This window comes from Curtobacterium sp. AG1037 (genome assembly GCF_003349855.1).
Classification (GTDB): Bacteria; Actinomycetota; Actinomycetes; order Actinomycetales; family Microbacteriaceae; genus Curtobacterium; species Curtobacterium citreum.
Window position 1 is genome coordinate 115343 of the sequence record NZ_QQAO01000004.1, and the last position, 57671, is coordinate 173013.

Annotated in this window: 57 protein-coding genes (2 of these 57 running past the window's edge); 7 read left to right on the plus strand and 50 right to left on the minus strand. The window is 72.3% G+C overall.

The window, feature by feature from the left end; genetic code table 11:
• The 6 genes from hisF to DEU32_RS07375 all read right to left on the minus strand — a co-directional run.
• A protein-coding gene (gene hisF / locus DEU32_RS07350; RefSeq protein WP_114849966.1) for an imidazole glycerol phosphate synthase subunit HisF crosses the window boundary here: on the minus strand, positions 1-63 show its start. Its footprint begins 741 nt before the window's first position; 63 of the gene's 804 nt are visible here — the first part of the coding sequence; its start codon is at positions 61-63; its stop codon lies off the left edge, out of view.
• Positions 60-899, minus strand: a complete 840-nt coding sequence (gene hisG, locus DEU32_RS07355) for an ATP phosphoribosyltransferase (protein WP_058742140.1) — start codon at positions 897-899, stop codon at positions 60-62. Before hisG ends, hisF begins: the two co-directional genes overlap by 4 nt.
• Before the next feature lie 72 nt (positions 900-971).
• The gene (locus DEU32_RS07360) at positions 972-1235 is read right to left on the minus strand and encodes a phosphoribosyl-ATP diphosphatase (protein WP_058742152.1); all 264 of its coding nucleotides are present in this window, start codon (positions 1233-1235) and stop codon (positions 972-974) included.
• A gap of 107 nt (positions 1236-1342) precedes the next feature.
• On the minus strand, positions 1343-2002 hold the full coding sequence (gene rpe, locus DEU32_RS07365; RefSeq protein WP_058742139.1) for a ribulose-phosphate 3-epimerase: 660 nt from the start codon (positions 2000-2002) through the stop codon (positions 1343-1345).
• 82 nt (positions 2003-2084) lie between these two features.
• Positions 2085-3569 carry an RsmB/NOP family class I SAM-dependent RNA methyltransferase gene (locus tag DEU32_RS07370; protein WP_258554808.1) on the minus strand — a complete coding sequence of 495 codons (1485 nt, stop codon included), beginning with the start codon at positions 3567-3569 and terminating at the stop codon, positions 2085-2087.
• A complete protein-coding gene (locus DEU32_RS07375) occupies positions 3566-4498 on the minus strand; it encodes a methionyl-tRNA formyltransferase (RefSeq protein WP_114849967.1) in 933 nt (310 codons plus the stop codon). Before DEU32_RS07375 ends, DEU32_RS07370 begins: the two co-directional genes overlap by 4 nt.
• Before the next feature lie 93 nt (positions 4499-4591).
• Between DEU32_RS07375 and DEU32_RS07380 the strand changes: the two genes are divergently transcribed.
• A complete protein-coding gene (locus tag DEU32_RS07380; protein WP_181819222.1) occupies positions 4592-5047 on the plus strand; it encodes a DUF4383 domain-containing protein in 456 nt (151 codons plus the stop codon).
• A gap of 123 nt (positions 5048-5170) precedes the next feature.
• Here DEU32_RS07380 and DEU32_RS07385 read toward each other — a convergent pair whose 3' ends face one another.
• From DEU32_RS07385 to DEU32_RS07460, 16 genes are all read right to left on the minus strand, one after another.
• A complete protein-coding gene (locus tag DEU32_RS07385) occupies positions 5171-6352 on the minus strand; it encodes a glycine C-acetyltransferase (protein ID WP_114849968.1) in 1182 nt (393 codons plus the stop codon).
• Positions 6352-7443: an L-threonine 3-dehydrogenase gene (tdh, locus tag DEU32_RS07390; protein ID WP_114850125.1), complete on the minus strand. Its 1092-nt coding sequence runs from the start codon at positions 7441-7443 to the stop codon at positions 6352-6354. The genes DEU32_RS07385 and tdh overlap by 1 nt, the downstream gene beginning before the upstream one ends.
• A gap of 101 nt (positions 7444-7544) precedes the next feature.
• Complete coding sequence (locus DEU32_RS07395) at positions 7545-9638, minus strand: primosomal protein N' (protein WP_114849969.1); 2094 nt, start codon at positions 9636-9638, stop codon at positions 7545-7547.
• Between the two features lie 8 nt (positions 9639-9646).
• The gene (metK, locus tag DEU32_RS07400) at positions 9647-10861 is read right to left on the minus strand and encodes a methionine adenosyltransferase (protein WP_114849970.1); all 1215 of its coding nucleotides are present in this window, start codon (positions 10859-10861) and stop codon (positions 9647-9649) included.
• Between the two features lie 5 nt (positions 10862-10866).
• The gene (gene rpoZ / locus DEU32_RS07405; protein ID WP_114849971.1) at positions 10867-11130 is read right to left on the minus strand and encodes a DNA-directed RNA polymerase subunit omega; all 264 of its coding nucleotides are present in this window, start codon (positions 11128-11130) and stop codon (positions 10867-10869) included.
• Positions 11131-11186: 56 nt separating this feature from the next.
• On the minus strand, positions 11187-12122 hold the full coding sequence (gene gmk / locus DEU32_RS07410; protein ID WP_058742133.1) for a guanylate kinase: 936 nt from the start codon (positions 12120-12122) through the stop codon (positions 11187-11189).
• Positions 12119-13006 carry an orotidine-5'-phosphate decarboxylase gene (gene pyrF / locus DEU32_RS07415; RefSeq protein ID WP_258554810.1) on the minus strand — a complete coding sequence of 296 codons (888 nt, stop codon included), beginning with the start codon at positions 13004-13006 and terminating at the stop codon, positions 12119-12121. Before pyrF ends, gmk begins: the two co-directional genes overlap by 4 nt.
• Positions 13007-13017: 11 nt before the next feature.
• The gene (gene carB, locus DEU32_RS07420) at positions 13018-16296 is read right to left on the minus strand and encodes a carbamoyl-phosphate synthase large subunit (protein ID WP_114849973.1); all 3279 of its coding nucleotides are present in this window, start codon (positions 16294-16296) and stop codon (positions 13018-13020) included.
• Entirely contained in the window at positions 16296-17495 is a 1200-nt protein-coding gene (gene carA, locus DEU32_RS07425; RefSeq protein WP_114849974.1) for a glutamine-hydrolyzing carbamoyl-phosphate synthase small subunit, read from the minus strand. The genes carB and carA overlap by 1 nt, the downstream gene beginning before the upstream one ends.
• On the minus strand, positions 17495-18037 hold the full coding sequence (locus DEU32_RS07430; protein ID WP_114849975.1) for a hypothetical protein: 543 nt from the start codon (positions 18035-18037) through the stop codon (positions 17495-17497). Before DEU32_RS07430 ends, carA begins: the two co-directional genes overlap by 1 nt.
• Entirely contained in the window at positions 18034-19392 is a 1359-nt protein-coding gene (locus DEU32_RS07435; RefSeq protein ID WP_114849976.1) for a dihydroorotase, read from the minus strand. Before DEU32_RS07435 ends, DEU32_RS07430 begins: the two co-directional genes overlap by 4 nt.
• Positions 19389-20351, minus strand: a complete 963-nt coding sequence (locus tag DEU32_RS07440) for an aspartate carbamoyltransferase catalytic subunit (RefSeq protein ID WP_058742128.1) — start codon at positions 20349-20351, stop codon at positions 19389-19391. The genes DEU32_RS07435 and DEU32_RS07440 overlap by 4 nt, the downstream gene beginning before the upstream one ends.
• Entirely contained in the window at positions 20351-20911 is a 561-nt protein-coding gene (pyrR, locus tag DEU32_RS07445; protein ID WP_114849977.1) for a bifunctional pyr operon transcriptional regulator/uracil phosphoribosyltransferase PyrR, read from the minus strand. Before pyrR ends, DEU32_RS07440 begins: the two co-directional genes overlap by 1 nt.
• A 57-nt stretch (positions 20912-20968) precedes the next feature.
• Positions 20969-21478 (minus strand): transcription antitermination factor NusB, encoded by a 510-nt coding sequence (nusB, locus tag DEU32_RS07450; RefSeq protein ID WP_083519979.1) that lies wholly within the window; start codon positions 21476-21478, stop codon positions 20969-20971.
• Positions 21479-21489: 11 nt separating this feature from the next.
• A complete protein-coding gene (efp, locus tag DEU32_RS07455) occupies positions 21490-22053 on the minus strand; it encodes an elongation factor P (RefSeq protein WP_058742126.1) in 564 nt (187 codons plus the stop codon).
• A gap of 137 nt (positions 22054-22190) precedes the next feature.
• Positions 22191-23879, minus strand: a complete 1689-nt coding sequence (locus DEU32_RS07460) for an AarF/ABC1/UbiB kinase family protein (protein ID WP_181819223.1) — start codon at positions 23877-23879, stop codon at positions 22191-22193.
• A gap of 127 nt (positions 23880-24006) precedes the next feature.
• Between DEU32_RS07460 and DEU32_RS17120 the strand changes: the two genes are divergently transcribed.
• Positions 24007-24330: a hypothetical protein gene (locus tag DEU32_RS17120; protein WP_180225365.1), complete on the plus strand. Its 324-nt coding sequence runs from the start codon at positions 24007-24009 to the stop codon at positions 24328-24330.
• Positions 24327-24506: a hypothetical protein gene (locus DEU32_RS07470; protein WP_058742123.1), complete on the plus strand. Its 180-nt coding sequence runs from the start codon at positions 24327-24329 to the stop codon at positions 24504-24506. The genes DEU32_RS17120 and DEU32_RS07470 overlap by 4 nt, the downstream gene beginning before the upstream one ends.
• A 12-nt stretch (positions 24507-24518) precedes the next feature.
• Here the strand turns inward: DEU32_RS07470 and aroB are convergent, their stop codons facing one another.
• The 9 genes from aroB to DEU32_RS07515 all read right to left on the minus strand — a co-directional run bounded on the left by aroB (position 24519) and on the right by DEU32_RS07515 (position 34799).
• A complete protein-coding gene (gene aroB, locus DEU32_RS07475; RefSeq protein ID WP_373682791.1) occupies positions 24519-25616 on the minus strand; it encodes a 3-dehydroquinate synthase in 1098 nt (365 codons plus the stop codon).
• Positions 25613-26155, minus strand: coding sequence for a shikimate kinase (locus DEU32_RS07480; RefSeq protein WP_395858323.1), 543 nt, complete (start codon positions 26153-26155; stop codon positions 25613-25615). The genes aroB and DEU32_RS07480 overlap by 4 nt, the downstream gene beginning before the upstream one ends.
• Positions 26152-27372, minus strand: coding sequence for a chorismate synthase (gene aroC, locus DEU32_RS07485; protein ID WP_058742145.1), 1221 nt, complete (start codon positions 27370-27372; stop codon positions 26152-26154). Before aroC ends, DEU32_RS07480 begins: the two co-directional genes overlap by 4 nt.
• A 69-nt stretch (positions 27373-27441) precedes the next feature.
• Positions 27442-28935: an endolytic transglycosylase MltG gene (mltG, locus tag DEU32_RS07490; protein WP_258554811.1), complete on the minus strand. Its 1494-nt coding sequence runs from the start codon at positions 28933-28935 to the stop codon at positions 27442-27444.
• A gap of 93 nt (positions 28936-29028) precedes the next feature.
• Positions 29029-29472, minus strand: a complete 444-nt coding sequence (gene ruvX / locus DEU32_RS07495; protein ID WP_058742143.1) for a Holliday junction resolvase RuvX — start codon at positions 29470-29472, stop codon at positions 29029-29031.
• A gap of 8 nt (positions 29473-29480) precedes the next feature.
• Positions 29481-32138 (minus strand): alanine--tRNA ligase, encoded by a 2658-nt coding sequence (gene alaS / locus DEU32_RS07500; RefSeq protein ID WP_058742122.1) that lies wholly within the window; start codon positions 32136-32138, stop codon positions 29481-29483.
• 59 nt (positions 32139-32197) lie between these two features.
• Positions 32198-32392 carry a hypothetical protein gene (locus DEU32_RS07505; RefSeq protein WP_114849980.1) on the minus strand — a complete coding sequence of 65 codons (195 nt, stop codon included), beginning with the start codon at positions 32390-32392 and terminating at the stop codon, positions 32198-32200.
• Between the two features lie 129 nt (positions 32393-32521).
• Positions 32522-33151: a 30S ribosomal protein S4 gene (rpsD, locus tag DEU32_RS07510; RefSeq protein ID WP_058742120.1), complete on the minus strand. Its 630-nt coding sequence runs from the start codon at positions 33149-33151 to the stop codon at positions 32522-32524.
• Between the two features lie 265 nt (positions 33152-33416).
• Entirely contained in the window at positions 33417-34799 is a 1383-nt protein-coding gene (locus DEU32_RS07515) for a replication-associated recombination protein A (protein WP_114849981.1), read from the minus strand.
• A 128-nt stretch (positions 34800-34927) separates the two neighbouring features.
• Between DEU32_RS07515 and DEU32_RS07520 the strand changes: the two genes are divergently transcribed.
• The gene (locus tag DEU32_RS07520; protein ID WP_114849982.1) at positions 34928-35743 is read left to right on the plus strand and encodes a peptidylprolyl isomerase; all 816 of its coding nucleotides are present in this window, start codon (positions 34928-34930) and stop codon (positions 35741-35743) included.
• Positions 35744-35854: 111 nt separating this feature from the next.
• Positions 35855-37087, plus strand: coding sequence for a DUF349 domain-containing protein (locus DEU32_RS07525; RefSeq protein WP_181819224.1), 1233 nt, complete (start codon positions 35855-35857; stop codon positions 37085-37087).
• Positions 37088-37250: 163 nt separating this feature from the next.
• Here DEU32_RS07525 and DEU32_RS07530 read toward each other — a convergent pair whose 3' ends face one another.
• The 5 genes from DEU32_RS07530 to DEU32_RS07550 all read right to left on the minus strand — a co-directional run bounded on the left by DEU32_RS07530 (position 37251) and on the right by DEU32_RS07550 (position 40556).
• Positions 37251-38213, minus strand: coding sequence for a bifunctional riboflavin kinase/FAD synthetase (locus DEU32_RS07530; RefSeq protein ID WP_114849983.1), 963 nt, complete (start codon positions 38211-38213; stop codon positions 37251-37253).
• Between the two features lie 8 nt (positions 38214-38221).
• Positions 38222-38662, minus strand: a complete 441-nt coding sequence (locus DEU32_RS07535) for a hypothetical protein (RefSeq protein ID WP_114849984.1) — start codon at positions 38660-38662, stop codon at positions 38222-38224.
• 80 nt (positions 38663-38742) lie between these two features.
• Positions 38743-39108, minus strand: a complete 366-nt coding sequence (locus tag DEU32_RS07540; RefSeq protein WP_058742116.1) for a hypothetical protein — start codon at positions 39106-39108, stop codon at positions 38743-38745.
• Positions 39105-40073, minus strand: coding sequence for a tRNA pseudouridine(55) synthase TruB (gene truB, locus DEU32_RS07545; RefSeq protein ID WP_058742115.1), 969 nt, complete (start codon positions 40071-40073; stop codon positions 39105-39107). Before truB ends, DEU32_RS07540 begins: the two co-directional genes overlap by 4 nt.
• Positions 40074-40109: 36 nt before the next feature.
• Positions 40110-40556 (minus strand): hypothetical protein, encoded by a 447-nt coding sequence (locus DEU32_RS07550; RefSeq protein WP_058742114.1) that lies wholly within the window; start codon positions 40554-40556, stop codon positions 40110-40112.
• A 52-nt stretch (positions 40557-40608) separates the two neighbouring features.
• On the opposite strand from DEU32_RS07550, the gene DEU32_RS07555 reads away from it, so the two are divergent.
• The gene (locus tag DEU32_RS07555; RefSeq protein WP_114849985.1) at positions 40609-41508 is read left to right on the plus strand and encodes an A/G-specific adenine glycosylase; all 900 of its coding nucleotides are present in this window, start codon (positions 40609-40611) and stop codon (positions 41506-41508) included.
• Between the two features lie 3 nt (positions 41509-41511).
• Here the strand turns inward: DEU32_RS07555 and rbfA are convergent, their stop codons facing one another.
• The 12 genes from rbfA to DEU32_RS07620 all read right to left on the minus strand — a co-directional run bounded on the left by rbfA (position 41512) and on the right by DEU32_RS07620 (position 55771).
• Positions 41512-41955 carry a 30S ribosome-binding factor RbfA gene (gene rbfA, locus DEU32_RS07560; protein ID WP_058742112.1) on the minus strand — a complete coding sequence of 148 codons (444 nt, stop codon included), beginning with the start codon at positions 41953-41955 and terminating at the stop codon, positions 41512-41514.
• A gap of 89 nt (positions 41956-42044) precedes the next feature.
• Positions 42045-44876, minus strand: coding sequence for a translation initiation factor IF-2 (gene infB, locus DEU32_RS07565; RefSeq protein WP_114849986.1), 2832 nt, complete (start codon positions 44874-44876; stop codon positions 42045-42047).
• Between the two features lie 75 nt (positions 44877-44951).
• The gene (locus DEU32_RS07570; protein WP_309473782.1) at positions 44952-45335 is read right to left on the minus strand and encodes a YlxR family protein; all 384 of its coding nucleotides are present in this window, start codon (positions 45333-45335) and stop codon (positions 44952-44954) included.
• Positions 45336-45477: 142 nt separating this feature from the next.
• Positions 45478-46473, minus strand: a complete 996-nt coding sequence (gene nusA, locus DEU32_RS07575) for a transcription termination factor NusA (RefSeq protein ID WP_058742891.1) — start codon at positions 46471-46473, stop codon at positions 45478-45480.
• Positions 46474-46610: 137 nt separating this feature from the next.
• Positions 46611-48365: a proline--tRNA ligase gene (locus tag DEU32_RS07580; protein WP_114849988.1), complete on the minus strand. Its 1755-nt coding sequence runs from the start codon at positions 48363-48365 to the stop codon at positions 46611-46613.
• Positions 48366-48402: 37 nt separating this feature from the next.
• On the minus strand, positions 48403-49536 hold the full coding sequence (gene ispG, locus DEU32_RS07585; RefSeq protein WP_058742895.1) for a flavodoxin-dependent (E)-4-hydroxy-3-methylbut-2-enyl-diphosphate synthase: 1134 nt from the start codon (positions 49534-49536) through the stop codon (positions 48403-48405).
• A gap of 50 nt (positions 49537-49586) precedes the next feature.
• The gene (locus tag DEU32_RS07590; protein WP_058742889.1) at positions 49587-50162 is read right to left on the minus strand and encodes a cysteine hydrolase family protein; all 576 of its coding nucleotides are present in this window, start codon (positions 50160-50162) and stop codon (positions 49587-49589) included.
• The gene (locus DEU32_RS07595) at positions 50159-51604 is read right to left on the minus strand and encodes a cytosine permease (RefSeq protein ID WP_114849989.1); all 1446 of its coding nucleotides are present in this window, start codon (positions 51602-51604) and stop codon (positions 50159-50161) included. Before DEU32_RS07595 ends, DEU32_RS07590 begins: the two co-directional genes overlap by 4 nt.
• Positions 51605-51620: 16 nt before the next feature.
• Positions 51621-52955 (minus strand): RIP metalloprotease, encoded by a 1335-nt coding sequence (locus DEU32_RS07600; protein WP_181819225.1) that lies wholly within the window; start codon positions 52953-52955, stop codon positions 51621-51623.
• A gap of 114 nt (positions 52956-53069) precedes the next feature.
• On the minus strand, positions 53070-54278 hold the full coding sequence (locus DEU32_RS07605) for a 1-deoxy-D-xylulose-5-phosphate reductoisomerase (protein WP_181819226.1): 1209 nt from the start codon (positions 54276-54278) through the stop codon (positions 53070-53072).
• 2 nt (positions 54279-54280) lie between these two features.
• On the minus strand, positions 54281-55252 hold the full coding sequence (locus DEU32_RS07615) for an FKBP-type peptidyl-prolyl cis-trans isomerase (protein WP_114849990.1): 972 nt from the start codon (positions 55250-55252) through the stop codon (positions 54281-54283).
• Positions 55253-55258: 6 nt separating this feature from the next.
• A complete protein-coding gene (locus DEU32_RS07620; protein WP_114849991.1) occupies positions 55259-55771 on the minus strand; it encodes an OsmC family protein in 513 nt (170 codons plus the stop codon).
• Here DEU32_RS07620 and DEU32_RS07625 point away from each other — a divergent pair.
• Positions 55770-56762: an asparaginase gene (locus DEU32_RS07625; RefSeq protein ID WP_114849992.1), complete on the plus strand. Its 993-nt coding sequence runs from the start codon at positions 55770-55772 to the stop codon at positions 56760-56762. The genes DEU32_RS07620 and DEU32_RS07625 overlap by 2 nt on opposite strands.
• Positions 56763-56773: 11 nt before the next feature.
• On the opposite strand, the gene DEU32_RS17125 is transcribed toward DEU32_RS07625, so the two are convergent.
• Positions 56774-57553 carry a hypothetical protein gene (locus DEU32_RS17125; protein WP_181819227.1) on the minus strand — a complete coding sequence of 260 codons (780 nt, stop codon included), beginning with the start codon at positions 57551-57553 and terminating at the stop codon, positions 56774-56776.
• Between the two features lie 103 nt (positions 57554-57656).
• Positions 57657-57671, minus strand: the 3' portion of a protein-coding gene (locus tag DEU32_RS17485; protein WP_258554812.1) for an FHA domain-containing protein. Its footprint extends 1758 nt past the window's final position; only the last 15 of its 1773 coding nucleotides appear in the window; its start codon lies beyond the right edge, outside the window; its stop codon occupies positions 57657-57659.

Sequence of the window (57671 nt, forward strand, 5' to 3'; positions counted from 1 at the left end):
GACCCGGACCGCGACCCCGCCGGTCGCGGCCGTCGGCTCCGTGCCTTCGGTCGCGGCGGTCACAGGCGTGCGGCGTGGATCGGGCTGACCAGGATCGCCCGGGCGCCGAGGTCGTAGAGCGCGTCCATGATGAGGTTCGCGTCCTCGCGCGGGATCATCACGCGGACGGCGGACCAGTCACGGTCGTGCAGCGGCGACACCGTGGGCGACTCGATGCCGGACGCCACCGCGGTCGCCTGCTCGAGCAGGCCCGTCGGGATGTCGTAGTCGAGCATCACGTAGCCGCGGGCGACGAGCACGCCCTGCAGCCGGCGGCGGAGGACGTCGATGCCCGGGATGGTCTCGTCGGTCGAGATGAGCAGCGCGGTCGACTCGAGGATGACCGGGCCGAAGATCTCGAGGCCGGCCGCGCGGAGCGTGCTGCCCGTCGAGACGACGTCGGCGACCGCGTCGGCCACGCCGAGCCGCACCGCGCTCTCCACCGCGCCGTCGAGCTTCACCAGGGTCGCCGTGACGCCGTGCTGGGCGAGGAACTCGCCGACCAGGCCCGGGTAGCTCGTCGCCACCCGGACGCCCTCGAGGTCCTGCAGCTCGGTGAACCGGCCGGGCGTGCCCGCGAAGCGGAAGGTCGAGTCGGCGAACCCGAGCGCGTCGACCTCGTGCGCCGCCGACCCGGAGTCGAGGAGCAGGTCGCGGCCGGTGATGCCGACGTCGAGTGCGCCGGAACCGACGTACGTGGCGATGTCCCGGGGACGGAGGAAGAAGAACTCGACGCCGTTGCGCTCGTCGAGCAGGTGCAGCGCCTTCGGGTCGCGGCGACCGGCGTACCCGGCCTCCTTGAGCATCTCGGACGCGGTCTCGGACAGGGAGCCCTTGTTGGGCACGGCGATGCGGAGCATCAGGTGGTCTGCTTTCTGCTGGAGGTCGGGACGGCTGCGGGGGCGGTGGCGCTCGGTGCGCGACGCGCCTGCCTACAGATGTCGCCAGACGTCCGCCGGGGTGAGCCCCTTCGCGACCATGAGGACCTGCAGGTGGTAGACCAGCTGCGAGATCTCCTCCGAGGTGCGCTCGTCACCCTCGTACTCGGCCGCCATCCAGACCTCGGCGGCCTCTTCCACGATCTTCTTGCCGATCTGGTGCACGCCGGCGTCCAGTTCGGCGACGGTGCCGGAGCCCTCGGGGCGCGTGCGCGCCTTCTCGGTCAGCTCCGCGAACAGGTCGTCGAACGTCTTCACGGGGACCAGGCTACCGTCCTGCGCGGGTCCGGCCGACGCACCGTCCGGACGGGAGGCACGGATCGCCGCCGGCTCGCCGGTCACGTCGTCGACGTGGTCGGTCCGCGTCACGCGCGTGCCGCCGCTGCGGCCTCGCGCAGGTCCGCGATGCGCTGCGCCGGCTCGCCGCCGTAGACCGCCGAGCCGGCGACGAGCGTGTCCGCGCCGCTCCGGACCGCCTCGGGGACGGTGTCGACGGCGATGCCGCCGTCCACCTCGAGCCAGACGTCGAGCCCGGACGCGTCGACGGCGGCGCGGGCGTCCGCGAGCTTCGGCATCACGGACGGCATGAACGACTGGCCGCCGAAGCCCGGCTCGACGGTCATGAGCAGCACCATGTCGTAGGCGTCGAGGTGGCGCAGGACCTGCGTGACGGGCGTCCCGGGCTTGATCGCCACCGCGGCACGGGCACCGTTCGAGCGGATCGCGGCCGCGGTGGCGACCGGGTCAGCGGCGGCCTCGAAGTGGAACGTGACGCTCGAGGCGCCCGTCTCGGCGTACTTCGGCGCCTGCGTGTCGGCGTCGGTGATCATCAGGTGGACGTCCAGCGGGACCGGCGAGACCTCCTGCAGGCGCTGCACGATCGGCAGGCCGAGCGTCAGGTTCGGCACGAAGTGGTTGTCCATCACGTCGACGTGCACGAGGTCGGCGCTCTCGATGCGGTGCAGCTCCCGCTCGAGGTTCGCGAAGTCGGCGGACAGGATGCTCGGCGCGATGCGGATGGTCACCGCACAACCCTACCGACGCCCGCCGGACCGCTGCCCCGCTGGCCGCCGGTCCGTCGCCGCGCTGCCCCGCCGCCGCCCGTCGTCAGGCGGTGCGGCGGAACAGCGCGACGAACATGGCGTCGGTGCCGATCCGGTGCGGCCAGAGCTGCACGGTGCGGCCGTCCGCGACCTGCGGATCCCTGGAGGCGACGGTGCGCACGACCCCGGCGGTGTCGAGCTGTTCGAGCACGCCGCCGTGCCTTGCCATGAGCGCGTCGACCTGCCCGCGCGTCTCGGCGAGGTGCGGCGAGCACGTGACGTACGCGAGCGTTCCGCCGGGGGCCAGGGCCCGGACGGCCGCGTCGAGCAGCTCGGCCTGGAGCGCCGCGAGCTCGGGGACGTCCTCCGGCTGCTTCCGCCACCGGGCCTCGGGCCGACGACGGAGGGCGCCGAGTCCAGTGCACGGCGCGTCGAGCAGGACGCGGTCGAACCGCTCGTCGCCCGGCTTCCCGAAGCGACGCCCGTCGCCCTCGACCACGGTCACGACGTCACCGCCGGCGACCGTCGCGAGGGCCTTCCGCACCAGTCCGGCACGCGCCGGCACGAGTTCGTTCGCGACCAGGGTCGCACCGCCCTGCGCTGCCTCGGCGGCGAGGAGCGCGGCCTTGCCGCCCGGCCCGGCGCACATGTCGAGCCACCGCTCCCCCGCCCGGACGGCGGAGGACCGGCTGAGCGCGAGTGCGGCGAGCTGCGAGCCCTCGTCCTGCACACGGAGCCGACCGGCCGCGACGCCCGGCACGCGCGCGGGGTCGCCGGTCGTCCCGCGGATGCCCACCGGGGACACCGGTCGCGCGTCCGTCTCGTCCCGCTGCGGACTGACGGCAGGCGCGTCCTGCGTCGCCTGGTCGTCCTCGGTCGCCGACGTGGCCGGGTCCGGCACGGCCTCGGCCGCCTGCACGTCCTCGGCCGTCGCGAGGCCCGGCAGCGCCACGAGCTGCACGCGCGGTGCGACGTTGTCGGCGGCCAGGAGCGCGGCGAGCTCGTCCCGGGAGCGTTCGGCGGCGAGGGCGTCCCGGAGCGCTGCGACCACCCAGGCCGGGTGCGACCAGCGCGTCGCGAGCAGGGCGTCGCCACCCCGGCCCTCGGTGATGAGCGCGTCCCACTCGTCGTCGGTGCGGGCCGCGACCTTGCGGAGCACGGCGTTGACGAGGCCAGTGGCACGGCGGGCACCGATCTCGCGGGTGAGCTCCACCGTCGCGGAGACGGCGGCGTGCGTCGGTGTGCGCATCCCGAGCAGCTGGTGCACCCCGAGCCGCAGCACGTCGAGCACGTCGGACTCGACGTTGTCGACGCGACGGCCGGAGGCGATGCCGATGATCGCGTCGTACCGGCCGAGCATCCGGATCGACCCGTACGTCAGCTCGGTGGCGAAGGCGGCGTCGCGGGCGGACAGGCCGGCACGGCGGATCCGGGTCGGCAGGAGCAGGTTCGCGTAGGCGTCGTCGACCTGCACAGCGCGGAGCACGTCGAACGCCACCCGACGGGCGCTGACCGTGCGCGGGCCGCGGCGCTGCTGCGCGGGGCTCACGACAGGACCTTCCCGTCCAGCGCGCCGAGGCCGCGTGCCCAGGCGGCACCGTCCATCGCCTGCTTGCCGGCCGGCTGCACCTGGAGCAGTGCGAGGGGCTCGTCCGCGGTGCCGACGAGCAGGCGCCCGTCGACCAGCCCGAGCGCGCCGGGCGCGAGCCGCGGGACGGCGGAAGTCGCGCCTTCCTCCCGAGTGCTGCGCAGCAGCTTCACGCGGGTCTCGCCGAGGTGGGCGAACGCGCCGGGCTCGGGCGTCACGCCGCGGAGGCGGGCGTGCACGACGGCAGCAGGCGCGGTGAAGTCGATCCGCCCGTCCGCGATCGTCGTCTTCGGGGCGAGGGTCGGCTCGCCGACCTGCTCGCGGGCGACGGCGGTGCCCGCTGCGAGGGCGTCGACGACGCGCAGGACGGTCTCGGCACCGCGGTCGGCCATCGCGGCGAGGACCTCGCCCGCGGTCGCCTCGGGGTCGATGTCGAACGGGTCGCTCGCGTACACGGGCCCGGCGTCGAGCGCCTCGACGAGCTGGAACACCGTCGCGGCGGTGCGGGTGTCGCCGGCCATCACCGCGCGCTGGACCGGGGCGGCACCGCGGTACGCCGGCAGGTCGGAGAAGTGCAGGTTCACCCAGCCGAGCCGGGGCGCGTCGAGGGCCGGGCGGCGGAGCAGTGCACCGTAGGCGACGATGACGCCGAGGTCGGCCCGCAGGTCGGTCAACCGCGCGGTGACGTCGTCGTCCACCCGCGTCGCCTCGATCACCGGGAGGCCGAGCTCCGCCGCGACCTGCGCGACCGGGGTCGGCGTGAGGACGCGCTTCCGGCCCTGCGGCGTCGGCGGCCGGGTGAGCACGGCGGCGATCTCGTGGTCGGACGCCGCGAGGCGGCGGAGGGTGGGGACGGCCGCAGCGGGGCTGCCGGCGACGACGAGGCGCATGGGTTCCATCGTCCCACGGGCCGAGGTGTCCGACGCGCGCGGGCGTCGCGGATCCGCGAACACGCTGCGAGCCCGCTGAGTACCGTCCGGGTCATGAGTGACGTGACCACCTCCACCAACCGCTACGCCGGCTCGTCGATCCAGAAGGTCGCGATGGTCGTCGGCATCGTCTTCCTGCTCGTCGGGATCGCCGGGTTCGTGCCCGGGCTGACCTCCGGCGACCTCGGCGGTGCCGGACACGGCTCGATGGCGATGCTGCTCGGGATCTTCCAGGTCTCGGTGCTGCACAACATCGTGCACCTGCTGTTCGGCGTCGTCGGCCTGCTCGCGGCGAACCGGGCGACCGGCTCGCGCATGTACCTCGTGATCGGCGGAGTCGTCTACTTCGTGCTCTGGGTGTACGGGCTGTTCACCGCCGGCACGATGTCCGGCGCGAACTTCGTGCCGCTCAACTGGGCCGACAACTGGCTGCACCTCGTGCTCGCAATCGGCATGGTCGCCCTCGGCGTCGTGTTCCCGCGCGGTCGCCGGACGCCCGTCGGCGCCTGACCTCCGGGGCCTGCCCCCTGGGCCTGACCCCGGGGGTCGGCCCGCGAAACGCAACGTCGGCGGTTGCTCGCAGCGGTACTCCGCTGCGAGGAACCGCCGACGTTGCGTGTTGCGAGGGGATCGTCAGGCGGGGACGGCTGCGCGTGCGGCCACGAAGGCCTCGACGCAACGGTCGACCTGCTCGGGCGTGTGCGCGGCGGAGAGCTGCACCCGGATGCGTGCCCGCCCCTGCGGGACCACCGGGTAGCTGAACGCCGTGACGTAGACCCCGCGGGCCTGCATCTCGTCGGCGATCCGGGCCGTGCGCGCCGCGTCGTGGAACATCACCGGGACGATCGGGTGCTCCCCGGGCAGCAGCTCGAACCCGGCGTCGGTCATCGACGACCGGAAGCGCGCGGCGTTCGCGGCCAGCCGGGCGCGGGCGTCCTCCGATCGCTCGATCAGGTCGAGCGCCGCCACCGTGCCCGCGGCGATCACCGGGGCGAGCGAGTTCGAGAACAGGTACGGCCGGGAACGCTGGCGCAGCAGGTCGACGATCTCCCGGCGGCCGGAGACGTACCCGCCCGAGGCCCCGCCGAGTGCCTTGCCGAACGTCCCGGTCAAGACGTCCACCCGGTCCGCGACCCCGCACAGCTCGGGCGTGCCCCGTCCGTGCGCGCCGACGAACCCGACGGCGTGCGAGTCGTCCACGACCACGAGGGCGTCGTACCGCTCCGCGAGATCGCAGATCTCGGCCAGCGGCGCGATCGACCCGTCCATCGAGAACACGCCGTCCGTGACCACGAGGCGGAACCGGGCGTCCGCGGCGGCGGCGAGCTGCGCCTCCAGGTCGGCGGTGTCCCGGTTCCGGTACCGGAACCGGCGCGCCTTGCTGAGCCGGATGCCGTCGATGACCGACGCGTGGTTCAGCTCGTCGGAGATCACGGCGTCCTCCGGACCGAGCAGGACCTCGAACAGCCCGCCGTTCGCGTCGAAGCACGACGAGTACAGGATCGTCGCCTCGGTGCCGAGGAAGCCGGAGACCCGTTCCTCGAGCTCGAGGTGCAGGTCCTGCGTGCCGCAGATGAACCGCACGCTGGCCATCCCGTACCCCCAGCGGTCGAGGGCGTCCTTCGCGGCGTCCACGAGCTCCGGGGCGTCCGCGAGCCCGAGGTAGTTGTTCGCGCAGAAGTTCAGCAGCTCCGTTCCGCCGGCCTCGATCGCCGCGCGCTGGGGGCCGGCGATGCCGCGCTCCCGCTTCGTCAGCCCCGCCGCCTCGATGCCCGCGAGCTCTGCCCGCAGGTGGTCCTTGATCGCGCCGTACATCACGCCTCCGTCCAGTCGATGACGACCTTGCCGCCGTCCGCGCTCGCCGCCGCGGCGAACGCCTGCTGCCAGTCCCGTGCCGGGAAGCGCCCGGACACGAGCGAGCCGATCCGACCGCGGAGCGCCGCGCTCGTCTGCAGCATGCTGCTCATGGTCTGCCACGTCTCGAACATCTCGCGGCCGTAGATCCCCTTCACGGTGAGCATGTGCGTGACGACCTTCCCCCAGTCGACCGCGATCGGCCCGGACGGGAGTCCGAGCATCGCGATCCGGCCGCCGTGGTTCATCGTCTCGACCATCGCCGGCAGGGCCGTGGGCGCGCCGGACATCTCGAAGCCGACGTCGAAGCCCTCGCGCAAGCCGAGCCGCTGCTGGGCGTCGCGGAGGGCCCCGACCGCGTCCTGCGACCCGGCGGTCGCCGCCCCACGTCCGGCGCCGGCGTCCGACACGTCGACGGCGAGGTCCGCGCCCATCGTCCTGGCGAGGGCGAGCCGGTTCGCACTGACGTCGGTGCCGACGACGAACCGGGCGCCGGCGTGCCGTGCGACGGCGATCGCCATGAGCCCGATCGGACCGCAGCCGGTGACGAGCACGTCCTCGCCGACGAGGGGGAACGCGAGCGCCGTGTGCACCGCGTTGCCGAGCGGGTCGAAGAGCGCGGCGATCTCGGGGTCGACGTCGGTGTGGTGCACCCAGACGTTCGCGGCGGGAAGCGTCAGGTACTCCGCGAAGGCGCCGTCCCGCTGCACGCCGACGCCCTTCGTGCGGATGCACATCTGGCGGCGGCCGGCCCGGCAGTTCCGGCAGGTGCCGCACACGATGTGGCCCTCACCGGAGACCCGGTCCCCCACGGCGACATCGCGGACGGCGGACCCGACCTCGACCACCTCGCCGGAGAACTCGTGCCCGGGGACGAGCGGTGCGGAGACGGCCGACGCGGCCCAGTCGTCCCACCGCTCGATGTGCAGGTCGGTTCCGCAGATCCCGGCGCGGAGCACCCGGACGAGCACCTCGTCCGAGGCGGGGACCGGCACCGGTCGTTCGGTCATGATCAGTCCCGGACCGGCGTCCGGCTTCCAGAGCGCGCGCATCGGCGTCACCTCGTCACCTCGTTGTGCGTGTGGTGTGTTCGGCGGTGGCTCGTGACCACCGTCCCTCAGCCTGGCACAGGTGGCCGCGACGCGCGGGGCGGTCAGACCTCGGCGAAGGGCTCGGCGTCGTCGAGCCGGACGCGGAGCGTGGGTGCCGCACGACGGCGGTTGCCGCCGGGGAGCACCCGCCGGGTGGACGAGCGCCGGATGACCTCGGCCTTGAGCGTCGCCGCGACCTCGGCACCGTGCGCGTACGGGAACCGCACGATCGCCCGGACCGTGCCCGGGACCGGATCGTCCTCGACCGGCACCGGACCGAGCACGTCGCCGACCAGGGTGTCCCCGAGAGCCTCGACCGCGGCCGTCACGGCGTCGTCCGTGCCGGTCAGGGTCGCGACCCGCACCGCCGGTGGGAAGTGCAGCGCGCGACGGTCGACGAGCTCCTCGTGCGCGGGGCCGTCGAGCCGCCAGGTGGCCATCGCGGTCGCGAGCCGGCCGCCGATGCCGACCAGGTACACCTCGGACCCGGGGGCGCCCTTCGCCGCGGCGCCCGTCCAGAACCGCAGCACGTCCTCCTGCACGCGGAGGCCCTCGCGGGCGAGCATGCGCTCCCCGTCGAGCAGGAGCACGCAGGCGTAGCCGCCCGGCACGTTCGGCTCCGCGCCGCGCGTGGCGACGACGACCGAGGGGCGGGCGGGGACCTCGTCGAGCGGTCGGGAACCGTCGGCGACGACGATGCGGGTGCCCGGGAACGCCCGGCCGAGCTCGTCGGCGGTGCGCTGTGCGCCCTGCCCGACGGGCTTCACGGTGCCGTTGCCGCACGTCGGACACCGGAAGCCCACGGCGAGGGCGCCGCAGAACCGGCACTGCGGGGTCGCGCCGCGGTGGGGTTGGCCGAGCGGTCCCCCGCACACCCGGCAGTGCGCCCGTTCGCCGCACTCGGCGCAGACCAGGCCGGTGCCGAACCCGGGACTCGCGACCTGCACGAGCACCGGCCCGTGCTGACTCGCCTCGCGCGCAGCACGCCAGGCGGTGCTCGGGATGCGTGCCTGGGCCGCGAACCCCTCGGCACCGCCCTGCTGCACCGTCGGGATGACCTTCGGGGTTGGCTGCCGGTACGGAGCGACCTCGTCGAGCCAGTGCAGTTCGACGAGCCGTTGCACGTCGGTGCTCCGCGCGTGCGAGACGAACAGCAGACCGGCGCCGGACTGGGCCGCCCGGACGAGCGCGACGTCACGGGTGTGCACGTACGGTGCCCGGGGCTCGACGAACGAGGCGTCCCCGTCGTCCCACACGACGATCAGACCGAGGTCGGTCGCCGGCGCGTACAACGCGGTGCGGTTGCCGATCGCCACGACGGCGTGCGACCGCGCCTGCAGCAGTGCCTTCGCCCGCGCACCGTTCGTCTGCTTGGCGTCGAATCGCACGACCCGCTCGGCCGGCAGCACGGCGAGGAGGGCCCGCTCGAGGTCGGTGACGTCGCGGAAGTCGGGGACCGCGACGACCGCGGACTGCTCGGCGGCGACGGCGTGCGCCGCGGCCTGGGCGATCGTGGCGGCCCACCCGGGGACCCAGACCGGGTCCGGTCCCGGCTCCGGGGCGGCGGGCGCCGGGTCCGGCTCAGCGCCGTCCGGGCTCGGCGCGACCGCGACGGGGTGCAGCGCAGCGGGGTGCAACGAGGCCGGGTGCAGCGCGACGGGGTGCGGCAGGGCGGCCACCGCAGCGCGTCCGTGGTCGGCGACCAGCGCCTCCAGGACGCCCTCGACGTAGCCGGCGACGGGGCCGGCCGTGACCGACGGCGGCGACCACTCGGGGTCCCGCGCGAGCCAGGCCTTCTCGGCGCGCACCTGCCGGGGCGGCACGGCGAGCCGGAGCACGTCGGAGGCGACACCGGCGGCCCGGTCGGCGACGGCCCGGGCGAGCGACCAGATCTCGGGTGCCAGGACCGGCACCGGCGAGACGACCTGCTCGACCGGGCTCAGCTCCCCCGCGAACGTCGTGTCGGCGTCGGCGGCGTCCGGCGCGACGACCTCCACCACCCAGGCGTCGGACATCCGTGCCCCGGTGCGCAGCGGTACCTTGACGCGGACACCCGGCACGCAGTCGTCCTCGAGCTCGGCCGGCACCCGGTAGTCGAACAGACGGTCCAACTGCGGGAGCGGCGAGTCGAGGACGACACGCGCGACGACGGGCACGCGGTGCCCTAGACGGCGGCGGCGACGAGTCCTGCGGCGGCGCGGAGTTCCTCGACGCGATCGAGCTGCTCCCAGGTGAAGCCGGGCAGCTCGCGGCCGAAGTGGCCGTACGCCGCGGTCTGCGCGTACCGGGGCTTGAGCAGGTCGAGGTCGCGGATGATCGCGGCCGGACGCAGGTCGAACACCTGCGTGATCGCAGCCTCGATCGTGGCGTCGTCGACGTGCCCGGTGCCGAACGACTCCACGTACAGCCCGACGGGCTTCGCGCGGCCGATGGCGTACGCCACCTGCACCTCGAGCCGGTCCGCGAGCCCTGCCGCGACGGCGTTCTTCGCGACCCAGCGCAGCGCGTACGCGGCCGAGCGGTCGACCTTGGACGGGTCCTTGCCGCTGAACGCGCCACCACCGTGCCGGGACGCACCGCCGTACGTGTCGACGATCACCTTGCGACCGGTGAGCCCGGCGTCGCCCTGGGGGCCGCCGATCTCGAACCGGCCGGTCGGGTTCACGATCACGTCGACGTGCGACGAGTCGAGGTCCACCAGGTCCAGCACCGGACGGATCACGTGCTCGGTGATCTGCGCCGTGAGCTCGGCGAGCGTCACCGCCGGCGAGTGCTGCGTCGAGAGCACGACGGTCTCGACGGTCTTCGGGACGACGCCGTCGTACCCGACCGTCACCTGGGTCTTGCCGTCCGGACGGAGGAAGTCGAGCACACCGGTCTTGCGGACCTCGGCCAGACGCTCCGCCAGGCGGTGCGCGAGCCAGATCGCGACCGGCATGTACTCGGGCGTCTCGTTCGTCGCGAAGCCGAACATGATGCCCTGGTCGCCGGCACCCTGCCGGTCGAGCGGATCGACGCCCGCGCCGGAGCGGCTGTCCAGCGACTCGTCGACGCCCTGCGCGATGTCCGGCGACTGCGCACCGATCGAGACTTCGACACCGCACGTGCGACCGTCGAACGAGACCTCGGACGAGTTGTACCCGATGCCCGTGATGACGTCGCGGACGAGCTTCGGGATCTCGACGTAGCCCGAGGTCGTGACCTCGCCGGCGACGTGCACCAGCCCCGTCGTCACCATCGTCTCGACGGCGACGCGCGCGTGCGGGTCGACCGCGAGCAGCGCGTCGAGGATCGTGTCCGAGATCTGGTCGCAGATCTTGTCGGGGTGCCCCTCCGTCACCGACTCGGACGTGAAGAGGCGCAGGTTGGTGCTCGTCACCGCGGTCAGTCGCTGGGCTGCTGCTGCTTGGTGACGGTCAGCTTGTCCTCGTTGATCTCGTGGAGAGCGACGGACAGCGGCTTGTCGTCGATGGTCGAGTCGACGAGCGGCCCGACGTTGTCGAAGAGCGACCCCTCGTGCAGGTCGGCGTAGTAGTCGTTGATCTGACGAGCGCGCTTCGACGCGAAGATGACGAGCGCGTACTTCGACTCCACCTTGGACAGCAGGTCGTCGATGGGCGGGTCGATGATGCCCTGGGGGTTGGCCATGGTGTCTCCAGTCGGCAGAAGATGGTGTGTGCCCCGGAGGGCACGGGCGCTCCCGGCTAGGGCGCAGTGAACAAGTCTACGACTTCTCGTGCCGCGGTGCCGACATCGGAGTTCACGATCCGCACGTCGAACTCGTCCTGGGCGGCGAGCTCGACCTTGGCGGTCTCGAGCCGGCGGGCCTGTTCCTCGGCGGACTCGGTGCCGCGGCCGATCAGGCGGCGGACGAGTTCCTCCCACGTCGGCGGGAGCAGGAACACCAGGACCGCCTCGGGCATGGCGTCGCGCACCTGCCGTGCGCCCTGCAGGTCGATCTCGAGCATCACCTTGTCGCCGGCGTCGAGCGCGCGGTCGATCGGCGGCCGCGGGGTGCCGTAGCGGTAGGAGTTGTGCACGACCGCCCACTCCAGGAGCTCGCGGTCGCGGATCATCCGGTCGAACTCGGCGTCGTCGACGAAGTAGTAGTGCACGCCGTCGACCTCGCCCGGTCGGGGCTTCCGGGTCGTCGCGGAGACGCTGAGGTTCACGTCCGGGTACTGCTCGCGGATGTACGCGCTCACGGTGCCCTTGCCCACGGCGGTGGGTCCGGCGAGCACGACGAGCTTCGACGTGCCACGTTTCCGGCCGCGCGCGGCGAGCCAGTCGGCCAGGGCCGAACGCTGCCGCGAGCCGAGTCCGCCGAGGCGCTTCGACGGCGCGATCCGCAGCTCGCTCATCACGGCCTCGGCACGGGCGGGACCGATGCCCGAGATGCTCGTCAGGAGGTCGCGGACGCGCAGCGACTTCTCGGCGGGCAGGTCGGCGTCGGACCAGGCGGCGCGGGCGACCTCGAGGGGGCTGCGCTCCCCCGACGCGACCTGCGCCTTGACCGCTGCCCGGGCGCGTCGCGCGGCCACGGCGGCGCGGGCGGCGGCGACCCGGTCGACCTCCGGCGGGTTCCGGTGCGCGGGGAGGCCGCTGCGGTCCACGGGTGCGCCGTCCGTGCCGTCCGTCACGCGGCCACCTCCAGCGCCGCACGGATGCGGTCCGCCCGCTCCTGCACGAGCCCGGCGACCCCGTCGGGGCCGGCGGACAGCAGCCCGCGGGACTCGCTCACGAGCACCTGCTCGGCACGAGAGCCGTACAACGACCGGAGGTCCTCGATCCGGGCGCCCTGCGCGCCGAAGCCCGGGGCGAGCACCGGCGCGGAGCCGATGGCCGCCGCGTCGATGCCGAAGTCGTCGAGGTCGAGGGTGGCGCCGAGCACGAGCCCGACGTCCCCGAGCGGCTGGTCGCCGCCGGTCCGGTTGTCGTCTGCCACATCGAGCACGATACCGGCCGCGACCGTCCGGCCGGCACGCGGGCCCTCGGCGACGACCGCGGTCTGCAGCAGCCGTGCCTCGGGGTTGCTCGTCGCGGCGAGCACGAAGACCCCCGCACCGTTCCGGCGCGCCACGTCGACGGTGCCGACGAGCGACCCGTAGCCGAGGTACGGCGAGACCGTCATCGCGTCGGCCCGGAACGGCCCGTCGCGGTCCAGCCACGCCAGCGCGTAGTCGTCACCGGTCGAGCCGATGTCGCCCCGCTTGACGTCGGCGACGACCAGGAGGCCCGCATCGCGTGCCCGACGGACGGTCGCGTCGAGCGCGCGGTAGCCGGCGACCCCCGCCGCCTCGAAGAAGGCGACCTGCGGCTTGACGATCGCCGCGCGGCCGGCGGCCGCGTCGACCAGGGCGGCGCCGAACGCCGTCAGCCCCTGCTCGTCGCGGCCGAGCCCCCACGCCGCCAGGGTGGCGGCGTGGGGGTCGATGCCGACGCACAGTGCGGAACGCGACCCGATGGCGGCGGCGAGCCGCACGCCGAAGGGGGCCGTGCCTCCCGGCCGGGTGTCAGCTGCCACGGGAACGGCCGTCACCAGGTCGCGCGCTCGAGCGCGTAGTCCTGCAGGCTTCGGACGCTGTGCGGCGTGCCGATCGTCTCGATCGCCGCGACCGCTGCACCCAGCTGCGCGATGGTCGTGAAGAGCGGCTTGTCCGCCGCGACCGTCGCCGCACGGATCTCGTACCCGTCCGCGCGACCGGCGGCACCGGACGGCGTGTTGATGACGATGTCGACCTCGTCGCGGGCGAGCAGGTCGACGACGCTCTCGCCGCCCTCGCTGTACTTGCCGACCAGCGTGACCTCGATGCCGTTGCGGCGGAGCACCTCGGCGGTGCCCTCGGTCGCGGTGATCGTGAAGCCGAGCTGCTGCAGGCGGTGCACCGGCAGGACCACCTGGCGCTTGTCGGTGTCCGCGACGCTCACGAACACCGTGCCGCTCGTCGGCAGGCCGCCGTACGCGGCGTCCTGCGACTTGAGGAAGGCGCGGGGGAAGTCGCGGTCGATGCCCATGACCTCGCCCGTGGAGCGCATCTCCGGGCTGAGCACCGAGTCGACGACCTGGCCGTCGTGGGTGCGGAAGCGGCGGAAGGGCAGCACGGCCTCCTTGACGGCGACCGGTGCCTGCGCGGGCACGGACGAGCCGTCACGCTCGGGCAGCAGGCCCTCGGCGACGAGCGCGTCGATCGAGGTGCCGGTCATGATGCGGCTCGCGGCCTTCGCGAGCGGGATGCCGAGCGCCTTCGAGACGAACGGGACCGTGCGGCTCGCGCGCGGGTTCGCCTCGAGCACGTAGAGCACGCCGGCGCCGATGGCGAACTGGACGTTGAGCAGGCCCTGCACGCCGATGCCGCGTGCGATCCGCTCGGTGGCCTCGACCACGCCGCGGATCTCCGCCTTGCCGAGTCCGACCGGGGGCAGGGTGCACGCCGAGTCGCCGGAGTGGATGCCGGCCTCCTCGATGTGCTCCATGATGCCGCCGATGTAGAGGCGCTCCCCGTCGAACAGCGCGTCGACGTCGATCTCCACCGCGTCGTCCAGGAACCGGTCGACGAGCAGCGGGAGCTCCGGGCCGATGATCGCCTGGTCGGCCATCCGGTCGAAGTAGTCCGCCAGGGCGGCCGGGTCGTAGACGATCTCCATGCCGCGGCCGCCGAGCACGAAGGACGGGCGGACGAGGACCGGGTAGCCGATCTCCTCGGCGACCGCGGTCGCGCTCGCCAGGTCGTGCGCGGTGCCGTTGCGCGGTGCGAGCAGGCCGGCCTGCTCGAGGATCGCGGAGAACTGCCCGCGCTCCTCGGCGGAGTCGATCGCCGCGGGGCTCGTGCCGAGGATCGGGATCCCGGCCGCCTCGAGCGGCTTCGCCAGGCCCAGGGCGGTCTGGCCGCCGAGCTGCACGACGACGCCGACGAGCTCGCCGGACGCGGACTCAGCCTCGATGACCTCGAGGACGTCCTCGGTGGTGAGCGGCTCGAAGTAGAGCCGGTCCGAGGTGTCGTAGTCGGTCGACACCGTCTCCGGGTTGCAGTTGATCATGATCGTCTCGAACCCGGCCTCGCTCAGCGCGAAGGAGGCGTGGACGCACGAGTAGTCGAACTCGACGCCCTGGCCGATGCGGTTCGGGCCGGAGCCGAGGATGACGACCTTCTTGCGGTCGCTCGGGACGACCTCGGTCTCGGTGTCGTACGACGAGTAGTGGTACGGCGTGAGGGCCGGGAACTCGCCGGCGCAGGTGTCGACCGTCTTGAAGACGGGGCGGATGCCCAGGGCGTGCCGCGCGTCGCGGGCCTCCTGCTCGGAGATCCCCCGCAGGCCCGCGATCTGGGCGTCGCTGAAGCCGTGCTCCTTGGCCCACCGGAGGGTGCCCGCGTCGAGCGTCTCGGCTGCTGCGACCTCGGCCGCGACCTCGTTGATGAGGACGATCTGGTCGATGAACCACGGGTCGATCTTCGTGGCCTCGAAGACCTCGTCCGCCGTGGCGCCGGCGACGAGCGCCTGCTGCACCGTGACGATGCGGCCGTCGGTCGGCACCTGGGCCTTCTCGAGCAGCGCGTCCTTGTCGAGCTCGGCCGCCGGGGTGTCCCAGTGGAAGCTCGAGCCGCGCTTCTCGAGGCTCCGCAGGGACTTCTGCAGCGCGGTGGCGTAGTTCCGGCCGATGGCCATCGCCTCGCCGACGCTCTTCATCGTGGTGGTGAGCGTGGCGTCGGCCGCCGGGAACTTCTCGAACGCGAACCGCGGGGTCTTCACGACGACGTAGTCGAGCGTCGGCTCGAAGCTCGCCGGCGTGACGCGCGTGATGTCGTTCTCGATCTCGTCCAGCCGGTAGCCGATCGCGAGCTTCGCGGCGATCTTGGCGATCGGGAAGCCCGTGGCCTTCGACGCGAGCGCCGACGAGCGGGAGACGCGCGGGTTCATCTCGATGACGATGAGCCGGCCGTTCGACGGGTCGACGGCGAACTGGATGTTGCAGCCACCGGTGTCGACACCGACGCGACGGATGATGTCGATGCCGATGTTCCGCATGTTCTGGTACTCGCGGTCGGTCAGCGTCAGCGCGGGGGCGACCGTGATCGAGTCGCCCGTGTGGACGCCCACCGGGTCGACGTTCTCGATCGAGCAGATCACGACCGTGTTGTCGAAGTTGTCCCGCATGAGCTCGAGCTCGTACTCCTTCCAGCCGAGGATCGACTCCTCGAGGAGCACCTCGGTGGTCGGGCTGGACTGCAGGCCGTCGCCGACGAAGCGGACGAGCTCCTCCTCGTTGTAGGCGAAGCCCGAACCGAGGCCGCCCATCGTGAAGGACGGCCGGACGACGAGCGGGTATCCGAGGTCGGCCGCGAACGCCTTGGCTTCCTCGAGGGTGTGCGCGATGTGGCTGCGGGCCACGTCGGCGCCGGACTCGAGGACGAGCTCCTTGAAGAGCTGGCGGTCCTCGCCGCGCTGGATCGCGTCGACCTTGGCGCCGATGAGCTCGACGCCGTACTTCTCGAGGATGCCCTCGGCGTCGAGCTTGATCGCCGCGTTGAGCGCCGTCTGACCGCCGAGGGTCGGCAGGACCGCGTCGGGCTGCTCGATCTTGATGATCTCCTCGAGCGACGCGCTCGTGATCGGCTCGATGTAGGTCGCGTCGGCGAAGTCCGGGTCGGTCATGATCGTCGCCGGGTTCGGGTTGACGAGGATGACGCGGACGCCCTCGGCGCGGAGGACGCGGCACGCCTGGGTGCCGGAGTAGTCGAACTCGGCGGCCTGCCCGATGACGATCGGGCCGGAGCCGATGACGAGGACGGAGTTGATGTCTGCGCGCTTCGGCATCAGTTGGCTTCCTTCGTGACGTCGGCTGCGGGGGTCGTGGCGGTGGCGGTGGCCGCGTCGAGCGGCTCCCCCGCACGGCGCGCGCGGACCAGGTCGGCGAACCGGTCGAACAGGTACATGGAGTCGTGCGGGCCGGCCGCCGCCTCCGGGTGGTACTGCACGCTGAAGGCGGGCACGTCGAGGGCGCGGAGCCCCTCGACCACCTGGTCGTTCAGGGAGTAGTGCGAGACCTCGACCCGACCGAACCCGGCGGGCGACTCGACGACCTGGTCCAGGGGCGCGTCGACCGCGAAGCCGTGGTTCTGGCTCGTGATCTCGACCTTGCCCGTGGCGGTGTCGAGCACCGGCTGGTTGATCCCGCGGTGGCCGAACGGCAGCTTGTAGGTGCCGAAGCCCAGCGCGCGGCCGAGGAGCTGGTTGCCGAAGCAGATGCCGAAGAACGGGCGGCCGGTCCGCAGCGACTGCTGCAGGAGGTCGACCTGCGCGTCGCTCGCGGCGGGGTCGCCGGGGCCGTTCGAGTAGAACAGGGCGTCCGGCGCGAGGTCCTCGAGCGCCGCGGCGGTGATGTCCTGCGGCACGACGTGCACCTCGAACCCGCGCTCGGCGAGGTAGCGGGTGGTCGACGCCTTCACGCCCAGGTCGAGCACGGCGAGCCGGCCGATCTGCTCCCCGACGGCCGGGACCACGTAGGTCTCCGGCGTGGAGACGACCGACGAGAAGCTCGCACCCTGCATCGCGGCCTGGTCGCGGACGGCGGCCAGCTGCTCGTCGGCGGACAGGTCCGCGTCCGCACCGCTGAAGACGCCGCCCTTCATGGCGCCGGCGTCGCGGATCCGACGCGTCAGCGCGCGGGTGTCGATCCCGGAGATGCCGACGATGCCGTCGCGCTCCAGGTGGTCGTCGAGCGTGGCGTTCGCGCGGTGGTTCGACACGACGCGGCTGGGGTCGCGGACGACGTAGCCCGCCACCCAGATGCGACGGGACTCGGGGTCCTCGTCGTTGACGCCCGTGTTGCCGATGTGCGGTGCCGTCTGCACCACGATCTGTCCGGCGTAGGACGGGTCGGTCAGCGTCTCCTGGTAGCCGGTCATGCCCGTGGCGAAGACCACCTCGCCGAGGGATCGGCCTCGGGCGCCGTACGCCCATCCGTCGTACCGGGTGCCGTCCTCGAGGACCAGCACGGCCCGTTCGCGTGTCATCAGTTCGTCCCTTCGCCCGCGGGGTGCGGGTGTTCGCGCGTCGTCGTCAGTCCCTGCAGGGCGGCGAGTGCTGCTGCGCCGCCTTCCGGGAACCGGAAGTAGGTGTCGAGGTCCGTCGCACCTGCGGCGCCGGTCGCCGTCCATCGCAGACGGACCAGTCCCCCGGGCTCGACCACACGGTCGATGGCCCACGTGGCGCGGTCGGCGCCGCGCACGGCGTCCACCGCGATCCAGCGGTCCACGGCGCCGGCGTGGTGCAGGACCACCCCGGTGTCGTGGACGGTCACCCCGCCGCGGCCCCGGAACCCGAGACCGCCGGCGGTGATGCGTTCGAGTGGCTCGTCGGCGCGGGTCGTCGCGACGGTGAACCCGTCCCAGGACCCGGCTGCCGGTCCGACGTCGGTCGGGACCGGGACGGGAGGCACGGCTGCCGTCTGACGCCTGGCCCGCGTCCGCCAGGTGCGCGCCATGGCGACGAACAGCAGGGCGACGAGGGCCAGGACGATCCCGCCGACGAGCCAGCGCAGCGCGTCACCGCTCATGCCGTCGCCTCCGCCCGCACGCTGCGCGCGTGCGCCGCGACGGTCTCGGCGTCGACGAGCTGGCCGTCGAGCACCGTCGGGGCGCCGTGGTGGAACGTCGCGACCACACGGCCGGGCAGCCGCATGCCGAGGTACGGCGAGTTCTGCGATTGGCCGGCGAGGTCGGCGATGGAGAACTCCCGCACCGCGGCGGGGTCGTAGAGCGTGAGCTCGGCGGGGGCGCCCTCGGCGATGCGCTGGCCGTGCCCCTCGACCTGGCCGATGCGGGCCGGCGCCTCGGACAGGACGCGCGCGACGTCGGCCCAGTCGAGCTGCCCGCTCTCGACCACGGCGGCGTGCACGACGCTCAGCGCCGACTCGAGCCCGACCATGCCGTTGGCGGCAGCCGGCCACTCGCAGCACTTCGCCTCGGCGGTGTGCGGTGCGTGGTCCGTCGCGACGATGTCGATCGTGCCGTCCGCCAGGGCACCGCGGAGCGCGTCGACGTCCTCACGGGAGCGCAGCGGCGGGTTCACCTTGTAGCGCGCGTCGTACCCGGGCGCCCCGTCGACCCCGGCGATGAGGTCCTCGGTGAGCACGAGGTGGTGCGGCGTGACCTCGGCGGTGACGTCGATGCCGCGGGACTTCGCCCAGCGGATGACCTCGACGCTGCCGGCGGTGGACACGTGGCAGACGTGCAGCCGGGCACCGACGTGGTCGGCGAGCAGCACGTCGCGGGCGATGATCGCCTCCTCCGCCACCGCGGGCCAGCCGGCGAGCCCGAGCTCCGACGACAGCCGGCCCTCGTTCATCTGCGCGCCGATGGTGAGCCGCGGTTCCTGCGCGTGCTGCGCGAGGACCCCGCCGAAGCCCTTGATGTACTCGAGCGCCCGGCGCATGAGCAGCGGGTCGGCGACGCAGGACCCGTCGTCCGAGAACACCCGGACCTTCGCCCTGCTCGTCGCCATGGCCCCGATCTCCGACAGGTGGGTTCCCTGCAGCCCCTGCGACACCGCACCGATCGGGCGGACCGTGACGTACCCGGCGTCGTCGCCGAGCGCCTGCACCTGCTCGACGACCCCCGCCGTGTCGGCGACCGGCGACGAGTTCGCCATCGCGTTCACCGCGGTGAAGCCGCCGGCGGCCGCCGCTCGCGACCCGGTGAGCACCGTCTCGGACTCCTCGAAACCGGGCTCGCGGAGGTGCGTGTGGAGGTCCACGAGGCCGGGCAGCGCGATCAGCCCGTCAGCGTCGACGACCGTGGCCCCGGCCGCGTCGAGACCGGACCCGACCGCGGTGATGCGCCGCGCCTCCAGGCGGATGTCGGCACGCGTGCCGTCGACCAGCTGCGCGCCACGGATGAGGTGAGCGGTCATGCGACGGACTCCTTCGGTTCGTGCTCGCCCGTCAGGGCGAGGTAGAGGACGGCCATCCGGACCGACACGCCGTTCGCGACCTGCTCGACGACGGTCGAGCGGGGGTCGTCGGCGGCGACCCCGGCGATCTCGAGTCCGCGGTTCATCGGCCCCGGGTGCATGATCAGCGTGCGCTCGGACAGGGCCGCCGCGCGGGCCGCCGTCAGGCCGAAGTGCCGCGTGTACTCGCGGGGGTTCGGGAAGAACGCGTCGTTCATGCGCTCCTGTTGGATGCGGAGGAGCATCACGACGTCCGGGTCCTCGGCGAGGGCCGCGTCGAGGTCGTGGTGCACTGCTCCGCCGAACGGGCGGTCGACCGCCGGCAGGAGCGTCGGCGGAGCCGCGAACGTGACCTGGGCGCCGAGCGTGCGGAGGAGCCAGGCGTTCGACCGGGCGACGCGGCTGTGCAGGACGTCGCCGACGATCGTCACGCGGACACCGTCCAGGGCCGCGCCCCGGCTGGCGTCACCGTGCAGCCGACGGCGCATCGTGAAGGCGTCGAGGAGCGCCTGGGTCGGGTGCTCGTGCGTCCCGTCGCCGGCGTTCACCACCGGGACGTCGATCCAGTCGGCCTCGGCGAGGACCCGCGGAGCGCCGGATGCGGGGTGCCGCATCACGATGCCGTCGATGCCCATCGCGCCGAGGGTCTGCACGGTGTCCTTGAGCGACTCGCCCTTCGAGACGCTCGAGCCCTTCGCAGCGAAGTTGATGACGTCGGCGGAGAGCCGCTTCGCCGCCGCCTCGAAGGAGATGCGGGTGCGGGTGGAGTCCTCGAAGAACAGGTTGACGACGGTCTTGCCGCGGAGGGCCGGGAGCTTCCGGACCTCGCGCGTGTTGACCTCGGCCATCTCCTCGGCGACGTCGAGGATCCGGACGGCCTCGTCGCGCGACAGGTCGGCGGTGGAGAGCAGGTGGCGCATCAGGCGTCGACCCCCGGCTGCTCGATCACGACTTCGTCGGTGCCGTCGGTCTCGGTGAGGCGTAGCGTGACCCGTTCGTCGGACGCCGTCGGCAGGTTCTTGCCGACGTGGTCCGCCCGGATGGGGAGCTGCCGGTGCCCGCGGTCGACGAGCACGGCGAGCCGCACCGCACGGGGCCGCCCGATGCCCTGCAGGGCGTCGAGGGCGGCCCGCACGGTGCGGCCGGAGTACAGCACGTCGTCGACGAGCACGACGACCTTGCCGTCGATGCCGCTCGTCGGGATCGTGGTGCGGTGCGGTGCACGACCGATGCCGTGCCCCAGGTCGTCCCGGTGCATCGTCACGTCGAGCGTGCCGAGGCGCTGGTCGCGCTCGGCGGCCCACTCGGGCTCGATGTCCGCGAGCAGCGACGCGAGCCGCTCGGCCAGGACGGCACCCCGCGTCGGGATACCCAGGAGCACGAGGTCCGAGGCACCGTGGTTGGCCTCGAGGATCTCGTGCGCGATGCGTGTCAGGGCACGCGTGATGTCGGGCTGTTGCAGGACCGTTCTGGTGCCCACGCCGACCTCCTTCCCCGCCTCACCGGACGGACTTAAAGGACGCTGACGTGGTCAACCCTACCGGGACTCCTGGTCCCCTGCGACCGTCCGGCCGGACGGTGCGGCGTCGTCGTCGGCAGCGCCGGCGGAGGGAGCGGTGGCCGCCTTCGCCGACGGTGCACGGCCGCCCGCCACGGCGCCGAGCACGCCGTTCACGAAGCTCGCCGAGTCGTCGGTCGACAGCGACTGCGCGAGCTCGACCGCCTCGGCGATCGCCACCGCGTCCGGGACCTCCGGGTTGTACCGGAGCTCCCAGACACCCATCCGCAGGATGCAGCGGTCGAGCACGGGCATGCGGGCGATGGACCATCCCTGCGCGTGCTCCACGATCACCTTGTCGATGGCCGACCGGTCGTCGTCGACGCCCGTGACGATCTGCCGGGCGTAGTCCCAGCTCGAGGCACGCTCGGGCTGGTCGAGGTGCCGGACGGTCTCGGTCGCCAGGACGTCGGCGATCGGGAGCTCACGCACCTCGGCCACGTACAGCATGTCGAGGGCGCGCTTGCGGGCCTTCGAACGAGCACTCATCGGGCGGACGCCTATGAGTTGACGCGGCCGAGGAAGCTGCCGTCGCGCGTGTCGATCTTCACGGTGGTGCCGTTCTCCAGGTACAGCGGCACCTGGATGCGGTGGCCGGTCGCGATGATCGTCGCGTCCTTCGTGCCGCCGGAGGAACGGTCGCCCTGCAGGCCCGGCTCGGTCTCGACCTCGGTGACGATCGACGTCGGGAGCTCGATGTAGAGCGGGTTGCCCTCGTTCATCGCGATGGTGACCATCGCGGACTCGAGCAGGAAGTTCTTCGCGTCGCCGACCACGGCCTCGGAGACCGGGATCTGGTCGTAGGTGTCGGTGTCCATGAACACGTAGGACTCGCCGTCCTGGTACAGGTACTGGTAGTCACGGCGGTCGACGGTCGCGGTGTCGATCTTCGCGCCGGCGTTGAACGTGCGGTCGACGACCTTGCCCGAGACGACGTTCTTCAGCTTGGTGCGGACGAACGCGCCGCCCTTGCCCGGCTTGACGTGCTGGAACTCGACGACCGACCAGAGCTGCCCGTCGATGATGAGAACGGCGCCGTTCTTGATGTCAGTGGTACTCGCCATGGGTCTTCCGTTCGATGGTGTTGTGAAGGTCTCCCGGACGTGCGTCCGGTCCCGACGGCGGCCGGGAGGCCCGTGCCGACGCCCCGACGAGTGTAGCGGACGGGCGCGGGACGGCCAGGCGCGACGGCGGGCGCGGGTCAGCGTCGTCGGCGCGCCCGCCACGCGTCGACCGCGGCCCACAGGAGCAGCACGACGGCCGCACCGCCCATCAACCCGCCGGCGGCGCCGTTGGACAGGACCGCCGTCGGCCGGGCCGGCATCGCCAGGTACACGATCGACAGCACCCCCGCACCGGCGCCGAGCAACACCAGGAGCACCCGGCGGATCAGTCCCGACACGACCTCGCGGTCCCGCCGGTCCGAGAACAACCGGATGTTGACGGCGAGCTTGCCGTTCTCGAGTGCCTCGCCGATGCGGTCCACGCGTCGCGGCAACCGACGGACCGTGGACACGACGCCGAAGAGCTCGCGGATCGCCAGGTCCCGCACCGCACGGGGGCGCAGCTGGTCCCGGATCTGCCCCCTGGCCAGGTCCCGCGACTCCTCGAGCAGGTCGAACGACGGCGCGAGCGTCCGGAGCGTGCCCTCGAAGATCGCCAGCGCACGTGCTGCCGCGACGAAGTCCGGCGGCGGCTTGAGCCGGTACCGACCGAACACGGCGACGGCGTCGTCCACCGTCTCGACGCCGATCCGCGCACCGGGCCCGAGCTCGTCCGCGACGAACGCCGCGATGTCCCGGCGGAAGTCGGCCTCGTCCTCGTCGTTCCGGACCGGCGCCATCCGCAGCACACCGTCGGCGATCCGGGCGGTGTCGTCCTGGATGTACCCGGCGAGCAGGTCCTGCACGGTCTCGCGGAGTCCGGGGTCGAGCCGCCCGACCGACCCGAAGTCGATGAGCGCCGGGCGGCCGTCCGGCAGCAGCACGACGTTCCCCGGGTGCAGGTCGGCGTGGTAGATCCCGTCGAACACGACCTGCCGCAGGAACGCGTCGAGGACGGCGCGCATCGGCTCGTCGAGGTCCCGCGTCGACCGGGCGGCACGTAGCGCGCTGAGGGTCTCGCCCTCGAGGAACTCCATGACCATCACACGTCGGCTCGACAGGTCCCGGTAGGGCTCCGGGAACGCCACCGCGTCGGGCCGGGCGCTCCGTGCCTGCGCGGCGCGGAGTGCTGCGAGGTTCCGCATCTCCGACGAGAAGTCCACCTGCCGGACCAGGTCGTCGGCGTACTGCTGCGCGACGTCGGCGACCCCGACCTGCCGCGCCTCGGTGCTCGTCCGGGCCAGGAACCGCACCACGCGGAGCGCGATGTCGACGTCGCGACGCACCGCCGCGTCGATGCCGGGGCGCTGGACCTTCACCGCCACGACCGTGCCGTCCTGCAGCGTCGCACGGTGCACCTGCGCGATCGAGGCGGCGGCGACCGGCTCCGGGTCGAAGCTCGCGAACACCTGGTCGACCGGGGCACCGAGCTCCTCCTCGAGCAGGGCGGCGACCGCGCCGGCGTCCGCCGGGGTCACGCTCCGCTGCAGGTGCGCGAGCCCCTCGGTCCACTCCTCCGGCAGCAGGTCGTCCCGCGTCGAGAGCAACTGGCCCATCTTCACGAAGCCGCCGCCGGCCTCCTCGAGGGCCCGCCGCAGGTGTTCCGCCTGGTCACGACGCAGGTCGGCGGTCTCGGGGGCGTGCGAGAAGTCGAGCCGGCGGAAGGGCAGCAGACGGTGACGACGGGCGATCGCGAGCAGCTCGGCGAAGCGGCGGCCACGGGACCGCAGGCTGCCGGCGTCGACGTCCTGCTGACCGAGGTCGCTCAGACGGGGCGGGGTGGGCACCGGACCAGTCTGCTCCCCCGCCCTGCGCACCTGCCGCGCTCCTCCACAGCCTGGAGGCACGGCGCGCCCTCCACAGGTCGGCTCGCCTCCGACGTCGGCGTGCGCCCGGCGCGCGACGTTGGGTGGCATGGAGACCGCACTCGTCGCGGCGAGCATCGCCGCCCTGGCGTCCACTGTCGGCGCCGTCGTCAGCTGGTTCGGCGCGTTCCAGGCGCGACGGACCGTGATCCGCCACCACGCCTGGGAACGCTTCACCTGGGCGCTCCGTCAGCAGCCGCACGACCGTGCGTACGACATCTCGATCGCTGTGCTCCGGAACCTCGCGACCGTATCGTGGTGGCCGAAACCGGATCGCCGACTGGCGTACCGCGCGCTCCGTCGTCGGGAACGGGCCGCAGCCGACGCCGAACGACCGCAAGGACCGACCGCTGGACAGGAGGCCGACTCATGAGGATCTTCCGACCACTGCCGGACGCACTCGATCCAGACCGTGACGACGACGAGTACTGGGCGTGGGAGAACGGGGCCACGCTCGACGAGTTCCGCGAGTGGGAACGCACCGGTGTGCTGACCGTCTCGATGCGCGTGCGGTGGTGGTGGCGTCGGACACGACCCACGCTGCGGTGATCCCGCGCGGAGCTAGACCCCGACCTCCTGGTACGCGGTGAAGAGCAGGTGGTCCTCGGGCCCCTCGAGCGTGACCGGCTTGCCGACCCCGTCCAGGATGATGAACCGCAGCATGCCGGCCCGGGCCTTCTTGTCCCGACGCATCGTCGCGAGCAGCCCCTCCCACCGGCCGAGCCCGTAGGACGTCGGGAGCTCGAGCGACTCCAGGATCGAGCGGTGCCGGTCCACCGTGGCGTCGTCGAGGTGCCCGGTCAGCCGCGCGAGCTCGGCCGCGAACACCATCCCGACCGAGACCGCCGCGCCGTGTCGCCACTGGTAGCGCTCGGCGTGCTCGATGGCGTGGCCGAGCGTGTGCCCGTAGTTGAGGACCTCGCGACGGCCCTGCTCGGTGAAGTCGTCCGAGACGACCTCGGCCTTGAGCGCGATCGCGAGCTCGACGACGCGGCGGAACTCGGGCGTCGTCGGGTCCGTGACGCGTGCGACGTCGGCCTCGATGACGTCGAGGATCTCCGGCACGGCGATGAACCCCGCCTTCACGATCTCGGCGAACCCGGTCAGGATCTCGTTCCGGGGCAGCGTCCGTGCCAGGTCGAGGTCCACGACCACGGCGCGCGGCGCGGAGAACACCCCGACCAGGTTCTTGCCCTCGTTCGTGTTGATGCCGGTCTTGCCCCCGACGCTCGCGTCGACCATGCCGAGCACGCTCGTCGGGATCGCCAGGAAGGGGACGCCGCGGAGCCACGTCGCCGCGACGAAGCCGGCGAGGTCCGTGACCGCACCGCCGCCGAGCCCGATCACGGCGTCCGTGCGGGTGAAGTCCGCCTGGCCCATGACCTGCCAGCAGAAGGCCGCCACCTCGACGCGCTTGGCCCCTTCGGCGTCCGGCACCTCGGCGATGAGCGCCTCGAGTCCGGCGTCCGCGAGCATCTCGCGGAGCTCGTTCGCCCGGGCGCCGAGCGTCGGGGCGTGCACGATCAGCACCTTGGCGACGCGCGGACCGAGCAGCGCGGGGACGGACCCGAGCAGGCCGTTCCCGACCGCGACGACGTACCCGCCGTCACCGCCGACCCGGATCTCGGTGGTGCCCTCGGGCAGGTTCGACTCGGTCACGGTGTCCCTCCGGTGGTGGTGTCCTGCGCGGTCACCCACGCGACGACGTCCTGCACGACGTGCGACATCGGCCGCCGCGAGGTGTCGAAGGTGGCGTGCGCCAGTTCGGCGTAGGTGGCGACCCGGGCGTCCAGGATCGTCTGCCAGGCGTCGATGCCGCCCTGGGCGAGCAGCGGGCGGTCGCTGCCGGCGATGCGTTCGGCCACGGCCTCGGGTGAGACGGTCAGGAGCACGACCCGTGCCCCGGCCATGGCGTCCCGGGTGTCCGCGTGGGTGACGGCTCCCCCACCGACCGAGACGACCCCGCCGGTGGCGATCGCGTCCCGGACGGCCCGGGCCTCGAGCTCCCGGAACGCCGGCTCCCCGCGCTCCGCGAAGATGCCCGGGATCGGGCCGTGCTCGCGCGCGATGACCCGGTCGGTGTCGGTGAACGGCACGCCGAGCGCCTTCGCGACGCGCTTGCCGACGCTCGACTTGCCGGCGCCCATCGGGCCGATCACGACGACCGGCCCGTGCGGCGCCGGGTCGGGCGTGCTCACCAGGCGGTCGAGGGCTCGGCGGCGTCGGTCCGCCGGGAGCGGAGCGTCTCCGGGATCGCGGCCAGGTAGCCGTCGAGGTTCCGCTTCGTCTCGGCGAGGCTGTCCCCGCCGAACTTCTCGAGCACGGCGTCGGCGAGCACGAGCGCGACCATGGCCTCGGCGACGACGCCGGCGGCGGGCACCGCGCAGACGTCGCTGCGCTGGTGGTGCGCCGAGGCGTCCTCGCCCGTGGCGACGTCGATGGTGTGCAGGGCGTGCGGGATCGTCGCGATCGGCTTCATGCCGGCGCGGACGCGCAGCACGGTACCGGTCGACATGCCGCCCTCGGTTCCGCCGGCGCGGTCGCTCGTGCGGATGATCTCGCCGTCCTCGCGGTACAGCTCGTCGTGCGCCGCCGACCCCCGTCGCCCGGCGGTCGCGAAGCCGTCACCGACCTCGACGCCCTTGATCGCCTGGATGCCCATGATCGCGGCGGCCAGACGGGCGTCGAGTCGACGGTCCCACTGCACGTGGGAACCGAGCCCCGGGGGGACGCCGTAGAACAGGACCTCGACGACCCCGCCCAGGGTGTCGCCGTCCTTCTTCGCGGCCTCGACCTCGGTGACCATGCGTGCGGACGTCTCGGCGTCGAAGCACCGCAGCTGGTCCTCGTCGAGCCGGTCGACGTCGTCGGGCTGCGGCAGGTCCGTGCCGTCCGGCACGCGGACGGTACCGACCTGCAGGGTGTGCGCGACGGACCGGATGCCGAGCTCGGCGAGGAACGACTTCGCGACGGCGCCGAGCGCGACGCGGGCCGCGGTCTCACGGGCGGACGCGCGCTCGAGGATCGGACGCGACTCGTCGAAACCGTACTTCTGCATCCCGACCAGGTCGGCGTGACCCGGACGCGGGCGGGTCAGCGGGGCGCTGCGGCCGCGGGACATCTCGGTCTGCTCGACGGGCTCGGGGCTCATCACCTCGACCCACTTCGGCCACTCGGTGTTGCCGATGCGGATGGCGATCGGGCTGCCGATCGAGAACCCGTGGCGGACACCGCCGGAGACGTGCAGCTCGTCCTGCTCGAACTTCATGCGGGAGCCGCGGCCGTACCCGAGCTTCCGCCGTGCGAGGTCGGTGCGGATGGACTCGAACGACACCGGCACACCCGCGGGCAGGCCCTCGAGCATCGCGATGAGTTCGGGTCCGTGGGACTCACCAGCGGTCAACCAACGAAGCATGTCGACCATCCTCCCACAGCGGACCACCGTGCGACGCGGCAGCCGAGCCGGCTCACTGGCCCGATCGGCTCACTGGTACGACGGGTGTGCCCGCAGCCAGGCCCGGAACTGCGCCACCGCGGCCTCGTGCTGCGGCAGGGTGTCGGAGAACACGGTCTCGCCGGTCTCCAGGTTCACCGTGACGAAGTACAGCCAGCTCCCGCTCGCGGGCTGGGTGACGGCCTTGATCGCGACGTCGCCCGGGTTCGAGATCGGTGCCGGCGGCAGGCCCTTGTGCTGGTACGTGTTGTACTTGTTCCCCGCGTCGGCGCGCTCGGCGTCGGTCGTCGTGACGGTGTGGGTGTTCCCCGTCCCGTAGGCGACGGTCGCGTCGGACTGCAGCGCCATCCCCTGGTCGAGACGGTTCTGGAACACGCGCGCGACCTTCGGGAAGTCGGCCGCGACGCCGGCCTCCTTCTGCACGAGCGAGGCGAAGATGATCACCCGCTCCTGGTCGGCCTCGGCGACGCCCGCCGCGGCGAGGTGCTGCTTCATCGTGTCGACCATCGACTGGAAGTACTGCTTCGCGCTCCAGCCCGGGTTGATCGGGTACGTGGCCGGGAACAGCCAGCCCTCGAGCGTCGTGGTGCCGGCCGGCAGCCCGTAGGCCTGCACGTCGGCGGCCGCGGACGAGACCTCTTCCTTGGTGAGACCGGCCTTCGAGACCATCCCGGCCTCGATGTCCTGCAGGGCCGTGCCCTCGGGGATGACGATGGAGGCCTGCACGCGGTTCTTCTCGTCCTGCAGTGCCGCGAGGGCCGACTTCGCGCTCATCTCCTTCTTGAGCGCGTAGGAGCCCGGCTGGAACTGCACGTTCGGCGACGTCAGCAGCAGCTTGTAGAACACCTGCGAGCTCTTCACGACACCGCTGCGCTGCAGCGTCTTCGCGACGTCCTCGCCGATGTCGCCCTGCTTGATCGTGATGGTGACCTTGCTCGTCCCGGACCCGGAGTAGTCGTCCGACTCCTGGGCGCCGCTGATCGCGCCGATCACCTGTTGGATCTTCGGTGCCGCGAACGCGTACGCCCCGCCGCCGGCGGCGAGCACGACCGCCACGATCACGATCCCCGCGATCAGCGGTCCGCGTCGTCGCTTCGGTCGCGGCTCGCGCGGCGGCCTGGAGGATCGCCCTCCGCCGCCACGGCCGTCACGTCCGCCGCCTCCCGCGGCCCCGCCGCCGGGTGCCGCACCGCCACCGGCGGCTGCGGCACCACCGACGAGCCCGGCGTTCCGGGCTGCGTCCGCCGGCACCTCGCCGGTCAGGAGCGCCCGCACCTCGGGGTGGAGCTCGTCGTGGTGCTGCGCGACGGGAGCGTCGGCCGGCGACGTCGGTCGCGTGCTGTCGGCGTCGTCGCCGTCCCGTCGACCGCGGGCCGCCTCGGCGGCGCGGGCTTCGCGGCGGGACAGCGGCTGGTCGGCGCTCGTCGGACGCTCGGTGTCGTCGGGTCGTACCGCGGGCTGCTTGCGCCCGTCGGCGTCGTCACCGGGCGCGATGATCGCGTTCCAGTCCAGGTCGTCTGCCAACGGATCCTCGGTTCCTCGGGTCGGGGGCTCCGCCTGGGGGTGTCGGTCCGGGTACGACGGTCGGTGGCGGCGTCCTCGTCGTCGGCCGACCGGTCAGGGGAGCGTGGCGCCGGGGGCGGCGCTGGACGCACGCTCGTGGTCGAGCGCGTGTTGCAGAATGATAACAGCGGCCGCTTGGTCGATCACGGCCCGGGACTTCTTCGTGTTCTTGCCCGCCTGGTGCAGGCCGCGCTGGGCCGTCACGGTCGACAGACGCTCGTCGACGAGCCGGACCGGACGGTGCCGTGCGATCCGCTCGGCGAACGCGCGGGCGTCGGCGGTCGAGGGCGTGTCACCGCCGGACATCGACAGCGGCAGTCCGACGACGACCTCGAGCACGTCGTACTCGTCGGCGATCGCCAGGATGCGCCCGAGGTCCCTGCTGTCGTCGCGTCGCACGGTCTCGACCGGGGTGGCGAGCAACCCGTCCCGGTCGCACACGGCGACGCCGATCCGGGCGCGACCGACGTCGATGCCGAGTCGTCGCCCGGACCGCATCGTCACCGTCAGCCCGCCAGGCGCGCGGTCACCGCACGCAGGGCCGCCGGCAGCGCAGCCGGATCGGTCCCGCCGCCCTGCGCCAGGTCCGGCTTGCCGCCACCGCCGCCGCCGAGCACGCCCGCGGCCTCCTTCGCGAGGGGTCCGGCCTGGACCCCCGCAGCGCGCGCGGCGTCGTTGGTCACGACGATCACGACGGGCTTGCCGCTCACCACGGCACCGAGCACGACCACGGACGCACCGTCGCCGAGCTGTGCGCGCACGCCGGTGGCGAGCGAACGGAGGTCGTCGGCGGACTGGACGCCGTCGACCGTCTCGGCTACGACCGTCGTCGCGCCGACCGTCGTGGCCTGCTTCGCGATGCTCGGCACCCGCTGCTGCAGGTTCGCCGACTCGAACTCGGCGATGCGCTTCTGGGCGGCGCGGAGGTCCTCCATCAGGCTCTGCACACGTCCCGGCAGGTCGTGCCGGGGCGCCTTGAGCGCGCTGGACAGCTGCGAGACGATCGTGCGCTCGACCGCCAGGTCCCGGAAACCCTCGAGTCCCACGAGCGCCTCGACGCGGCGGTTCGTCGAGCCGACGCTCGACTCCCCCACCAGGTTGACGAGGCCGACCTGGGCGCTCGAGGCGACGTGCGTGCCACCGCAGAGCTCACGGGACCACGGTCCGCCGATGTCGACCATGCGGACCTCGGCGCCGTACTTCTCGCCGAAGAGCGCCTGGGCGCCGAGGGCCTTCGCCTCGTCGAGCGGCAGCACGCGGGTGGAGACCTCGAGGTCGGAGCGGATCGCGGCGTTCACGACCTCCTCGATCTCGGAGCGGGTCGACGTCGAGACCGGCTGCGACCAGGAGAAGTCGAGGCGCATGTAGCCGGACTTGTTGTACGAACCGGCCTGCAGCGCCTCCGGGCCGAGCACGTCGCGGAGCGCGGCGTTCACGAGGTGGGTCGCGGAGTGCGCCTGGGTCGCCCCGCGGCGGTACTCGGCGTCGACGACGGTGGTGGCGGCGTCGCCGACCCCGACCTCGCCGGACCGGACCTGGACCTTGTGACTCCAGAGCCCGGCGACCGGACGCTGCACGTCGAGGACCTCGAGGTCGAAGCCGTTGCCGACGATCGAGCCCTGGTCCGCGTCCTGGCCACCGCTCTCGGCGTAGAGCGAGGTCTCACCGAGGATGACCTCGGCGATGTCGCCCGCGACCGCACGGTCCACGCTGACACCGTCGACGATGATGCCGAGGATCGAGGACTCCGCCTCGAGCGCGTCGTAGCCGAGGAACACGGTCTCGCCCGCGGCGCGGAAGGCGCTGTAGACGCTGAGGTCGGCGAGGGCCGTCTTCTTGCTCTTCGCGTCCGCCTTGGCGCGGGCGCGCTGCTCGGACATGAGCGTGTCGAACGCGGTGCGGTCGACGACGACTCCCGCCTCCTCGGCCATCTCCATCGTCAGGTCGATCGGGAAGCCGAACGTGTCGTGCAGCAGGAACGCCGTGTCGCCGCCGATCGACGGGGCGCCGTCCTGCTTCGCCCGCTCGACCGCCACGTCGAGGATCGTCGTCCCCTGCGCGAGCGTGCGGAGGAAGGTCTCCTCTTCCGCGTAGACGGTGCGCGCGATGCGGTCGTACTGCTCCGCGACCTCGGGGTAGGCGTCCCGCATCGCATCGCGCGACGCCGGGAAGAGCTCGGGGAAGGTGGCGCCCTCGACGCCGAGCAGGCGCATCGCGCGGACCGTGCGGCGCAGGAGTCGGCGGAGGATGTAGCCACGGCCCTCGTTCGACGGCGTCACGCCGTCGGCGACGAGCATGAGCGACGAGCGGACGTGGTCGGCGATGACGCGCATGCGGACGTCGTCCGCGTGCACGGCGCCGTAGCGGCGGCCGGAGATCTCGGCCGCCTTGTCGAGGACCGGGCGCACCTGGTCGATCTCGTACATGTTGTCGACGCCCTGCTTGATGAACGCGACGCGCTCCAGGCCCATGCCGGTGTCGATGTTCTGGTTCGGCAGGTCGCCCGTGATGTCGAAGTCGACCTTCGACCGCACGTTCTGGATCTGGTACTGCATGAACACGAGGTTCCAGATCTCGACGTAGCGGTCGTCGTCCGTCGCAGGACCGCCGTCGATGCCGTACGCCGGGCCGCGGTCGAAGAAGATCTCCGAGCAGGGGCCAGCAGGACCGGGCTGCCCGGTCGACCAGTAGTTGGTGTCCTTGCCCAGGCGCTGGATGCGCTCGTCGGGCAGCGACGAGTGCTGCTTCCAGAAGGCGATCGCCTCGTCGTCGTCCTCGTACACGGTGACCCACAGGTCCTCCGGGTCGAAGCCGAGGCCCCCGTCGGACTCCGACGACGTCAGGAACTCCCAGGCGTACTGGATCGCCTGCTCCTTGAAGTAGTCGCCGAACGAGAAGTTACCGTTCATCTGGAAGAACGTGCCGTGCCGCGGGGTCTTGCCGACCTCTTCGATGTCGTTCGTGCGGATGCACTTCTGCACGCTCGTGGCGCGCGGGTACGGCGCCGGGACGAGCCCCGTCAGGTACGGGATGAACGGCACCATGCCGGCGACCGTGAACAGGAGCGACGGGTCGTCGGAGACGAGCGACGCGGACGGGACGACGGTGTGCCCACGGTCGCCGAAGTACTGGAGCCAACGGCGGCGGATCTCTGCGGTCTGCATGGTGCTTCCTGGGTCGAGGAGTCGGTGGGAGGGTGTGCGCGGGGACGCGGCTCGGGCCGTCAGTCGACGACGTCGGTGGACGGGCGCAGCTCGGCGTCCCGCGACCGGTAGCCGTCGGCCACGGCGTCCGTGAAGGCCTTGGTCCGGGCGTTCACGTCCGCGAAGAAGCGCGCGCCACCCGGGGTGTTCGCGATCCGGTGCGCTGCGGCGAACCCGATGACGACGCCGACGGCGACGAAGAACAGCTGCTTCACGGTGCCCCTCCCTCTCGCGCACGCGGGCGGCGCGTGCCCGACGAGTCTAGTGGCGGGGAACCCCCGGTACGCCGAACGGCGGGCCGTCCTCCTGAGAGGACGACCCGCCGTTCGGGTGTGATCCGTGGATCAGCGAGCTGCGTAGTACTCGACGACGAGCTGCACTTCACAGGTCACGGGGACCTCGGCGCGCTTCGGGCGACGGACCAGGCGGGCCTGGAGCTTCTCGATCTCGACCTCGAGGTAGCCCGGGACCTTCGGCAGGACCTCGAGGTGACCACCGGCGGCGGCGACCTGGAGGGGCTCGAGGGACTCGGAGCGCTGCTTGACGTGGATCATCTGGCCCTCCTTCACGCGGAAGGACGGACGGTCGACGAGCTTGCCGTCGACCATGATGTGACGGTGCACGATCAGCTGACGGGCCTGCGCGGTGGTGCGGGCGAAGCCGGCACGGAGCACGAGGGCGTCGAGGCGCTGCTCGAGGAGCTCGACCAGGTTCTCACCGGTCAGGCCCTTCGTCTTGCGGGCCTCTTCGAAGACGATGCGGAGCTGCTTCTCGCGGATGCCGTACTGGGCGCGCAGACGCTGCTTCTCACGGAGACGGACGGCGTAGTCGCTGTCCGCACGACGGCGGGTGCGGCCGTGCTCACCGGGGCCGTAGGGGCGCTTCTCGAGGTAGCGGGCCGCCTTCGGCGTCAGCGGGATGCCGAGCGCGCGCGAGAGGCGGGTCTTGCTGCGGGTGCGTGACTTGGTAGACACAGGGTCCTTTTCTCTGTCTGAACTGAATGACTCGTCGGACACCACCCGTCCGCGGGCGCTGCGTACCGGGGGCACTGCATGCTCGCGAGCGTGCTCGGTCCCGACGACGGGATCCAGAGGGATGAGCCTGTGGGATCGGACGGCTACAGTCCGAACCTCTGTCCCCGTACCGCCGGAGCGGGACTCTGTCCTCGGCGCAGCCGCACGCGAGGACCAGGACGTAGGCCCGGCAATGTTAGCAGCATCTGGACCCGCGGTGCCAGCACTACTCGCCGCGGGTGATCTTCCGGAGCCGCTCGAGGCGCGGACCGACCTCGCGCTCGTACCCGTTGCCGGTCGGCGTGTAGTACTCGGTGCCGTCGAGGACGTCGGGCAGGTACTGCTGTCGGGCCACCCCGTGCTCGGCGTCGTGCGAGTAGACGTAGCCCTTGCCGTGCCCGAGCCGCTTCGCCCCGGGGTAGTGCGCGTCACGGAGGTGCATCGGCACGACGCCCATCCGCCCGGCCTTGACGTCGGCGATCGCCGCGTTCACGCCGTTGTAGGACGCGTTCGACTTCGGAGCGGTGGCCAGGTACACGACCGCCTCGGCCAGGGGGATCCGGCCCTCGGGCATGCCGATGAGCTGGACGGCCTGCGCCGCGGCGACCGCGATGGGCAGTGCCTGCGGGTCCGCCATGCCGATGTCCTCGGACGCGGAGATGATGATGCGCCGCGCGATGAACCGCGGGTCCTCGCCCGCCTCGATCATGCGGGCCAGGTAGTGGAGCGCGGCGTCGACGTCGCTCCCCCGCACCGACTTGATGAAGGCGCTGATGACGTCGTAGTGCTCGTCGCCCTGGCGGTCGTAGCGGAGCAGCGCCCGGTCCACCGCGGCCGCCACGGTGTCCGCGTCGACGACCGGGACGGTGTCGACGCCGTCGAGCGGCGCGTCGTCGTCGTCCTCGGGGTCGGCAGCGGCCGCGATGGCCGAGGACGCCGCGGCCTCGAGCGCGGTCAGAGCGCGTCGGGCATCGCCGGAGGACAGCCGCACGATGGCCGCACGGGCGTCGTCACCGAGCACGACCGACCCGCCGAGCCCCCGTGGGTCCTCGACCGCGCGGTCGACGAGCATGCCGAGGTCGGCGTCCGTGAGGGGCTTGAGCGTCAGGAGCAGCGACCGGGACAGCAGCGGCGAGATGACGGAGAACGACGGGTTCTCGGTCGTCGCCGCGATGAGGATCACCCAGCCGTTCTCGACGCCGGGCAGCAGGGCGTCCTGCTGCGCCTTGCTGAAGCGGTGGATCTCGTCGAGGAACAGCACGGTGGTCGAGCCGTACAGGTCGCGGTGGGTCAGGGCCTTCTCCATGACCTCGCGCACGTCCTTGACCCCGGCGGTGACCGCGGAGAGCTCGACGAACTCGCGACCGGACTGCCGCGCGATCGCCTGCGCGAGGGTGGTCTTGCCGGTACCGGGCGGCCCCCAGAGGATCACCGAGACCCCACCCGGGTTCTCGCGCGTGCCCGTCGCGAGCTGCACGAGCGGACTGCCGCGACCGAGCAGGTGCTGCTGCCCGGCCACCTCGTCGAGGCTGGTGGGGCGCATCCGGACAGCGAGCGGCACCGAGCCCTGTGCCAGGCCGGCGCGACCGCCGGTGGTGGGCGCACGCATGCCCGATCGATCCGCTGCCATGCGTCGATCGTAGGCCGACCCACCGACGTGGGCGTGCCTCCAGGCCGGGCGCACCGCGCCGTCCGCTACGCTCGGCGGCACACTCGACGAGAGGTCCGATCAGCACCGTGGCACCGAAGAACCAGTCGCGCGACAACCGCGAGGCGCGCGAGCGGCTCCGTCTGTACCAGGCCCGTCAGGGGCTCCACGACCGGCAGCGCCGGCGCCGGGTGCGGGACAACACGGTCGGTGCGGTGGTGCTCGTCCTGGTCGCCGCGCTCGCGACCGGGTCCCAGCTCGTCCACGCGGGCACGCAGGGCTCCGGGAAGGCGGACGCCAGCGCGAGCACGTCGGCCACCGCGACGGCGACCCCGTCCGCCAGTGCCTCGGGCGACACCGGAGACGTGCCGAGCAAGTCCATCGCCGGCGGGAAGACCTGGACCGGCACGCTGACCCTGAACAAGGACGTCGAGCTCGGCATCGAGCTCGACGGCAAGGCCGCCCCGCAGGCCGCGAGCGTCGAGATCGACCTCATCCGGAAGCAGTTCTACGAGGGCACGACGTGCCACCGGCTCGCCGACAGCGCCGACTTCAAGTTCCTGCAGTGCGGCTCCGCGAACGGCGACGGGACGGGTGACGCCGGGTTCCAGTACGGGCCGCTCGAGAACGTGCCGAGCGACGGGGAGTACCCCGCCGGCACGATCGCGATCGCCCGTGGGTCCTCGCCGACGTCGCAGACCACGCAGTTCTTCATCGTCTACGGCGACACGACCCTCGACGGCTCGACGGGCGGCTACACCGTGGTGGGCAAGGTGACGAGCGGCCTCGACCGGCTCGAGTCCCAGATCACCTCGAAGGGCATCGCCTCCCCCGGGAGCGACGGCACGGGCGAGCCGAAGGTCGCGACGACGATCACCGGCGCCACCATCGCCGAACAGCAGTAGTCCACAGGTCGCACGGACGCGGGTCGCGGAGGCCTCCCGTGCAATAGGCTGACGACCTGACCGTGCCGACGGTGACGTCGGTGATGCACGACCACGATCGAGGCGAGACCTGTGGGACCTGACGAAGCAACGACCTGGGGCCGGGTCGACGAGAACGGGACGGTGTACGTCCGGTACGAGGACACCGAGAAGGCGGTCGGCGAGTACCCCGACGCCACCCCGGACGAGGCGCTCGCGTACTTCGCGCGGAAGTACGCCGACCTCGAGGGGCAGGTGAAGATCGCGGAGCAGCGCACCCAGCGCGGTGCCTCGGCGAACGACGTCGCCCGCACGGTCGAGCACCTCCGCGCGCAGGTGACCGAGGCCCGGGTCGTCGGTGACCTGAAGTCCATTGAGGATCGCGTCGCGAAGCTCTCCGAGCAGGTCGGTTCGCTGACCAAGGAGCAGCAGGTGCAGGCGCAGCAGGCCCTGACGGACGCCCTCGCGCACCGGACCGCCCTGGTCGAGGAAGCCGAGCAGCTCGCGGCCGTCGATCCGGCGCGTGCGCAGTGGAAGCAGATCACCGCACAGCTGGACGACGTGTTCGCCCGGTGGCAGCAGCACCAGCACGACGGTCCCCGTCTGCCCAAGAACGAGGCGAACGAGCTCTGGAAGCGGTTCCGTGCCGCCCGCTCGACGGTCGACCAGCACCGCCGCGCGTTCTACTCCGAGCTCGACGCGCAGCACCGCGACGCACGGGGCCGCAAGCAGGAGCTCGTGCAGCAGGCCGAGGCACTCGCCTCGCGCGGCTCGGACGGGATCCCCGCCTACCGCGAACTCCTGGACGAGTGGAAGCGCGCTGGCCGGGCGGGCAAGCGCCACGACGACGCGCTCTGGGCGCGGTTCAAGGCCGCCGGTGACGTGCTGTTCGAGCAGCGCCACGCCGAGGCTGCGGTGGAGAACGAGGAGTACTCCGCCAACCTCGTCGCGAAGCAGGAGCTCCTCACCGAGGCCGAGCCGCTCCTGCAGCAGCACGACCGCGTCGCCGCGCGCCGCACGCTCACCGACATCCAGCGCCGCTGGGACGAGATCGGCAAGGTCCCCCGCGGGGACGTCCGCCGCATCGAGGACCGACTGCGCGCGGTCGAGGACCATGTGCGGAGCCTCGAGGACCAGCACTGGAAGGCGTCGGACCCGGAGCGCAAGGCCCGTCAGACCGGCCTCGCGAGCCAGCTCGAGGACGCGATCGGCAAGCTCGAGGCCGAGCTCGCCGAGGCGCAGGCCTCCGGGAACGCCCGGAAGATCAAGGACGCGCAGGAAGCCCTCGACGCCCGCAAGATCTGGCTCGACGCGCTCGGTGGTTGAAGATCTGAGCGGTTGAAAATCCGAGTGGTCGAAGCTCCGAGCGGTTGACCACCCGGTCCACGACGAGGGCCCCCGCGCGTGCGGGGGCCCTCGTCGTCCGGAGGACCGTCGTCCGGGTGATCGTCGATCGGGTGACCGTCGATCGGGCGACGCTCGGTCCGGGTCAGACGGGAGCGGGCATGCCGAGCAACAGACGGATGTCGAGGTCGTCCTGCCGCATCTGGGCAGCGAGCTCGTCCATCGAGGAGAACGCCACCATGCCCCGGACGTAGGACACGAACAGGACCGAGATCGTCTCGCCGTACAGGTCGATGTCGACGTCGAGCAGGTGCGCCTCGATCTGCTTCGCGGGCACGCCCTCGAAGGTCGGGTTGTTCCCGACCGAGACAGCCGCGGGGTAGACCGTGCCGCGGTGCAGGACCCGAGCGGCGTACACCCCGTCGGCGGGGACGAAGCCCTCGCACGCCGGGTCGAGGTTCGCGGTCGGGTAGCCCATCGCACGGCCGCGCTGGTTGCCGTGCACGACGGTGCTGCGGACGGCGTGCTCCCGCCCGAGCAGTCGTGCGGCCTCGGCCACCCGGCCCTGACCCAGGAGCTCGCGGATCCACGTGGAGGACACGCGGCGCTCGTCCGACTCGCGGACGTCGTCCCGCAGGTCGACGTCGTCGATGAGCTCGACCGTGAAGCCGTGCCGCTCCCCCAGCGCCCGCAGCAGGGCGACGTCGCCGGCACCGCGGGCACCGAAGCGGAAGTCGCTGCCGACGAAGACGAGCCGGGCGTGCAGCGTGTCGACGAGCACGTCGGACACGAACGACTCCGGCGCCTGCGTCTGCAGGTGCTCGTCGAAGCGGAGCAGCAGGGTCGCGTCGACCCCGACGGACTCCAGGAGCTCACGGCGCTGCGGAGTGCTCGTGAGGGCCGGCGGGACCCGGCTCGGGTCGATGACGCTGAGCGGGTGCCGGTCGAAGGTGACGACGGTCGACACGAGCCCCTGTTCGCGTGCGGCACGCTCGAGGTGCGCGATCACGGCGCGGTGGCCGACGTGCACGCCGTCGAACTTGCCGATCGTCACCGCGCTCGGTCCGAAGCCCGAGGCGACGTCGGCAGGGTCGTCGTAGAACTGCACGCGCGCCCCTACTCGCCGGCCGTGACGGTGCTGCGGGCGGGCTCGGCGGCAGCCGTGCGGTGGTGCTTGCGGAGCCACCAGAGCCCGGCGATCGGCAGCACGAGCGGCGCGAAGACGTAGCCGAGGCCGTAGTACGACCAGACGGTGTCGTCCGGGAAGAGCTGTCGGTCGACCAGGGACAGCGTGCCGACGATCAGCACGCCGGCCATCTCGAAGCCGATCGTCACGCAGGCGACCCGGTACCAGAACCGGCCGGGGGCGATGAGGGCGATCATCGCGACGATGTACACGACCGCCGCCACCGCGCTGAGCGTGTAGGCGAACGGCGCGTGCGAGAACTTCTCGATGATCTGCACGACGCTGCGTCCCGTCGCGGCGAGGGCGAGGATGCCGTAGACGGCGATGAGGACACGGCCGACACCGGTCGCGAGGGAGGATCTGGTCGCCACGGCACCGAGTCTACCGACGCCCTGGGACACCCGATGCCAGCCCGAGCCGCTGTCCGCCCCGAGCACCCGGTGGGCGCTGGTCAGTTCAGCGCGAACCAGATCTGGTACATCCGGTAGACCATCACCGCGACGGTGAACGCACCGGCGCCGAGGACGACCGTGCTCCAGCGGGTGCGGTCGATGAGCGCCCAGACGATGGCCGCCGGCGGGACGAGCAGCACCGACACCGCGTACACGCCGAACTCGAGCCCGTTGCCCTGCGGCGGCGACCCGACGGCCGGCAGCACGAGCGACACGACCCCCTGGGCGAGCAGCAGCACCTCGATGAGGGCGAGCGCTCCGACCGTGTAGTCGTTCGGCTTCCACCCGACGAACCCGACGACGACCGTGAAGATCCCCACGACGACCGCGAGCACGAGCTGCACCCACATGAACCACTCGATCACGCGTCGGCTCCGCTCCGGTCGGCGTCCGCGGCGGCGGACGCCGGCGCGGGGAAGTTCGTGATGACACGGAGTCGCCCGCGCCGGACCGACACGAGTCCGACGAGCCGGTCGTCCGCCGTCGCGACCGCCGCAACGGGGCCGTCGTCGTCCGGGTGGTCGGCGGCGACCCGCTTGCCGTCCGTCAGGTCCTTCGCCGCCTGCGGGTCGAGCGACACGCTCGGGAAGAGCCGCCGCGCGACGTCCGCCGGCCGGGCGAGCGCGCCGAGGACGTCGACGTCGTCGTCCTCGAGGTCGACCGCGTCGGCGACGTCGAACGGGCCCACCGCCGTCCGACGGAGCGCGGTGAGGTGCCCGCCGGTGCCGAGCGCAGCCCCGACGTCCCGGGCGAGGGCGCGGACGTACGTTCCCGACGAGCAGTCGACGACGACGTCGAGGTCGACCACGGCGACGTCGGCGCCGTCCACGCGGACCGTGTGCTCGGTGCGCGCGGTCACGTCGAAGCGGGACACCGTGACGGTGCGGGAGCGCAGGACGACCTCCTCGCCCTTCCGCGCGAGGTCGTAGGCGCGACGCCCGTCGACCTTGATCGCGCTCACGGTGGAGGGCACCTGGTCGATCGTGCCACGCTGCCCCGCCACGGCGCGGTCGACCGCGGCCTCGCCGACGTCGGCGCCGAGGACGCCCGGTGCGGCGGTCGGGGTGCCGTCGGCGTCGTCCGAGTCCGTCGACACGCCGAGCCGGATGGTCGCGGTGTAGGTCTTGCCGAGGCCGACCAGGTGCGTCAGCAGACGCGTGGAGGGGCCGGCGCCCAGGATGAGCAGGCCGGTCGCCATCGGGTCGAGCGTCCCGGCGTGCCCGATCTTCTTCAGGCCGAGGCGGCGGCGGGCGATCGAGACGACGCGGTGGCTCGAGATGCCCTGCGGCTTGTCGACGAGGAGGATGCCGTCAGGCGCGGAAGCGAGCACCGGACGAGGGTACCAGCGGCGCTGCGGGGCCGGCGCTCAGCAGGCGTCGTTCCAGTTGCGCCGCGGGTGCTCGGGGTCGGTCGCGTCCAGGATCGCGGAGGCGGCGAGCTTGACGTCCGCGCGGCGCTCGAGCCGCCCGTCCTCGCGCTCGACCCACAGCGACCAGCGCCACAGCCCCCGCGCCCCCGGCGCCAGCAGGCCGTGCCCGTGCACGACCAGGACACCGTCGCCGGCGCCCGTCGTGCGGAACGGCGTCACGACGTCCGCACGGAGCCGGTCGACGTCGTCCGAGGGAGCGGCGGCCGCCATCGCGGGGACACCGTGCTGCTCGAAGCCGGCGACGAGGCCGGCGGCGACGCGCTCGAGGTCGGTGCCGTCCTGCCCGTCCACCCCGATCACGGCGCGGTTCGTCCCCACCTGCGCGATCACCTCGCCCGCGATCGCGGCGTACGTGTCGGTCTCCTGCGGTGCCCAGCGTGCCATGCACCCACCGTAGGCTGTCGTGGTGAACGCGAGCGGAGCCTCCCGTCCTCCTGTGGACGAACCGTCGGACGCGACCCGACCCGACCTCGCGACCCCGCTGGTCGCTTGGTTCCGCGCCGAGGCGCGTGACCTGCCGTGGCGCCGCCCCGGCTTCCCGGCGTGGGGCACGCTGGTCAGCGAGGTCATGCTGCAGCAGACGCAGGTCGCGCGCGTCGTCCCCCGACTGGAGGCGTGGCTCACCCGGTGGCCGACGCCTGCGGACCTCGCGGCGTCACCCCCGGCGGACGCGGTGCGTGCCTGGGACCGGCTCGGCTACCCGCGTCGCGCGCTCGCGCTGCACGCGGCGGCGACCGCCATCGCGGAACAGCACGACAACGTCGTGCCGCGGGACGTCGACGCCCTGCTCGCGCTGCCGGGGATCGGTGACTACACCGCGCGTGCCGTCGCGGTGTTCGCGTACGGCGACCGCCACCCGGTCGTCGACGTGAACGTCCGGCGGGTCCTCGCCCGCGCGCTGCTCGGGCAGGGCGAGCCGGGACCGGCGAAGGCGAAGCAGGACCTGCCGCTGATGGCGTCCGTGCTGCCCGAGGAACGCGACCTGGCGGCGGCGACGAACGCGGCCGCGATGGAGCTCGGGGCGCTGGTCTGCGTCGCCCGCTCCCCCGCGTGCGACACCTGCCCGATCGCCGACCGGTGCGCCTGGCGCGCCGCGGGGTACCCGGAGCACGACGGACCGCGAGCACCGAAGCAGGCGCGCTTCGCCGGGAGCGACCGGCAGGTGCGCGGCCTGATCATGGCCGAGCTGCGGTCGAGCGACGTCCCCGTACTCCGTTCCGAGATCGACCTGGTCTGGCCGGACGACGCACAGCGGGAGCGTGCCCTCACCTCGCTCCTCCGCGACGGGCTGGCCATCGGGGACGATGCGGGCGGGTACACGCTCCCGAGTGCGTGAGGGTCAGGCGCGGTCGTCGTCCTCGTCCTCGTCGTCGTGCTTGTACGGGTCGGCGTCGCCGGCGTACTGCGCACCGGCCGAGGCCGCCTTCACCTGCGCGTCGCGCATCTGCGCCTGGGCGAGCAGGTCCTCCATGTGCGCCGAGGTCTCCGGCAGGGCGTCGGCGATGAACTCGAGCGAGGGGGTGAGCCGTGCCGTGATGTTCTTGCCGACCTCGCTCCGGAGCATGCCGGTCGCGGCCTTGAGCGCCGCGGCGGAGTCGGCACGCTCCTCGTCGGAGCCGTAGACGGTGTAGAAGACCGAGGCGTGCTGCAGGTCCCCGGTGACGCGGACGTCGGTGATCGTGACGAAGCCGAGACGCGGGTCGCGCAGACCCTTGTCGAGTCGACGAGCGACGACTTCCTTGATGCGGTCCGCCATCTTGCGTGCGCGCTGCGGATCGGCCATTGGGTGCCTCCTGGGGCAGGGATTCTTCTGGTGGAACGGGTGGACCCCGCCCCTCCCGAGGGAGGAGCGGGGTCCAGACTAGCCAGGCGTCAGTCGCGCGGCTTCTCGACGAGCTCGGTGGTCTCGATCTCGTCACCGACCTGGATGTCGTTGTACTTGCCCAGACCGATACCGGCCTCGAAGTCCGTGCGGACCTCGGTGACGTCGTCCTTGAAACGACGCAGCGACTCGATGGCCAGTCCGTCGGCGAGCACCACACCGTCACGGATGACGCGCGCCTTGGCGTTGCGCGTGATCGTGCCGGAGCGGACGATGACACCGGCGATGTTGCCGAACTTCGAGGAGCGGAACACCTCGCGGATCTCGGCGACACCCGACTGGACCTCTTCGTACTCGGGCTTGAGCATGCCCTTGAGGGACTGCTCGATGTCCTCGAGTGCGTTGTAGATGACCGAGTAGAAGCGCACGTCGATGCCTTCGCGCGCCGCACGCTCGCGGGCCTTGACGTCCGGGCGGACGTTGAAGCCGACGACGATCGCGTTGTCGATCGTGGCCAGGTCGATGTCCGACTCCGTGATCGCACCGACGCCGCGGTGCAGGATCCGGAGCTGGACGCTGTCGTCGACCTCGATGTCCAGGAGCGACTGCTCGAGTGCCTCGACGGCACCGGAGACGTCACCCTTGATGATGAGGTTGAGCGAGTCGACCTTGCCCTCTTCGAGTGCGCGGGTGAAGTCCTCGAGCGAGATGCGCTTGCGGGCCTTGGCCAGCTGGGCGTTGCGCTCGGCGGCTTCACGCTTCTCGGCGATCTGACGGGCCGTGCGGTCTTCTTCGGTGACGAGGAACGTGTCACCGGCGCGCGGCACCGACGACAGACCCTGCACCTGGACCGGGCGGCTCGGCGTCGCGGCAGTGACCGCGTTGCCGTCCTCGTCGGTCATCGCACGGACGCGGCCGTAGGCCGTACCCGCCACGATGGCGTCACCGACGTGGAGCGTGCCGGACTGGATGAGCACCGTGGCGACCGCACCGCGACCCTTGTCGAGTCGGGCTTCGATCGCGACACCGCGTGCGTCCTTGTCGGGGTTCGCACGCAGGTCGAGACCCGCGTCGGCGGTGAGCAGCACGGCGTCGAGGAGGTCCTGGATGCCGACGTTGTTGCGCGCCGACACGTCGACGAACATGACGTCGCCGCCGTACTCCTCGGCCACCAGGTTGTACTCGGTGAGCTGCTGCCGGACCTTCGCCGGGTTCGCGCCCTCCTTGTCGATCTTGTTCACCGCGACCACGATCGGCACACCGGCCGACTGCGCGTGGTTCAGTGCCTCGATCGTCTGGGGCATGATGCCGTCGTCCGCCGCGACCACGAGGATCGCGATGTCCGTCACCTGGGCACCACGGGCACGCATGGCGGTGAACGCCTCGTGACCCGGGGTGTCGATGAAGGTGATCGGGCGGTCGATGCCCTCGTGCTCGGTCGTGATCTGGTACGCACCGATGTGCTGGGTGATGCCACCGGCCTCGCCCTCGACGACCTTCGAGTTGCGGATCGCGTCGAGGAGGCGGGTCTTGCCGTGGTCGACGTGGCCCATGACGGTGACGACCGGCGGCCGCTGCTGCAGCACGTCGTCGTCCTCGTCCTCGAGCTCGGCATCGAGGTCGATGTCGAAGCCCTCGAGGAGCTCACGGTCCTCGTCCTCGGGCGAGACGATCTGGATCTTGTAGCCGAGCTCCTCGCCGAGGACCTCGAACGTGGCCTCGTCCAGGGACTCCGTGGCGGTCGCCATCTCACCGAGGTGGAACAGCACCGTCACGAGGTTGCCGGGCATCGCGTCGATCTTGTCCGCGAAGTCCGAGATGCTCGCACCACGGCGCAGACGGACGACCGTGTTGCCGTCGCCACGAGGGACCTGCACGCCGCCGAGCGACGGCGCCTGCCGCATCTCGTACTCGGCGCGCTTCGTCCGCTTCGACTTGCGGGCACGGCTCTTGCCACCACCGCGACCGAACGCACCGGCGGTCCCACCACCGGGGCCACGACCACGGCCACCGCCACCGGCGGGACGCGGGCCGGAGAACGCCGGACGCGGGAAGCCGCCGCCGGCACCCGGGGCACCCGGACGACCGCCGGGGCCACCACGGCCGCCACCCTGGCCCGGGCGCTGCCCGAAGCCGTTGGGACGGTTCGCCTGACCGGGGCCACCCGGACGCGGCGCTCCGGGACGCGGGGCGCCCGGACGCGGCGGTGCCGGACGCGGGATGCCGTTGCCGCCACCGGCGCCGCCGGCGGGACGCTGTCCCATGCCCTGGTTCGAGGAGTACGGGTTGTTGCCCGGACGCGGCGGGCGCGAGCCCATGCCCTGGCTCGACGCGTAGGGGTTGTTGCCGGGACGTGCGCCCGGCTTCGGGCCACCCGGCTTCGGGCCGGCTGCTGCGCCCGGCTTCGGGGAACCGCCGGGCTTGACGGCGTCACCCTTCGGCGCGGTCGTGCCACCGGACGCCTGGCTCGCGGCCTTCTCGTCGGCTGCGGCCTTGCGTGCGGCCTCGGCCTCGGCCTGGCGCTGGGCGACCGACTTCGGTGCAGCGGGCACCGGGGCGTCGCTGGCCGGGGCCTGCGCCTGGGGCTCGGGCTGCGGGGCCGGTGCCGGACGGGCCGGACCCGGGCGGGGGCCGCCGGGCTTCGGCGCGCTCGACTTCGGCGCTGCGGTCTTGGCGGGCGCGCTCGGCGTGGCCGACGCTGCCGGAGCCGACGACGAGGCGCCGGACGCCTGCAGCGCAGCACGGAGCTTGCGCGCGACGGGGGGTTCCACACTGGAGCTCGGGCCCTTGACGAACTCGCCGAGCTCCTTGAGCTTCTCCATTGCGGTCTTGCTGTCGACACCGAGTTCGGATGCGATCTCGTGTACGCGTGGTTTTGCCACTGTTCTCCTTCACGGGTCCCACCCCGCGAAGGGGGCAGGACTCACTGGATGACGGGTCTCATTTCGAGCCGCTCATCAGTTGTCCATAAGCCGTTCAGCCTGTTCTGTCGTGTCCTGGTGTCCGCCCGACTGCTCGGCTGCGAGGCCGTGCAGGTGGTCGAGCACTGCGGACGTGTCGGGTTCGCGATCCAGCCGGAGCGCCCGGCGGAAGGCCCGGCGCTTGACGGCCAGTTCGTAGGCTTCGACGGTCGGGGTGAGCCACGCTCCCCTGCCCGGCATGACTGCCTTCGGGTCCGCCACGACGCGACCGTCGCTCGAGGCGACGACACGGAGGAGGGAGGACCGGGGAGCACGGCGACGACTGCCGATGCACGTTCTGACGGGAACCACCTTACTCCTCACCTCCGACGACCGCGATCCGGCGCGCCCGACCGGGCCACGCCGAGGGCGAAAACGCACCGGACGACAGCCGCCGTCCGGTGCCGGGAGCCGCTACTCGTCGCCGTCCAGGATCGAGCCCTGACCGGCACTGCCTGGATGTCGACCCTACTCGTCGCCGTCCAGGATCGAGCCCTGACCGGCACTGCCTGGATGTCGATCCCTACTCGTCGCCGTCCAGGATCGAGTCCGGCTGGATGTCGATCCGCGCGCCGGTGAGCTTCGCGGCGAGGCGGGCGTTCTGCCCTTCCTTGCCGATCGCGAGCGACAGCTGGTAGTCCGGCACGAGGGCACGGACGGCCTTCGTCGAGGCGTCGAGCACGAACGCGCTCGTCACCTTCGCCGGCGACAGGGCGCTCGCGACGAACGATGCCAGGTCGGACGAGTAGTCGACGATGTCGATCTTCTCGGCACCCAGCTCGGTCGTCACGGCACGCACGCGCGCACCGAGCTCACCGATGCACGCGCCCTTCGCGTTCACGCCGGACTCGTTCGCCTTCACGGCGAGCTTCGTGCGGTGCCCGGCCTCGCGGGCGATCGAGGTGATCTCGACGACGCCGGAGGCGATCTCCGGGACCTCGAGCGCGAAGAGCTTGCGGACGAGCCCGGGGTGCGTGCGCGAGACCGTGATCTGCGGACCCTTCGCCCCGCGGCCGACGCTCGTGACGTAGACGCGGATGCGGTTGCCGTGCTTGTACTCCTCGCCCGGGACCTGCTCCTCGGGCGGGAGGATCGCCTCGACCGTGCCGAGGTCGACGTGCACCATCTTCGGGTTCGGACCCTGCTGGATCACGCCCGCGACGATGTCGCCCTCCTTGCCACGGAACTGCCCGAGGATCTTGTCGTCGCCGATGTCGCGGAGGCGCTGGTTGATGACCTGCTTCGCGGCGAAGGCGGCGATGCGGCCGAAGTCGCTCGGCTGGTCGACGGCCTCGCCGACGACGGTGCCCTCCTCGTCGCGCTCCGGCACGTAGACCGACACCTCGCCGGACTTGCGGTCGAGCTCGACACGCGCCTGGGCGTCGACGGGCTCGTCGTTCTCCGCGCGGTGCTTCTGGTACGCCGTCAGGATGGCGGATTCGATGATCTGGACGAGTTCGTCGAACGGGATCTCCCGCTCGCGCTCCATGAGTCGCAGGACTGCGAGGTCGATCTTCACCGAGGTGCCTCCGTATTCAGCTGAGTCGCCTCCGCGGGGTGGATCTGCGCGGAAGTCGGCGACCAGCGTACCCCAGAACAGGACGGGAGGCGCGTGGCGGACCCGCCACGCGCCTTCCGTCCGTCAGGGGGTCGCGATCAGATCGCGCGGACCGCCTCGAGCAGCTCCGCGACCGGCACGTCGCGCCGCTCGCCGGACCGCCGGTCCCACAGTTCGACGACGCCGTCGGCGGCGCTCCGACCGGCGACGATGACCACGGGCACGCCGAGGAGCTCGGCGTCGCGGAGCTTCACGCCGGGCGAGACCTTCGGGCGGTCGTCGTAGACGACGTCGTACCGCTCGTCCTCGAGGGTCGCGATGAGCGACGACGCGACGTCGTAGGCGACCTCGTCCTTGCCGGTGGCGACCACGTGCACGTCGAACGGTGCGATCTCCTTCGGCCAGGCGAGGCCCTTCTCGTCGTTGTGCGCCTCGGCGAGGATCGCCATGATGCGCGTGACGCCGATGCCGTAGGAACCCATCGTGACGGTCGCGAGCTTGCCGTTCTCGTCCTGGACCTTGAGTCCGAGGGCCTCGGCGTACTTGCGGCCGAGCTGGAAGACGTGCCCGATCTCCATGCCGCGGGCGGTCTCGAGGGGGCCCGAGCCGTCCGGTGCGGGGTCGCCGGCACGGACGTCCGCGACGTCGGCGGTGCCGTCCGCGGTGAAGTCGCGACCCGCCACGAGGCCGGAGACGTGCACACCGCGCTCGTTCGCACCGGTGACCCACGCGGTCCCCTCGGCGATCCGGGGGTCGACGAGGTACCGGATGCCCGAGGGGCTGTCGGCGCCCAGGACCTGCGGGCCGATGTAGCCCTTCACGAACACACCGGGGTGGCGCTTGAAGTCGTCGTCGCCGGCCGCCTCGACCTCGGCGGGCGCGAAGGCCACTTCGGCGCGCTTCAGGTCGACGTCCCGGTCGCCGGGGAGCCCGACGACGACGACCTCGCGGGTGCCGTCGAGGTGCGTCAGGGCGAGCACGACGTTCTTCAGGGTGTCCGCAGCCGTCCACCGACGGTCCGCGCGGGGGGCGGCGTCGTTGGCGTGCGCGACGAGCGTGTCGATCGTCGGGGTGTCCGCCGCGGGCAGGCGCACGGGGTCCGGCTGCCCCTCGATCGGCAGGCTGTCGGCCGCGGGGGTGACGTAGGCCTCGACGTTCGCTGCGTAGCCGCCGGCGCTCCGGACGAAGGTGTCCTCGCCGACGCCGATCGGGTGCAGGAACTCCTCGGACTTCGAGCCGCCCATCGCGCCGGCGTCCGCCTGGACGATGACGTACTCGAGGCCGAGTCGGGTGAAGATGCGCTCGTAGGCGTCCCGCATCACCTGGTAGCTGCGCTCGAGGCCCTCGTCCGTGAGGTCGAACGAGTACGCGTCCTTCATGGTGAACTCGCGCCCGCGCAGGAGTCCGGCGCGGGGCCGGGCCTCGTCGCGGTACTTGTCCTGGATCTGGAACAGCGTGACGGGAAGGTCCTTGTACGAGCCGTACAGGTCCTTCACGAGCAGCGCGAACATCTCCTCGTGTGTGGGCGCGAGCAGGTAGTCGGCGCCCTTGCGGTCCTGCAGGCGGAACATGCCGTCGCCGTACTCGGCCCAGCGGTTCGTCGCCTCGTAGGGCTCGCGCGGCAGGAGCGCGGGCAGCAGGACCTCCTGCGCGCCGGCGGCCACCATCTCCTGGCGGACGATGTCCTCGATGCGGCGGCGGACGCGCAGGCCGAGCGGCAGCCACGCGAAGATCCCCGGGGACTGACGACGGACGTAGCCGGCGCGGACGAGCAGCTTCGCGCTCGTCACCTCGGCGTCGGAGGGGTCGTCGCGGAGCGTGCGGAGGAAGAGATGGGAGAGCCGTGTGACCACGGGGCAAGCCTAGCGGCGCACGCGGCCCTCCCCGCGACTAGGGGGTCGTGACGACCTGGGGCGAACCCGTCGTGGCGTCCGGACCCATCTCGTCGGCGAGCCGGTTGGCCTCCTCGATGAGGGTCTGCACGATCTCGCGCTCCGGGACGGTCTTGATGACCTGTCCCTTCACGAAGATCTGTCCCTTGCCGTTGCCGGACGCGACACCGAGGTCGGCCTCGCGCGCTTCGCCCGGACCGTTCACGACGCAGCCCATGACGGCGACGCGGAGCGGGACGGTCATGCCCTCGAGCCCCTTCGTGACGTCGTTGGCGAGCTGGTAGACGTCGACCTGCGCCCGGCCGCAGCTCGGGCACGAGACGATCTCGAGCTTGCGTTCGCGCAGGTTGAGCGACTGCAGGATCTGCAGGCCGACCTTGACCTCCTGCGCGGGCGGCGCGGAGAGCGAGACGCGGATGGTGTCGCCGATGCCCTCGGCGAGCAGGATGCCGAACGCCGTGGCGCTCTTGATCGTGCCCTGGAACTCCGGTCCGGCCTCGGTCACCCCGAGGTGCAGCGGCCAGTCCCCCGCGGCGGCGAGCTGCCGGTAGGCCTTCACCATGACGATCGGGTCGTTGTGCTTGACCGAGATCTTGAAGTCGTGGAAGTCGTGCTCCTCGAACAGGGACGCTTCCCACACGGCGGACTCGACCAGTGCCTCGGGCGTGGCCTTGCCGTACTTCTGCAGCAGGCTCGGCTCGAGCGACCCGGCGTTCACACCGATGCGCAGCGAGACGCCCGCGTCCTTGGCGGCCCGGGCGATCGCACCGACCTGGTCGTCGAACTTGCGGATGTTCCCCGGGTTCACGCGGACCGCGGCACACCCGGCGTCGATGGCCTGGAAGACGTACTTCGGCTGGAAGTGGATGTCGGCGATGACCGGGATCTGCGACTTCTTCGCGATGATCGGCAGCGCGTCCGCGTCGTCCTGGCTCGGGACCGCGACGCGCACGATGTCGCACCCGGAGGCGGTGAGCTCGGCGATCTGCTGCAGCGTCGCGTTGATGTTCGTCGTCGGCGTGGTGGTCATCGACTGCACCGAGACGGGTGCGTCGCCGCCCACGAGGACCTTGCCCACCCGGATCTGCCGCGACTTCCGACGCGGGCTCAGGGTTTCGGGGACTTTCGGCAGACCGAGGTTCACTGCTGGCACGAGGTGCACTCTACGCGCTCGCGGTGCCGTCACTCGGCGCTGGTCACCAGGTCCGTCCCGCGGTCCACGACCGTGACGAGCGGTGCGTACAGCCGCATCGCGTCGAGGGCGCGCTCGTGGTCGGCGTCGGTGGCGCCGGCGCACGCGTCGGCGACGACCGTGACGGTCGCGCCGGCGTCGGCAGCGGCCAGCGCGGTGCTCAGCACGCAGCAGTCGGTGGAGACGCCGGTGAGCACGAGGTGCGGGTGGTCGCCGACGACGGCGCGGAGGCTCGTCCCCCACTTGCCGAAGGTCGGTTCCGTGACGACGGGGTCGCGTCGGTCGACCGCGGCGGATGCGAAGGGCTCGGTCAGGCCGTACAGCGGGTCGCCGTCCGGGACGAGCGCGAACGGCCAGTCCCGGTAGTACGGCACCCAGGCACCCTCGGGCCGCTCGGGCGCGACGAAGCGCGTGAAGACCGTGCGACCGGCGAACCGGGGCAGCAGCCGTCCGGTCCCGGCGGCTGCCGCGTCGTACCGCGGCGCCGCCCACGGGCTGTCACCGGTGAAGATGCGCTGCAGGTCGATCGCGACGAGCCACGCGTCGGGCGGGACGACGACGCTCACGCCTGCTCCTGGCGGCGCACGGACCCGCGCGCGGTGAGGAGCGTGCCGACGAACCCGACCACGAGCGCGACGAGGACGCCGAGGTTGGCGTACGCCCACGCGCCCTGCCGGCCACCGAGGCCGAACGGCTCGAGCAGGTAGCCCTGCCAGTTCAGCCACGCCGGGACGCCGTACGTGTTCGTGACGAGCCCCCAGCCGAGGACGGTCCCGAGGACGACGAGCCCGATCGCGGCCCAGCGCACGTCGCCGTAGCGGCCCCGCACGTCGTCGAGCTCGGCGTCCGCGTAGGCCCGGCGACGCAGCAGCACGTCGGCGACGAACACCCCCGCCCAGGCGGCGATCGGCACGCCGAGGGTCACGAGGAACGCCTGGAACGGCGAGATGAAGTCCTTCGCGAAGAAGACCACGTACACGGCCCCGGCGACCATGAACACGCCGTCGACCCCGGCCGCGACGGGCCGCGGGATCCGGACGCCGGCGCTGAGGAGCGCGAGCCCGGACGAGTAGATGTCGAGCACGGCACCGCCGACGAGCCCGAGGATCGCGACGAGGGCGAACGGGACGAGGAACCACACCGGCAGGATCGTCGTGAGCGCACCGATCGGGTCGGCGCCGATCGCGCTGTTCAGGTCCTTCGACGAACCCGCGAGCAGGACGCCCACCACGACCAGGACGGCGGGGGCGAGCGCACCGCCGAACGTCGTCCACCAGACCACGCCCCCGGTCGAGGCGGTCCGCGGCAGGTAGCGCGAGTAGTCCGCAGCGGCGTTGACCCAGCCGAGCCCGAAGCCCGTCATCACGAGGACGAGTGCGCCGAGGACGTTCTGGGCGCTCCCGGACGGCAGGGCGCCGAGCGTGCCGAGGTCGATCGACGGCACCGCGAGCACGACGTAGACCACCGTGAGCACGGCGGTGACGACGGTGATCACGGTCTGCAGGCGCATGATGACGTCGAAGCCGGCGATCCCCGCCCCGACCACCAGCGCGGCGACCACGACCAGGGCGACGAGCTTCGTCACGACGCCGTCGTCCCAGCCGAGCTCCCGGAACACGGTCGACGTCGCCAGGACCGCGAGGGACGCCAGCGCGGTCTCCCACCCGACGGTGAGCACCCAGCTCAGGAACGACGGCAGCCGGTTCCCCCGCACGCCGAACGCCGCGCGGCTGAGGACCATCGTCGGCGCCGAGCCTCGCTTGCCGGCGATCGCGACGATCCCGCAGAGCAGGAACGAGAACGCGACGCCGACGACGGACACGATCGTCGCCTGGGCCAGCGAGATGCCGAACCCGAGGACGAACGAGCCGTAGCTCAGGCCGAGCACCGAGACGTTCGCGGCGAACCACGGCCAGAACAGCCCGCCGGGCCGCCCCTTCCGGTCGGACTCGGCGATGACGTCGATGCCCTGGCGCTCGACGGCGCGGACCTCGGGGGCTGTGCTCATGCGCCCGAGCGTAGTGCTAGCCGAACAGGTTCACCGGTCGCACGATGTCGGCGTAGACGAGGAGCGCGCTCATCCCGGCCAGGAGCACGACGACGACCATCGTGAGCGGCATCGTCTTGGCCAGGTCGATCGCGCCCGGGTCCGGCTTGCCGACGAGCAGGTACGCGCGGCGCTTCACGGCCTCCCACAGCGCCCCGGCGATGTGACCGCCGTCGAGCGGCAGGAGCGGCACCATGTTGAGCACGAACAGGCCGATGTTGAGCGACGCCAGGAGCCCGAGGATCGTGTAGACCTTGTCGACCACGGGGACCCCGCTCATCGACGAGACCTCGCCGATGGCCCGGCCGACGCCGACGACCGAGACCGGGCTGTCCTGGGACCGCGCCTGCGAGCCGAACGCCGCGTTCCACACCGCGACGAGCCGCTGCGGCAGGTCGATGATCAGGTGCGCCGACGCGGCGATCTGCGCGCCCGTCGCGGGGAGGACGGCCGCCGGGGACTGCCGCACGAGGGACTGCCCGATGCTGACCCCCACGACACCGACCTGCTGCGTCTTCGTGGTGCCGTCCGCGTTCTTCGCCGCCGTGCCCTCGGCCGTGACGACGTCGCGGGTGGCGAGCTGCGGCGTGACCTCGAGCGTCTTCCGCGCACCGTCGCGCTCGACCACGACCGTCACGGTCTTGCCCGGGGAGCGCTGGAAGACCTTCGAGACCTCGGCGATCGTCGGGTCCTGCTGGCCGTCCACCGCCAGGACGACGTCGCCGTCCCGGATGCCGGCCTGCTTCGCGGGCGACTCGGCGTCACCCGGGGCGCACGCCGTGGCGCTGCTCGACGGCAGGACGCAGTCGACGCTGGACGTGAAGGTCGTCGTCGGGGCGCCGAAGCCGCACAGCAGCACGCCGAACAGGAGGATGCCGATGACGAGGTTCATCGCGGGGCCGGCGACCATGACGATGATGCGCTTCCACGGGGTCAGCCGGTAGAACGCGCGGGAGTCGTCGCCGCCGGAGTCCGCGATCTGCGCGGCGCTGGCCTCGCGCGCGTCCTGCACGAACGCGCCGTACATGCCGGTGTTCGTGATCGCGTTCGGCTTGCCCGAGGCCCGGGGCTTGAGCATGCCGACCATCGAGATGTACCCACCGAGCAGGATCGGGCGGATCCCGTACTCGGTCTCGCCGCGGCGGAAGGACCACATCGCCTTGCCGAACCCGAGCGAGTACTGCGTGACCTTGACGCCGAAGAGCTTCGCGAAGGACAGGTGGCCGAGCTCGTGGAGGCCGATCGAGACCAGCAGGCCGACGATGAAGACGACCACGCCGAGGACGAACAGGAGCACGGATTCGACGGTCACCAGGAGAGGGTACGGGACCCCGCCCATGACGGAGCCGAGCGCATCCTGAGAGGTGGGGCGGGCCTCCTGTCCGTCAGGTGGTCACCACGGGACGGACGGGAGGCACGGGTCGGGTCAGCGTGTCAGCGCGCGGTCCGCCGCTTCGCGGGCCCAGCGCTCGGCCGCGAGCACGCCGTCCAGGGACGGCTCCCCCGCCGTGTGCGCGTCGACGACGCGCCGGACCGTGTCGACGATGTCGAGGAAGCCGATCGCGCCGGCGTGGAAGGCGGCGACGGCCTGCTCGTTCGCGGCGTTGAAGACCGCGGGGAACGTGCCGCCGAGGACCCCGACGTGCTTCGCGAGGTCGACGGCGCCGAAGGCCTGCGTGTCGAGCGGTTCGAAGGTCCAGGTGCTCGCGGTCGTCCAGTCGAGCGGGACGCCGACGCCGGGGACGCGGTCCGGCCAGGCCAGGCCGAGCGCGATCGGCAGGCGCATGTCCGGCGGCGAGGCCTGGGCGATCGTCGAGCCGTCGACGAACTCGACCATCGAGTGCACGATCGACTGCGCGTGCACCGTCACGTCGATGCGGTCGTACGGCACGCCGAACAGCAGGTGCGCCTCGATGACCTCGAGGCCCTTGTTGACGAGCGTCGCGGAGTTCGTCGTGACGACGAGTCCCATGTCCCACGTCGGGTGCGCGAGCGCCTGCGCCGGGGTGACGTCGACGAGCTCGGCGCGGGAGCGTCCGCGGAACGGGCCCCCGCTCGCCGTGAGGACGAGCCGCCGGACCTCGGTGCCGGTGCCCGAGCGGAGCGCCTGCGCGATGGCGGAGTGCTCGCTGTCGACCGGGACGATCTGCCCGGGCGCGGCGGCGGCCTGCACGAGCGGGCCGCCGACGATCAGGCTCTCCTTGTTCGCGAGGGCGAGCGTCGCGCCGACGTCCAGCGCCGCCAGGGTCGGGCCGAGGCCCACCGAGCCGGTGATGCCGTTGAGGACGACGTCCGCCTCGACACCGCGGACCAGGCGTTCGGCGTCGGCCGCGCCGAACGCGGTCTCCGTGACGTCGAAGCGGGCGGCCTGCTCGGCGACGAGCTCGCGGTTGGTGCCGGCGGTGAGGCCGACGACCTCGAAGCGGTCGGGGTTGCGGGCGACGACGTCGAGGGCCTGGGTGCCGATCGAGCCCGTGCTGCCGAGGACGACGATGCGGCGCCGGCCGGTCGGGCCGGCCGGGCCGGTCGCGTCGGCCGGGCCGGTCGCGTCGGCCGGGCCGGTCGCGTCGGCCGGGCCGGTCGCGTCGGCCGGGCCGGTCGGGCTGGTCGCGTCGGCCGGGCCGGTCGGCGTCATGGTCAGCCCTTGGCCAGGAGGTCGACGACGAAGACGAGCGAGGCGTCCTTCGGGATGTTCGAGCCCTCGGGCGGGTTCGAGCCGTAGGCGTCCTCGGCCGTCGTCACGATGAGGACCTGCGAGCCGATCTTCTGCCCGACCAGGCCGGTGACGAAGCCCTTGATGAGCGAGCCCTCGGACACCGTGAAGGTGGTGGGTGCGCCCTTCGACCACGAGGAGTCGAACTCCTTGCCGCCGTCGAGCGTCACGCCCTTGTACTGCACCAGGACGCTGTCGCCATCGGCCACGGTGTCGCCGTCGCCCTGCTTGAGGACCTCGACCTCGGTCTTCGCGGGGGCGGTCTCGCCGGCGGGGATCGTGATCTCCGGCTCGCCGTCCGCCTTGTCCTTGACCGTGGGCAGCGCGGGGTTCTGCTCCTGCGGCGTGCCGGTCGCCTTCGTCGGGGTCTTCGCGAGCACGTCCGCGACGACGACGATGTCACCGCTCGTGGTGAAGCCGAGCGCCGAGGACGCACCGACCGCCGCGACCCGGTCGCCGACCTTGGTGCAGGCGAGCAGGGCGCCGAAGCCGGTGCCGCCCACCGACAGGACCTGCGGGTTGCCCTGGTCGAAGCCGACCGCGCCGAGCTTCGAGGCGTCCTTCGCCTGGTACACGGCGTAGGAGACCTGCGCGAACTCGCCGTCCTTGAGCGCGGCACCGTCGCCCTCGACGACCGTGGAGGCCTGCGGCGTCTTCGCGCTGATGCCCTTGTCGAACGTGACCGTCGGGGCCTCCTTGCCGCCGAACGCACCGCTGACCTCGATGCTCTTCGACGCCGAACCCGGCTTCGGGCAGGCGGAGATCGGCGTGGCCGACGCGCTCGAGGACGCGCTCGGCGAGGCCGACGCGTCACCCGACCCCGAACCGGAGCAGGCGGCGAGTCCCAGCACGACGGCGGGGACGAGGGCGATCGGGAGCAGGCGAAGACGCTTCACGGGGACCTAGTGTGCCGTACGGACCTTGGTGACCGGCGCGTGGTGGACGGGGAACGCCACGGAGCGGGCGATGAAGCAGAGTTCGTTCGCGCGGGCGTGCGCCGCGTCGGCGTCGGCGACGCGGTCCGGTTCGGCGATCGTGACCACCGGGTGCAGGTGGACGGCGGTGACCTCGCCGGTGCCGTCACGGTGGACGTCGAGCGACGCCGTCGCGGTGTCGGTGTAGTCGAGGACGGTGAAGCCCTGCTGCACGGCGACGTACAGGTAGCTCATCATGTGGCACTGCGCGAGGGCGCCGAGCAGCATCTCCTCGGGGTTCCACCGGTCCGCGTCGCCACGGAACGTCGGGTCGGCCGACCCCGGGATGGACGGCTTCCCCGCGGCGGTGACGTCGTGGTCGCGGCCGTAGTCGCGGTAGCCGCTCGTCCCGGTGCCGCGGTTGCCGGTCCAGTTGACGGTGACCTCGTAGGAGTGGTCGCTCACGGTGGCCCTTCGTCGGTGTCGGTACGCTGGCGGCATGACGGTGAGCACCGATGTCCGCACTGATCGCCATCCTCTCACCGCCGACGGTTCCGTCGAGCTCGCGGTGCTCGACCGCAACGGCTTCGATGAGAGCCGGCACGTGGGTGCCGGTGTCGTCGTCGGTGCCGACGGTCGGGTGCTCGACGCGGTCGGCGACGTGACGGCGAGCATCTACCCCCGGTCGACGATGAAGCCGTTCCAGGCGCTGGCCATCCGCCGGGCCGGGGCGTCCTTCAGCGACGAGGAACTCGTGCTCACCACGGCGAGCCACGCCGGCACGGCCCCGCACCAGGCCCTCGCCCTGCACATGCTCGAGTCCTTCGACCACACCGAGGCCGACCTGGGCTGCCCGCCGGACATGCCGTTCGACCGGGCGACGGCCCGCACGATGGCAGAGCCCCGGCGCCTGGCGATGAACTGCTCCGGGAAGCACGCGGGCATGCTCGCAGCCTGCCGGGTGAACGGCTGGGGCGAGGCCACCTACCTGGACACGGCCCACCCGCTGCAGCAGCGCGTCCGTGACACCGTCGAGGAGTTCACGCGGGAGACGGTCGACCTGGTCGGCACGGACGGGTGCGGCGCCCCGGTGTTCCCCCTGACCCTGACCGGACTCGCCCGCGGCTTCGCGGGCGTGGTCGCACGAGCGGACGCCGACTCCGCCGCGCTCGTCGACGCGGTCCTGGACCACCCCTGGGTGATCGACGGCGTCGGGCGGGCCAACACCGTCACGATCGAGCGCCTGCAGGTCCTCGCGAAGTTCGGCGCCGAGGGCGTCATGGTGATGGGCCTGCCCGGAGGCGCGGCCGTCGCCGTGAAGACGCTGGACGGCTCCCAGCGCGCCGGGACCCTCGCGGCGCTGACGCTCCTGCAGCGGAACGGGCTCGTCGATGCAGAGGGCGTCACGGACGTCCTGCGTGCGACGGGCGAGCAGGTGCTCGGTGGCGGGGTGCCCGTCGGCGCGGTGCGGGTCGGCGCCGGCCTGCGCTGAGCTCGACGCCGTCACAGCGCCGGCAACGCGGGGTCGAGTGCGCGTGAGCGATGGTCCTGCACCCGTCGCACGGAGCATCCGTAGCGGGTGACCTCGACGACGGTGTCCCAGGCCCGCGGCCGCATCCGCTCGCTCGGGACGAGCACGACCGTCGTCCGGATGCGCGCGTCCGCATCGGACAGGACGGCCACCGCGGTCCCCGCGGGGAGGGACACGCCTGCCGGCGCGCCGTCGAGCGTGGTGCCCGGCGGCGGAGCATCGACGAGGTCGTCGGCGAGGGCCGTCCGGACGGCACCCCCGGAGCCTGCCGTCGCGGTCCCGGTCGCGGTCGCGGTCGCCGTCCCGGTCGCGGTCACCGTCGCGGTCGTGGTCGCCGTCGTGCTCGCGGTCGCACGGAGCAGGTCCGCGAGTTCGACGAACACCGCGAGTGCGAGGGCGCCGGTGCCGACCACCACGAGGTGCGTCGGACGCCCAGGTGTGCCGAGTTCGTGACCGATCGGCTCGCCGTCGTCGTCGTGCCCGAGGAGCAGGTCGGACCGGCGGGACTGCGCCTGGCGGGCGGGAGGGTCGTCGCTGGTTCCCGGCAGGCGGCGTGTCCGGGTCGACTCCGGTTCCGGTTCGTCCGACGTCGTCGGTAGCGACCGGCTCGATGCACGGTCGAGCAGGGCGCAGCAGCATGCCGCCCCGAACAGAACGGCCCGCGCGGGACCGTCGAGCGCGAGGAGCACCGCGGCGAGCCCGAGCAGCACGGCGGTGCCGACGAGGGCGGTTCGAGCGACGAGGAGGGACACGCCGGTCAGTCCAGCAGAGTGACGACCTGCCCATGGAGGGAGCCGCCCGTCCTGTGGAGGGCGATGCGCTGTTCCTCCGTTCTGGAGGAGGAACAGCGCACCGTCACTGCACCAGGAA

Excerpts from the sequence above, each read along its gene's own strand:
- hisG (WP_058742140.1), bottom strand. The coding sequence starts at position 899 with ATGCTCCGCATCGCCGTGCCCAACAAGGGCTCCCTGTCCGAGACCGCG.
- DEU32_RS07375 (WP_114849967.1), bottom strand. The coding sequence starts at position 4,498 with ATGCGCCTCGTCGTCGCCGGCAGCCCCGCTGCGGCCGTCCCCACCCTC.
- DEU32_RS07380 (WP_181819222.1), top strand. The coding sequence starts at position 4,592 with ATGAGTGACGTGACCACCTCCACCAACCGCTACGCCGGCTCGTCGATC.
- DEU32_RS07385 (WP_114849968.1), bottom strand. The coding sequence starts at position 6,352 with ATGTACGGCGCGATCAAGGACCACCTGCGGGCAGAGCTCGCGGGCATC.
- tdh (WP_114850125.1), bottom strand. The coding sequence starts at position 7,443 with ATGCGCGCGCTCTGGAAGCCGGACGCCGGTCCGGGACTGATCATGACC.
- rpoZ (WP_114849971.1), bottom strand. The coding sequence starts at position 11,130 with ATGGCCAACCCCCAGGGCATCATCGACCCGCCCATCGACGACCTGCTG.
- carB (WP_114849973.1), bottom strand. The coding sequence starts at position 16,296 with ATGCCGAAGCGCGCAGACATCAACTCCGTCCTCGTCATCGGCTCCGGC.
- carA (WP_114849974.1), bottom strand. The coding sequence starts at position 17,495 with ATGACACGCGAACGGGCCGTGCTGGTCCTCGAGGACGGCACCCGGTAC.
- DEU32_RS07430 (WP_114849975.1), bottom strand. The coding sequence starts at position 18,037 with ATGAGCGGTGACGCGCTGCGCTGGCTCGTCGGCGGGATCGTCCTGGCC.
- DEU32_RS07435 (WP_114849976.1), bottom strand. The coding sequence starts at position 19,392 with ATGACCGCTCACCTCATCCGTGGCGCGCAGCTGGTCGACGGCACGCGT.
- DEU32_RS07440 (WP_058742128.1), bottom strand. The coding sequence starts at position 20,351 with ATGCGCCACCTGCTCTCCACCGCCGACCTGTCGCGCGACGAGGCCGTC.
- nusB (WP_083519979.1), bottom strand. The coding sequence starts at position 21,478 with ATGAGTGCTCGTTCGAAGGCCCGCAAGCGCGCCCTCGACATGCTGTAC.
- efp (WP_058742126.1), bottom strand. The coding sequence starts at position 22,053 with ATGGCGAGTACCACTGACATCAAGAACGGCGCCGTTCTCATCATCGAC.
- DEU32_RS17120 (WP_180225365.1), top strand. The coding sequence starts at position 24,007 with ATGGAGACCGCACTCGTCGCGGCGAGCATCGCCGCCCTGGCGTCCACT.
- DEU32_RS07470 (WP_058742123.1), top strand. The coding sequence starts at position 24,327 with ATGAGGATCTTCCGACCACTGCCGGACGCACTCGATCCAGACCGTGAC.
- aroC (WP_058742145.1), bottom strand. The coding sequence starts at position 27,372 with ATGCTTCGTTGGTTGACCGCTGGTGAGTCCCACGGACCCGAACTCATC.
- ruvX (WP_058742143.1), bottom strand. The coding sequence starts at position 29,472 with ATGCGGTCCGGGCGACGACTCGGCATCGACGTCGGTCGCGCCCGGATC.
- alaS (WP_058742122.1), bottom strand. The coding sequence starts at position 32,138 with ATGCAGACCGCAGAGATCCGCCGCCGTTGGCTCCAGTACTTCGGCGAC.
- DEU32_RS07515 (WP_114849981.1), bottom strand. The coding sequence starts at position 34,799 with ATGCGTGCGCCCACCACCGGCGGTCGCGCCGGCCTGGCACAGGGCTCG.
- DEU32_RS07550 (WP_058742114.1), bottom strand. The coding sequence starts at position 40,556 with ATGGCACGCTGGGCACCGCAGGAGACCGACACGTACGCCGCGATCGCG.
- rbfA (WP_058742112.1), bottom strand. The coding sequence starts at position 41,955 with ATGGCCGATCCGCAGCGCGCACGCAAGATGGCGGACCGCATCAAGGAA.
- DEU32_RS07595 (WP_114849989.1), bottom strand. The coding sequence starts at position 51,604 with ATGAGCACAGCCCCCGAGGTCCGCGCCGTCGAGCGCCAGGGCATCGAC.
- DEU32_RS07605 (WP_181819226.1), bottom strand. The coding sequence starts at position 54,278 with ATGACGCCGACCGGCCCGGCCGACGCGACCAGCCCGACCGGCCCGGCC.
- DEU32_RS07625 (WP_114849992.1), top strand. The coding sequence starts at position 55,770 with ATGACGGTGAGCACCGATGTCCGCACTGATCGCCATCCTCTCACCGCC.
- DEU32_RS07620 (WP_114849991.1), bottom strand. The coding sequence starts at position 55,771 with ATGCCGCCAGCGTACCGACACCGACGAAGGGCCACCGTGAGCGACCAC.